49 protein-coding genes and 2 pseudogenes (2 of these 51 cut by a window edge) are annotated in these 57,671 nt (G+C 43.6%); 43 read left to right on the forward strand and 8 right to left on the reverse strand.

All coding sequences use genetic code 11. From position 1 onward, the window contains the following. Positions 1–380, forward strand: the end of a protein-coding gene (locus tag D8877_RS04895; RefSeq protein WP_125341389.1) for an ABC transporter ATP-binding protein. 1,363 nt of this gene lie to the left of the window's left edge; only the last 380 of its 1,743 coding nucleotides appear in the window; the start codon falls outside the window, past its left edge; its stop codon occupies positions 378–380. Beyond that, positions 370–2,106, forward strand: a complete 1,737-nt coding sequence (locus D8877_RS04900) for an ABC transporter ATP-binding protein (protein ID WP_125341390.1) — start codon at positions 370–372, stop codon at positions 2,104–2,106. Before D8877_RS04895 ends, D8877_RS04900 begins: the two co-directional genes overlap by 11 nt. A gap of 90 nt (positions 2,107–2,196) precedes the next feature. On the opposite strand, the gene D8877_RS04905 is transcribed toward D8877_RS04900, so the two are convergent. Both D8877_RS04905 and D8877_RS04910 read right to left on the reverse strand, forming a co-directional pair. Beyond that, positions 2,197–3,405, reverse strand: a complete 1,209-nt coding sequence (locus D8877_RS04905; RefSeq protein WP_125341391.1) for a DNA helicase UvrB — start codon at positions 3,403–3,405, stop codon at positions 2,197–2,199. A 90-nt stretch (positions 3,406–3,495) separates the two neighbouring features. Next, positions 3,496–5,028: an ATP-binding cassette domain-containing protein gene (locus D8877_RS04910; protein ID WP_125341392.1), complete on the reverse strand. Its 1,533-nt coding sequence runs from the start codon at positions 5,026–5,028 to the stop codon at positions 3,496–3,498. A 618-nt stretch (positions 5,029–5,646) separates the two neighbouring features. On the opposite strand from D8877_RS04910, the gene D8877_RS04920 reads away from it, so the two are divergent. The 6 genes from D8877_RS04920 to D8877_RS04945 all read left to right on the forward strand — a co-directional run bounded on the left by D8877_RS04920 (position 5,647) and on the right by D8877_RS04945 (position 14,319). Next, on the forward strand, positions 5,647–5,838 hold the full coding sequence (locus D8877_RS04920; protein WP_124766133.1) for a hypothetical protein: 192 nt from the start codon (positions 5,647–5,649) through the stop codon (positions 5,836–5,838). A 113-nt stretch (positions 5,839–5,951) separates the two neighbouring features. After that, positions 5,952–7,742: a serine hydrolase domain-containing protein gene (locus tag D8877_RS04925; protein ID WP_125341394.1), complete on the forward strand. Its 1,791-nt coding sequence runs from the start codon at positions 5,952–5,954 to the stop codon at positions 7,740–7,742. A 219-nt stretch (positions 7,743–7,961) separates the two neighbouring features. Further along, positions 7,962–8,774 (forward strand): CPBP family intramembrane glutamic endopeptidase, encoded by an 813-nt coding sequence (locus tag D8877_RS04930; RefSeq protein ID WP_125341395.1) that lies wholly within the window; start codon positions 7,962–7,964, stop codon positions 8,772–8,774. Positions 8,775–8,876: 102 nt separating this feature from the next. After that, complete coding sequence (locus D8877_RS04935; RefSeq protein ID WP_125352600.1) at positions 8,877–10,661, forward strand: serine hydrolase domain-containing protein; 1,785 nt, start codon at positions 8,877–8,879, stop codon at positions 10,659–10,661. A gap of 33 nt (positions 10,662–10,694) precedes the next feature. Then, positions 10,695–12,476 (forward strand): serine hydrolase domain-containing protein, encoded by a 1,782-nt coding sequence (locus D8877_RS04940; protein WP_125352602.1) that lies wholly within the window; start codon positions 10,695–10,697, stop codon positions 12,474–12,476. A gap of 64 nt (positions 12,477–12,540) precedes the next feature. After that, positions 12,541–14,319, forward strand: a complete 1,779-nt coding sequence (locus D8877_RS04945) for a serine hydrolase domain-containing protein (RefSeq protein ID WP_125352604.1) — start codon at positions 12,541–12,543, stop codon at positions 14,317–14,319. Positions 14,320–14,376: 57 nt separating this feature from the next. On the opposite strand, the gene D8877_RS04950 is transcribed toward D8877_RS04945, so the two are convergent. Both D8877_RS04950 and D8877_RS04955 read right to left on the reverse strand, forming a co-directional pair. Next, complete coding sequence (locus D8877_RS04950; RefSeq protein ID WP_002895249.1) at positions 14,377–15,117, reverse strand: amino acid ABC transporter ATP-binding protein; 741 nt, start codon at positions 15,115–15,117, stop codon at positions 14,377–14,379. Beyond that, a complete protein-coding gene (locus D8877_RS04955; protein ID WP_125341400.1) occupies positions 15,117–17,285 on the reverse strand; it encodes an ABC transporter substrate-binding protein/permease in 2,169 nt (722 codons plus the stop codon). Before D8877_RS04955 ends, D8877_RS04950 begins: the two co-directional genes overlap by 1 nt. 195 nt (positions 17,286–17,480) lie before the next feature. Here D8877_RS04955 and D8877_RS04960 point away from each other — a divergent pair, with 195 nt between their 5' ends. The 9 genes from D8877_RS04960 (at position 17,481) to D8877_RS05005 (ending at position 25,202) form a co-directional block, all read left to right on the forward strand. Further along, entirely contained in the window at positions 17,481–18,416 is a 936-nt protein-coding gene (locus D8877_RS04960; protein ID WP_125341401.1) for a CPBP family intramembrane glutamic endopeptidase, read from the forward strand. A gap of 76 nt (positions 18,417–18,492) precedes the next feature. Beyond that, entirely contained in the window at positions 18,493–19,440 is a 948-nt protein-coding gene (locus tag D8877_RS04965; RefSeq protein WP_125341402.1) for a CPBP family intramembrane glutamic endopeptidase, read from the forward strand. A 161-nt stretch (positions 19,441–19,601) separates the two neighbouring features. Continuing rightward, positions 19,602–21,590 carry an excinuclease ABC subunit UvrB gene (uvrB, locus tag D8877_RS04970; RefSeq protein ID WP_125341403.1) on the forward strand — a complete coding sequence of 663 codons (1,989 nt, stop codon included), beginning with the start codon at positions 19,602–19,604 and terminating at the stop codon, positions 21,588–21,590. Between the two features lie 9 nt (positions 21,591–21,599). Continuing rightward, on the forward strand, positions 21,600–22,163 hold the full coding sequence (locus D8877_RS04975) for a GNAT family N-acetyltransferase (protein WP_125341404.1): 564 nt from the start codon (positions 21,600–21,602) through the stop codon (positions 22,161–22,163). After that, entirely contained in the window at positions 22,129–22,626 is a 498-nt protein-coding gene (locus tag D8877_RS04980; protein WP_125341405.1) for a GNAT family N-acetyltransferase, read from the forward strand. The genes D8877_RS04975 and D8877_RS04980 overlap by 35 nt, the downstream gene beginning before the upstream one ends. Positions 22,627–22,662: 36 nt before the next feature. Beyond that, positions 22,663–23,208 (forward strand): DUF1697 domain-containing protein, encoded by a 546-nt coding sequence (locus D8877_RS04985; RefSeq protein WP_125341406.1) that lies wholly within the window; start codon positions 22,663–22,665, stop codon positions 23,206–23,208. Between the two features lie 524 nt (positions 23,209–23,732). Next, on the forward strand, positions 23,733–24,290 hold the full coding sequence (locus D8877_RS04995; RefSeq protein ID WP_125341408.1) for a hypothetical protein: 558 nt from the start codon (positions 23,733–23,735) through the stop codon (positions 24,288–24,290). Further along, positions 24,268–24,711: a hypothetical protein gene (locus tag D8877_RS05000; protein ID WP_125341409.1), complete on the forward strand. Its 444-nt coding sequence runs from the start codon at positions 24,268–24,270 to the stop codon at positions 24,709–24,711. Before D8877_RS04995 ends, D8877_RS05000 begins: the two co-directional genes overlap by 23 nt. A 23-nt stretch (positions 24,712–24,734) precedes the next feature. Continuing rightward, positions 24,735–25,202: an 8-oxo-dGTP diphosphatase gene (locus D8877_RS05005; protein ID WP_049539158.1), complete on the forward strand. Its 468-nt coding sequence runs from the start codon at positions 24,735–24,737 to the stop codon at positions 25,200–25,202. 48 nt (positions 25,203–25,250) lie between these two features. Here the strand turns inward: D8877_RS05005 and D8877_RS05010 are convergent, their stop codons facing one another. Continuing rightward, complete coding sequence (locus D8877_RS05010) at positions 25,251–25,781, reverse strand: transcription repressor NadR (protein ID WP_185681469.1); 531 nt, start codon at positions 25,779–25,781, stop codon at positions 25,251–25,253. Positions 25,782–25,801: 20 nt separating this feature from the next. Then, a complete protein-coding gene (locus tag D8877_RS05015; protein ID WP_049539160.1) occupies positions 25,802–26,326 on the reverse strand; it encodes a hypothetical protein in 525 nt (174 codons plus the stop codon). Between the two features lie 274 nt (positions 26,327–26,600). On the opposite strand from D8877_RS05015, the gene D8877_RS05020 reads away from it, so the two are divergent. From D8877_RS05020 to ifs, 18 genes and pseudogenes are all read left to right on the forward strand, one after another. Continuing rightward, entirely contained in the window at positions 26,601–26,939 is a 339-nt protein-coding gene (locus tag D8877_RS05020) for a zinc ribbon domain-containing protein YjdM (RefSeq protein WP_002920966.1), read from the forward strand. A 7-nt stretch (positions 26,940–26,946) separates the two neighbouring features. Continuing rightward, positions 26,947–27,579 (forward strand): Pr6Pr family membrane protein, encoded by a 633-nt coding sequence (locus tag D8877_RS05025; protein WP_125341410.1) that lies wholly within the window; start codon positions 26,947–26,949, stop codon positions 27,577–27,579. A 135-nt stretch (positions 27,580–27,714) separates the two neighbouring features. Continuing rightward, entirely contained in the window at positions 27,715–30,198 is a 2,484-nt protein-coding gene (locus D8877_RS05030; RefSeq protein ID WP_125341411.1) for a pneumococcal-type histidine triad protein, read from the forward strand. 190 nt (positions 30,199–30,388) lie between these two features. Further along, the gene (gene pyrR, locus D8877_RS05035) at positions 30,389–30,907 is read left to right on the forward strand and encodes a bifunctional pyr operon transcriptional regulator/uracil phosphoribosyltransferase PyrR (RefSeq protein WP_002904664.1); all 519 of its coding nucleotides are present in this window, start codon (positions 30,389–30,391) and stop codon (positions 30,905–30,907) included. An 8-nt stretch (positions 30,908–30,915) separates the two neighbouring features. Further along, a complete protein-coding gene (locus D8877_RS05040) occupies positions 30,916–32,199 on the forward strand; it encodes a uracil-xanthine permease family protein (RefSeq protein WP_002912653.1) in 1,284 nt (427 codons plus the stop codon). A 110-nt stretch (positions 32,200–32,309) separates the two neighbouring features. Then, positions 32,310–33,227 (forward strand): aspartate carbamoyltransferase catalytic subunit, encoded by a 918-nt coding sequence (locus D8877_RS05045; protein WP_048772785.1) that lies wholly within the window; start codon positions 32,310–32,312, stop codon positions 33,225–33,227. Positions 33,228–33,341: 114 nt separating this feature from the next. Then, positions 33,342–34,418 (forward strand): carbamoyl phosphate synthase small subunit, encoded by a 1,077-nt coding sequence (locus tag D8877_RS05050; protein WP_125341412.1) that lies wholly within the window; start codon positions 33,342–33,344, stop codon positions 34,416–34,418. A gap of 23 nt (positions 34,419–34,441) precedes the next feature. Further along, positions 34,442–37,621, forward strand: coding sequence for a carbamoyl-phosphate synthase large subunit (gene carB / locus D8877_RS05055; protein WP_125352606.1), 3,180 nt, complete (start codon positions 34,442–34,444; stop codon positions 37,619–37,621). A 282-nt stretch (positions 37,622–37,903) separates the two neighbouring features. Then, on the forward strand, positions 37,904–38,842 hold the full coding sequence (locus D8877_RS05060; protein WP_125341414.1) for a metal ABC transporter solute-binding protein, Zn/Mn family: 939 nt from the start codon (positions 37,904–37,906) through the stop codon (positions 38,840–38,842). A 9-nt stretch (positions 38,843–38,851) separates the two neighbouring features. Continuing rightward, positions 38,852–41,422: pseudogene (locus tag D8877_RS05065) on the forward strand (pneumococcal-type histidine triad protein); the annotation flags it as partial. Positions 41,423–41,887: 465 nt separating this feature from the next. Beyond that, a pseudogene (locus D8877_RS12570) lies at positions 41,888–42,388 on the forward strand (pneumococcal-type histidine triad protein); the annotation flags it as partial. 154 nt (positions 42,389–42,542) lie between these two features. Then, entirely contained in the window at positions 42,543–43,070 is a 528-nt protein-coding gene (locus tag D8877_RS05070) for a hypothetical protein (RefSeq protein ID WP_125341416.1), read from the forward strand. A gap of 108 nt (positions 43,071–43,178) precedes the next feature. Next, a complete protein-coding gene (locus D8877_RS05075; protein WP_049539186.1) occupies positions 43,179–43,784 on the forward strand; it encodes a hypothetical protein in 606 nt (201 codons plus the stop codon). Positions 43,785–43,851: 67 nt separating this feature from the next. Beyond that, positions 43,852–44,598: a PoNe immunity protein domain-containing protein gene (locus D8877_RS05080; RefSeq protein ID WP_125341417.1), complete on the forward strand. Its 747-nt coding sequence runs from the start codon at positions 43,852–43,854 to the stop codon at positions 44,596–44,598. 104 nt (positions 44,599–44,702) lie between these two features. After that, entirely contained in the window at positions 44,703–45,311 is a 609-nt protein-coding gene (locus D8877_RS05085; RefSeq protein WP_125341418.1) for a hypothetical protein, read from the forward strand. Positions 45,312–45,545: 234 nt separating this feature from the next. Beyond that, positions 45,546–45,800 (forward strand): hypothetical protein, encoded by a 255-nt coding sequence (locus D8877_RS05090; RefSeq protein ID WP_142999422.1) that lies wholly within the window; start codon positions 45,546–45,548, stop codon positions 45,798–45,800. Positions 45,801–45,906: 106 nt separating this feature from the next. Next, positions 45,907–46,095: a hypothetical protein gene (locus D8877_RS05095; RefSeq protein WP_260468064.1), complete on the forward strand. Its 189-nt coding sequence runs from the start codon at positions 45,907–45,909 to the stop codon at positions 46,093–46,095. A gap of 369 nt (positions 46,096–46,464) precedes the next feature. Next, complete coding sequence (gene ifs, locus D8877_RS05100) at positions 46,465–47,352, forward strand: NAD glycohydrolase inhibitor (RefSeq protein WP_125341420.1); 888 nt, start codon at positions 46,465–46,467, stop codon at positions 47,350–47,352. Positions 47,353–47,396: 44 nt separating this feature from the next. Here ifs and pepT read toward each other — a convergent pair whose 3' ends face one another. After that, positions 47,397–48,620: a peptidase T gene (gene pepT, locus D8877_RS05105; RefSeq protein ID WP_125341421.1), complete on the reverse strand. Its 1,224-nt coding sequence runs from the start codon at positions 48,618–48,620 to the stop codon at positions 47,397–47,399. A gap of 139 nt (positions 48,621–48,759) precedes the next feature. On the opposite strand from pepT, the gene D8877_RS05110 reads away from it, so the two are divergent. The 7 genes from D8877_RS05110 (at position 48,760) to D8877_RS05140 (ending at position 55,744) form a co-directional block, all read left to right on the forward strand. Further along, the gene (locus D8877_RS05110) at positions 48,760–49,530 is read left to right on the forward strand and encodes an SDR family NAD(P)-dependent oxidoreductase (protein WP_125341422.1); all 771 of its coding nucleotides are present in this window, start codon (positions 48,760–48,762) and stop codon (positions 49,528–49,530) included. 2 nt (positions 49,531–49,532) lie between these two features. Next, positions 49,533–50,675 carry a glycosyltransferase gene (locus D8877_RS05115; RefSeq protein ID WP_185760164.1) on the forward strand — a complete coding sequence of 381 codons (1,143 nt, stop codon included), beginning with the start codon at positions 49,533–49,535 and terminating at the stop codon, positions 50,673–50,675. Further along, entirely contained in the window at positions 50,668–51,315 is a 648-nt protein-coding gene (locus D8877_RS05120) for a hypothetical protein (RefSeq protein ID WP_185760165.1), read from the forward strand. Before D8877_RS05115 ends, D8877_RS05120 begins: the two co-directional genes overlap by 8 nt. Continuing rightward, a complete protein-coding gene (locus D8877_RS05125) occupies positions 51,284–52,567 on the forward strand; it encodes a glycosyltransferase (protein WP_125341425.1) in 1,284 nt (427 codons plus the stop codon). The genes D8877_RS05120 and D8877_RS05125 overlap by 32 nt, the downstream gene beginning before the upstream one ends. Before the next feature lie 195 nt (positions 52,568–52,762). Beyond that, positions 52,763–53,857 carry a ferrochelatase gene (gene hemH, locus D8877_RS05130; protein ID WP_185760174.1) on the forward strand — a complete coding sequence of 365 codons (1,095 nt, stop codon included), beginning with the start codon at positions 52,763–52,765 and terminating at the stop codon, positions 53,855–53,857. 51 nt (positions 53,858–53,908) lie between these two features. Further along, on the forward strand, positions 53,909–54,274 hold the full coding sequence (locus D8877_RS05135; RefSeq protein WP_125341427.1) for a TIGR02328 family protein: 366 nt from the start codon (positions 53,909–53,911) through the stop codon (positions 54,272–54,274). Positions 54,275–54,392: 118 nt separating this feature from the next. Further along, positions 54,393–55,744 (forward strand): IS3 family transposase gene (locus D8877_RS05140; RefSeq protein WP_125341451.1). Its coding sequence is split into 2 segments (ribosomal slippage): positions 54,393–54,834 and positions 54,834–55,744, totalling 1,353 coding nucleotides; the frame shifts between segments, so codons are not numbered across the junction. Positions 55,745–55,796: 52 nt separating this feature from the next. Here the strand turns inward: D8877_RS05140 and D8877_RS05145 are convergent. Then, positions 55,797–56,612 (reverse strand): Cof-type HAD-IIB family hydrolase, encoded by an 816-nt coding sequence (locus tag D8877_RS05145; RefSeq protein ID WP_125352608.1) that lies wholly within the window; start codon positions 56,610–56,612, stop codon positions 55,797–55,799. A gap of 122 nt (positions 56,613–56,734) precedes the next feature. Here D8877_RS05145 and lepA point away from each other — a divergent pair, with 122 nt between their 5' ends. After that, positions 56,735–57,671: the 5' portion of a translation elongation factor 4 gene (gene lepA / locus D8877_RS05150; protein ID WP_032912442.1), read on the forward strand. Its footprint extends 887 nt past the window's final position; only the first 937 of its 1,824 coding nucleotides appear in the window; it begins with the start codon at positions 56,735–56,737; the stop codon falls past the right edge of the window.

The following is a 57,671-nucleotide window of genomic DNA, read 5'->3' on the forward strand; positions in this document are numbered from 1 at the left end:
AGAAGGAAGGTGGCTTGGATGCGACTGTAGAGGCCTTTGGTCGGAATTTTTCTGGCGGTCAGCGGCAGCGTTTAACCATTGCAAGAGCTGTCTTGCGGAGGGCGCCTTTCTTGGTTTTAGATGATGCAACCTCTGCTCTGGACTATCTGACAGAGGCTAGACTCTTGCAGGCTATTAAGAATGAATTGACAGAGACCAGTATGGTCTTGATCTCTCAGCGGACCAATAGCTTGCGTTCAGCGGATCAAATCTTAGTGCTGGATAAGGGAGAACAGGTGGCTCTTGGTCGCCACGAGGAACTCTTAACTAGCTCTGCTATTTACCGAGAAATCCATGACTCACAGCATAGTCAAGGAGAGGAGGGAAAGCATGAAGCATAAGACATCACCTAGCAGCTTGAGGCGTTTGACTCGAGATTTGCTACAGGCGCGCTGGCTCTTTCTCCTAGCTAGTCTGGGAACGGTGGCTCAAGTGACTCTGACTGTTCTTCTTCCAGTTTTAATCGGAAATGCGGTTGATAGCGTTCTTCTTCCTCAAGCGGAGCAACGTTTGATGCCGATTTTGGGGCAGATGCTGTTGGTCATCTTAGCCAATACGCTGATTCAATGGCTCAATCCCTTGCTCTATAATCAGCTGGTCTATCGCTATAGCCAGCAGCTCCGACAGGGTGTTATCAAAAAAGTTCATTATCTGCCTTTGGCTTATCTGGACCGGCAGGGAACTGGCGACTTGGTCAGTCGGGTAACGACGGACTTGGAGCAGCTCAGCAATGGCCTGCTTATGGTTTTCAATCAATTTTTTGTGGGTTTGCTGACAATCTTAGTGACTATCATTAGCATGGCCAGATTGGACCTTTTCCTCCTGCTTTTGGTTCTGCTTTTGACGCCCCTTTCTCTCTTCTTAGCGCGTTTTATAGCCAAAAAGAGTTTTATCTTTTTCCAACGACAGACGCAGGCGAGAGGAGCTCAGACTCAACTGATTGAGGAAAGTCTGACCCAGGAAAGTCTGATACAGGCTTTTAATGCCCAAGAGCAGTTTGACCAAGTCTTCACTCGCAGTAATCAGACTTATGCAGACTATTCGCAGGCTGCTATTTTCTATTCTTCAACGGTTAATCCTTCGACTCGTTTTATCAATGCCCTGATCTATGCTTTGATTGTGGGCTTTGGGGCTGTCCGAATCATTCAGGGAACAGGCTTTACGGTCGGGCAGCTGGTAACCTTTCTCAACTATGTCAACCAGTACACCAAGCCTTTCAATGATATATCGTCAGTCATGTCTGAATTGCAGAGCGCTTTAGCTTGTGCGGAGCGGATTTACAGCGTTTTAGACAAAGAAGAAATAACTGAGCCCGGTCAGGAAATCCTCCAGTCGGAAGATGCCAGAGGACAGATTAGCTTTGAGCATGTGGCTTTTGGCTATGAGCCTGGCAAAGAGCTGATTCAGGATTTGAATATAAGGATTCCAGCAGCTAGTAAGGTCGCCATTGTCGGGCCAACTGGTGCTGGTAAGTCTACTTTAATCAATCTCCTCATGCGCTTTTACAATGTTGATAGTGGTCTTGTTTCGCTAGACGATGTTCCCATCACGCATTACACCAGAGTCTCTTATCGTCAGCAGTTTGGTATGGTACTGCAAGAGACTTGGCTCAAGACGACGACCATTCATGACAACATAGCTTTTGGCCGGCCAGATGCTAGCCGAGAAGAAGTCATTGCAGCTGCCAAGGCAGCCAATGCGCATTTCTTTATCCAGCAGCTACCTCAGGGGTATGATACCTACTTGGCAGATGCAGGGGACTCCTTGTCTCAAGGTCAGCGGCAGCTCTTGACCATTGCGCGCGTCTTCCTCGCTGTTCCTAAAATCCTAATCTTGGATGAGGCGACTTCCTCCATCGATACCCGGACAGAAGTCTTGATTCAGGAGGCTTTCAGCAAGCTCATGGTGGGGCGTACTAGCTTTATCATCGCCCACCGCCTGTCTACTATTCAAAATGCGGACATCATCCTCGTCATGGTAGATGGTGATATCGTCGAACATGGTAATCATCAGGAGCTCATGGCAGCGAGAGGTGTTTATTACCAAATGCAGACGGCGCAGGAGTAAGAGGGGAGCTTTATTAAAGTTTACATATTGATGCTAAACAGAATTAAAAGAGTTGGAATTTCCAACTCTTTTTGCTTATAGACTATAGTACTATGAAACAATAAAATAAATATTCTCATTGTCTATACATACATCTGATGTATGGTTGTAGATTTGGTTCAGTTCATTGAGCCTATCAATAAAAACAGATGTTTTAGCATTTTCTAATTTTTTGAATGATTTAATTATATCTTTTTCCATTTTCTTTGCGCTTTTATTTAGCTCTTCTCCGCCGTCTTGGAGAAATTCATCTACAGGGCTGTCCTTGATAAAAGGAATATTTCCTAAGAAACCGCCTATTGCTTTGCTTGCTTCTCCTACACCTTTCAATACATTGGATTCAATAGAGGATTCGCTCATTTTTTCTAAATAATTTAGACATTTTGTAAACATGGCAGAATAGGCAGAAGAAAGTTTTTCGATTTCTTCTTTGATAGATAATATATTTTTTTCAGCTAAATTTCCACTGAGCATAATTTCGATATAAGATGCCAGTGAATAGGTGTATAGAGATAAGCTGTAGTATTTAAATTTCTTACTAATTTTTTTCTTAGCTGATGAAACTTCTGATTGGATGATAAGAAGAGGGTTAGACTTTAAATCTTCTTCTAATTTTTTTTGGTAGGAAGTCATTTGCTGTCTCGCACTTCTCTGAATATCCATTACCATTTTATGGCTACTGGAGACGAAGTGGCTATTGTCCCAATTATGCTTATATTTCCTAATTAAATCCATCAATGTCTCGGCATCGGCTTCAATTGAGGACTCTTTTTCGGTTTCTAAAAATGATAAAATTTGTTTCTCAAGTTCAACAATATTGTCTAATCTTTTCTCAACAGAATATAAGAGTGCAGCGACAATGATAACTTGTGGTTGAATCATCAATCCTTCATTTGCAAGTTCACTTATTTCTTGAAGTTGGACAAATTTCGAGCCTCCATCTGCTTTTCGCAGAGCTCCCCAGTAGTTACCATTTTTTGCCTTTTTTAAGGTATCGCCAGTAGTTTTATTAACAATGCGATAGGCTTTTTCGCCATTATTTCCTTGGACAACTTTTGTCAAATTAGGGATAAGAGAAGCTACAGTAGTTCCTAATTCTGACAATTCAATAATTGGTAACTTCATTGTAGTTGGTTGTTCAATTTCAGAACGAGTTTGTAAAAGTATCTGATCTGTGAGTTCAACGAATTGGGTTTGTTCGTTAAAAATCTCCTTTTTGTTAAGTGTGTTTTCAGCAGCAATATTTATGATATCTCCCATGTTTAAAACCTGAACTTTCTATGAAACTATCTTCATTATAAAGGAAGTGACCATAAGTAGTCAATAAAGATAGTGAAGAAAATTTTGGAATTACTTTTCAAGTTCAACTTTCTCCAACCCTGTCTCCGTAAGTCGATAAATCTTCTGGCAGACTTTTTTGAGAAAGATACGGTCATGGGAGACAGTGATAATGGCGCCAGGATAGGTGGCTAAAAGCTGGCGAACCTGAGGCTGGGAGGTGGGAGAGAAGTTGCGGGTTGGCTCGTCCAGCAGGAGGACATTGGGACGGTCTAGGACTAGTTTAAGCAGGAGGAGCTTTGCTTTTTGACCTCCGGAAAGCTGCCCAATCGGGTGGCGGGCCTCGTCGCGCGTGAATTGGAGGCTGGCTAGATGAGTCAGGATTTTCTCCTCATGGGACTTGTCGCCAAAGGGAGCTAGAAAGTCCAAAGGGCTGCTCTCATCAGCCAGCATGTCTCCATAATGCTGGGGCATGTAGCCGACCCGCATATCTGTCCGCTCACGCAGGATCTTCCATATTTCTTTAAGCAAAGTGGATTTTCCTGCACCATTAGCACCAATCAGTCCGATTTTTTCCTGGCCGCAGACCTCCAGAGTCAGGTTTTCCGCCAGTTGTCGTTCGTCTTTTTCCAGTTTCATTCCTTCTAATTTGAGGATTCTTTTGGTCAATGGCAGAGCTTCTATGTCTGAGAAGTGAAGGCTGATGACATCTTCCTGTGTCGGAATTTCGGTCATTTCAGCGCCTGCCTTTTCAAATCGTTTGCCCTGCGAGAGGACGTTTTTCATCTTCTTAGCCACCAGTCGACCTGCAGTAGCGTCATGGGTGTTTCGTAAAGTATGCTCCACACTCTGCTTAACCCGTCGGTGTTTTTCCATGGTCTTGGCATGTTCTTCCCGCTCTTTTCGTGCTAGTTGCCCCTGTTTTTCAAAAGCCTCCTGACGTTGATGGCGGTAATTTTCATAGTCCAGACTCTTGACACTGGTTCTAGCTTCCTGCTTCTTTTTTATTCGTTCCAGATGAACAATCTTGGTCGCAGCTTGAGCGAGAAAGTGCTCGTCGTGAGAGACGAAAAGAACCGTTCTCTGGCTGTGGCTGATAAAGCTTTCCAGCCAAGTCAGAGTTTCGAGATCAAGGTCATTGGAGGGCTCGTCAAGAAAGAGAATGTCCCAATCGCTGGCTAGTTTCTTGATAAGCTGGACTTTAAGCTTTTCTCCTCCAGATAGGCTAGAGAGCTGCTGCTGACTGGCAAAACGCTGGTTGTCAAAGTTGAGCTCTCCAGCATAGCGGTAGAGCTTGGCATAGTCCAGCTCTGTCTCAAAATCAGCAAAGAAATAGTCATTAAGCGTCAGTTGGGCATCTTCTGAAGGCAACTGCTGGGGCAGGTAGACAGCAGCAGTATAGGACTTATCAATCTGTCCGCTGTAGCTGACATAGGAGCTGACCAGTCGCTCGTCTAGCAGGAGCTTGAGCAGGGTGGACTTGCCATTGCCCTCCTCACCGATAATAGCGACCTTGTCTCCTTGATTAACAGTCAGTGACAAATCTTTGACTAACTCCTTCAGGTCTTTTAGGTGGGTTATCGTTAGGTTTCTTATTTGAAGCATAGATGTCTCCTTTGTTTTACAACACAAAATACAGCCCTGCTTTATTTAGCAGAGCTGTTTTTGATTGCACAAAGCAGACACAGGAGTGCCCCAGTAGGATAATTCATCTATAGGGTTCCAGCTTGTATTGTCAAAGAAGTGACAGGATTGATCTAAAGATAAGCAAATAGAAGCTAGAAAGCACAAAAAAATGAACATCCCGCGGATATGCAGAAACATGACAAAATCTACTAAATAAAGTTTCCTTTAAAAAATAGACTTAATTTTTCATGTCTCCGTGTACCTCCGAAATAGTTCTGTCTTAAGTCTAGCAAAAGATAGCAGATTCGTCAAGCGCTTTCAAATAAATAAAAATTTTTTAAAAGATTTTGGAGCTAATTTTTATAAACTCTCTAAGAATATTGATTTCAAGGCTTTTAAGCTGATTTTAATATATAATTTTTTAATTATATAAAAATTTGACATATACCAGAAAATTATATATAATCGTCTTGTATATAAAAATTATATATATAAAATGATTACACAAATAGGCCTAAAATTTGTAAAAGATAAGAAGAGCTGGAATGGGATAGATTCCAGTCGTCATTTTAAATTGTATCTAAGGAGTAAGAAACCATGCCAAAAACTTTATTTCTCTGGCTTTTGACAGTCCTAAGCTTAGGACTAGTAAAAACGCCTCAAGCTAAGACGATGGAGCAATCTTTGAAGTCTAACACGGCGGTCATTCAGATTAGCCAAAAAATTCAGGACCATGTCAAGAAAGATGATGCGACAAGAGTGGCTGTAGAAGCAGTAACTTTTGATTAGATGATGCAAATCATTGCTTAAGAAAGGAGAAAGATATGCTAAGAATTTTTATCCGAATGGTATACAGAAGTATCGCCTATGCGATTGTTGAAGCTAAATAGAAAGGAAATGCTATGAAAAAATCATTTATTCTAACGCTTCTAACGATTATAACTCTAGGGCTCTTCCAGCCGGTTATTGCCTTGGCTGAGGAGCAGAAGCTGCCGTCTGGTACAGAACGCAGCCAAATCGGTCAAAAAATCGAAAGTTTTGTCAAGGAACATGAAAAAACAACAGCTGGTTTGGCGACAACGGTCTTTGATAAGGATGGCACCATCTACAAAGGAAACTTTGGCTATATGAACAAGGAAAAGAAAGTCAAAACGGATGATAGCAGCGTTTTAGAATGGGGATCGGTTACCAAGCTGACGGTTTGGGTCTCCGTCATGCAGCTCTGGGAAGAGGGAAAGATTGACCTAGAGGAAGACATCCGCACCTATCTGCCAGAGGGATTTTTAAAAAACCTTCGCTATGACAAGCCGATCACTATGATTGATCTCATGAACCATCAGGCGGGATTTAGCGAGTCAATTCAGGGCCTTAAGGAAGAGACAGGATTGACAATTGAGGAAAGCTTAGCCAATAATCAGCCAACCCAGTCCTACGAACCCGGCACCATGGCCAGCTACTCAAACTTCTCTGCCGGTTTGGCGAGCTATATCGTCGAGCGAATCTCCGGACAGGACTTCTCTACCTATGTCCATGAGCATATCTTCCAGCCATTAGAGATGAATGATACAGCTATGTCTTCAGATTTGAAGGATAATCTTAAGGTTTATAAGAAGCGAATGGAGGCCTTGTCCTATAGTGCAGATGGTCAGACTTCGAAGGGGACTGCCTATTTATACTCAGCGCTCTATCCAATGGGAAATGCTGCCTCTACCATGGCTGACTTTCAGAAGTTTGCCCAAGCGCTTTTGAAGAAAGAGAAGCTCTTCCAGCGAGCTGAGACTTGGGCGACCCTATACACAGTGACCTCGACCTATCCAGGGACAGAGCTGCCGCTCAATATGCACGGTTTCTGGGCTACAGAGTTTGGCATGACTGTTGTCGGCCATAGCGGTAATACCTTGGGGTATTCCTCTTTCATCCTGCTAGACTTGAAAAATGGCATCGGTATGACTATCATGACGAATCAAGAACACGAATTCGTCTACAACCATGAGATGCCGGCTTTGGTCTTTGGACCTAAGAAAAAGACGGACTCAGCCACCTTTGACAAATTCCAGTCTGGAAATTACCGATCTACTCGCTACTTTGCCAGTGGTCCTATGTCTATCTCTAGAAGCTTATTCCTCTATACTAGTTTTGTCAAGAAATCCGAGGACAATCCACTTTTGAGTCAGGATTTTTCAGTAGTCAGTGGCAGCGGAGATAAGGTCAAGGTGACAACTCCTTATGGAAGTTATTTCAGAGTCAAGGATAGCGAAATTTTGGCAGACTGGGCCATGCTTATTTCATCGGTAGTCGGAATTGTTTTCGGTATCATTCTCTTTTTGGTACGGGGTGGTTTAGATCTTTTCCGATTGGTATTCAAAAAAGGCCAGCCTAAAACACCTAAGAAACTTCGGATTTGGACTTATCTGACCTCTTTAGCGGCAGTAGGAGTGGCTTTAAATTTCTATGGCCTTGTTGCAGCTTTTCTAGCAAGTAATCGTAGTTACCCCTATAGCATATGGCCTTATATAGTCTTTGCAGTTCTAGGTTTAATCTTAGCAGGATGTGCCATCTACCCGTTCTTGAGTAAGGCTAAAAAGGGACTTGGCAAAGGTCGGCTCTTATTGACAATCATGACGAGTCTATCTGCTCTCGCTATTGTAGCTAACATTCTTTATTGGTCGCTCTACCAGTGGTGGGCATTTTGATTATTTTCCCGCTTTCTTTTTGGGAATGGACTGTCTCATGAGGTAAACCGTTTGATTAATTCTTTTTACAATCTTAAGGTTAGTGATTTTTCAACAGGAACTGAAGTACAATAGCTGTCTTTTATGCAGAGCGCGGCTAAACGAGGCAAAAAATTAAGGACCTTATCAGACTACAAAAAGCAAGCAGATAAAATCAAACCATTTAAAGGAGAAAATCCTATGACCAATGAAACAAGAATAGAACCACAACCAAAACTAGTCTGGCCGTTCCTAGCCTGGAACTTCGGCTGGACTTGGGGATTTATGTTTCTAGCTATCATTCTCAAAAATCTCTGGCCAGAAAATCCACCTATACTCTATCTGGCTCTGGAAGGCCTCCTAACGAGTCTCAGTATGTTCGGACCGGTGATAGCAAGCCTAATAGTGCTGAAAATAAAAGGCTTCAAAGCCATTTGTTCCTTTATCTTCTCAAGCAAGAAAGGGACTTGGCTCTATCTCCTACTCTTCAGTGGAAGTCTGGCAGTGACTTTTGCATTAGCTTCCGGAGGCAAGCTAGTAGACGGAGCTCTGCTTTCATTTATTGCTTCCTTTATCTACCTTATGACCTTGGCTGGTGGCATGGAAGAGCCTGGCTGGCGAGGCTTTCTGCAGCCGGCTTTGGAAAAGAAGTTCTCTATGTTTATCGCCTCCTCGATAACTGGACTAGCTTGGGCTTGCTGGCATATTCCTCTCTGGTTTTATGACCGCTTTTATGATCGAAGTCAGAATCCCTTTCTAGTCTATATCATTGTAACTATAGTCCAGTCCATCTGGTTTGCTGCACTGCATAAGAAGACGAAATCTGTCCTTGCCTGTATGGTTTTCCATGCCCTGCTAGATATTCTGATAGAAACCTTTGTCGGCATCAACCTAGCTGATAAGTTTGATTTCTCTCAGGTCAACTTCCTCTTTTACCTTGGCGGCTTGGGCATTCTGACCCTTTACAGTATTTATCTCTGGTATCGGGCGGATAAGGAGACGAAAAATTCATGATTAAAAAACAAGAATAAGCTGATTCTAAAATTGAAAGGAGACTGCACAAATTATCTGAACTTAGCTTATGTGAATGTTTGAGTTGAACAGAAAGGAAATGCTATGAAAAAATCATTTATTCTAACGCTTCTAACGATTATAACTCTAGGAATTTTCCGGCCAGTTACCGCTTTGGCTGAAGAACAGAAGCTGCCGTCTGGTACGGACCGTGACAAAATCGGTCAGAAAATCCAAGACTTTGTCAAGGAACATGAAAAGACGATAGCTGGTATGGCAACAACCGTTTTTGACAAGGACGGGACTATTTACCAAGGTAGTTTTGGCTATATGAACAAGGAAAAACGCATTAAAGCCGACGACAGTAGTGTCTTTGAATGGGGGTCAGTAGGGAAACTAGCTATCTGGGTCTCCGTCATGCAGCTCTGGGAAGAGGGCAAGATTGACCTTGACGAAGACATTCGCACCTATCTGCCAGAGGGATTTATGAAGACTTTGCGCTACGACAAGCCCGTCACTATGACAGACCTCATGAACCATCAGGCCGGCTTTGGCGAGTCTACCCACGCCTACAAGGAAGATAAGGGCTTGTCTATTGAGGAGATTCTGGCAGTTAATCAGCCAGAACAGTCTTACGAACCAGGCACCATGACAGCCTACTCGAACTTTTCAGCTAGTCTGGCAGCCTATATCGTTGAGAGAATCTCCGGTCAGGACTTCTCGGCCTATGTCCATGAGCATATCTTTCAACCACTAGGGATGAAAGACACTGCTCTATCAGCCGACTTTAAGGAAAATCCAAAGATTTACCAGAAGCGGATGGAGCAGATCTCTTATCGGGCGGACGGTCAGACATCTATGGGAACTAGCTATTTCCATCTTGGGCTTTACCCAGCGGGGAATGCTGTCTCCACTTTGGCTGACTTCCAGAAGTTTGCCCAAGCGCTTTTGAAGAAAGAAAAGCTTTTCAAGCATGCTGAGACTTGGACAACCCTTTACACAGCAACCTCGAATTATCCAGGAACGGACATGCCGCTCAATATGCACGGTTTTTGGACACGGGAGTACGGTACGACGCTTGTTGGCCATGGCGGAAACTCGATTGGCTATTCATCTTATATTCTGCTGGACTTGAAGAATGGTATAGGTATGTCCGTTATGACGAATCAAGATCATGAGTTGGTTTATAACTATGAAATGCCAGCCTTGATTTTTGGACCTAAGAAAAAGACGGACTCAGCCACCTTTGACAAATTCCAGTCTGGCAATTACCGATCTGCTCGCTCCTTTGCCAGTGGTCCTATGTCTATCTCCAGAATCTTACTTTACACTCAGTTTGTGAAGAAATCCAAGGACAATCCGCTTTTGACTCAGAATTTTTCAGTAGTCAGCGGTAGTGGAGACGAGACTAAGGTAACAGCTTCCTATGGCGACAACTTCAGAGTCAAAGATAGCGAGATTCTGAAAGACTGGTCCTTGCTTATTTCAGCGGCAGCCGGAATTGTTTTCAGTATCATTCTCTTTTTAGCACGGGGCGGACTGGATCTCTTCCGATTGGTCTTCAAAAAAGGTCAATCTAAAACACCAAAACCTCTTCGTATCTGGACTTACCTAACTTCTTTAGCTGGAGTAGGTGTGGCTATAAACTTCCTCCTCCTCTTCAACACATTTGCTACCGACGATCTGAGCTTTCTAGCTAGCTGGCGCTATATTGTCTTTGCCAGTCTGGGATTGATTCTGGCTGGCTGTGCAGTCTTTCCACTTCTGACCAAGGCAAGAAAAGGGCTGAGTAAGAGCCGACTCTACCTGACTGTCTTGACTAGTCTGTCAGCTCTAGCTATCGTTGTCAATATTCTCTATTGGTCACTTTATCAGTGGTGGGGTCTGTAATAAGCGCAGATCCATTGCACAAAGGAGTCTCTCATGAAAAAATCTATTTTAATCATTCTTTTAACCATTTTGACGCTAGGAATCTTCCGACCGAGCGCTGTTTTAGCTGACTCGCAGAAGCTCCCTTCTGGCACGGAGCGCAGCCAAATCGGTCAAAAAATCGAAAGTTTTGTCAAGGAACATGAAAAGACAACTGTCGGAATGACGACCGCTGTCTTTGATAAAAACGGGACCATCTACAAGGGAAACTTTGGATATGTGGATAAGGAAAACAAAGTCAAAGTTGACGATGACAGTGTTTTTGAATGGGCTTCAATCACTAAACTGACGGTCTGGGTATCGGTCATGCAGCTCTGGGAAGAGGGCAAAATCGACCTAGAAGCAGACATCAAAACTTATCTGCCAGAAGGCTTTCTCCGCAATCTTCGCTACGATAAGCCTATCACCATGCTGGATCTGATGAACCATCAGGCTGGCTTTGATGAAATGCCACTCTACAAAAAGGGAGACAAGAGCGACTTGGAAGAGCAGTTCCGTGATTACCAGCCTATTCAGTCCTTTGAGCCGGGTACGACGACATCATACTCTAACTTCAGCACGGCTTTAGCATCTTATATCGTGGAGCGGATATCTGGGCAGAAGTATGCAGACTATGTCCATGAGCATGTTTTTGAGCCGCTGGGCATGGATCGTACTGCTATCTTGCCTGACTTATCGGACAATGCCTATGTACAGGAAAAGCGCAAGGAGGACAAGGGCTATGATGACCAAGGTAAGCTCTTGGGTGATACACCATTTAAGCTCTGGATGTACCCAGTCGGAGGGGCTGTGGGGACTCTAGGAGACCTGCAGAAATTCGCCCAGGCCTTGCTGGAACGTAAGACGCTCTTTCATCGTCCAGAAACTTGGACCGAGCTTTACTCAACAACCTCTACCCACCCTGGTACGGATATTGTTCGTAATGCTCATGGCTTTTGGGCCAGTCACTACGGTGTTACCTTGCTGGGACACAGTGGTAATGCTGATGGCTTTTCTAGCTATCTTTACTTGGATCTGAAAAATGGCATCGGCCAAGTCATCTTAACCAATCAACTGTATGAACAAGTTTACAATGTTCAAATGCCGGAGCTGATATTTGGCAAGATGCAGACTGTCAGCGAAGCAACTAAAAAGCAATTCAAGTCTGGCTCTTACCACTATCTGAGAAGCTATAATAGGGGGCCACTGTCCTTCATGCTCATGATTCCCGGGGCCATCCAAAAGATTAACAAAGTCTCAGATCAGCCGGATCTGCTAAGCACTTTCTGGACTATTGACCGAAGCCAAGGTGCTGACCGCCTCGAATTCGGTGTCCTTAATGCAGAAAGGATTTCTGATTCAGTTCTCTTTAGGCATTATCTAGTCGTGTTTCTCGGAGCTCTGGCGCTCGTGTTTGCTTTGGGAAATGTCTTGATTAGTTCTTTGATTGGCGGTTTCCGTCTCATCCTGCGTAAAGCAAAAAGTTCGGCTCCTCGCTCTTGGAAGATTTGGAATTTCCTGACTTCTCTAGGAATGCTGTTGTTTACTGGCAATCTCATTCTGCTTTTACTGGCTGCCATAAATCAGGATTACTCAATTGTTCAATCTTGGCGCTATATGGTCTTTGCAGGACTGGGCCTGTTCTTAGCAGGATGTGCGGTTTATCCGCTCTTTAGCAAGGCTCGAAAGAGTCTCGGAAAAGGTCGCCTCTTCCTGACGGTTCTGACTAGTCTATCTGCACTCGCTATCGTAGCCAATATTCTCTACTGGTCGCTTTACCAGTGGTGGGTGATGTGATAAGTTGCCTGTCTTCCTTTGGGAAGGTGGGCTTTGTCTGCATAATTCTGCAAAGGAGAATCGCATGAAAAAAACATTTATTCTCACACTTTTAACTATTTTAACATTGGGGCTTTTTCGCCCAGCCACCGCGCTAGCTGAAGAGCAGAAGTTGCCGTCTGGTACGGAACGAGACAAAATTGGTCAGAAAATCCAAGACTATGTCAAAGAGCACGAAAAGACAACAGCTGGCATGGCAACGGCGGTATTTGACAAAGAAGGCACTATCTATCAAGGAAATTTTGGCTTTATGGATAAAGAAAAAGGACTCCAAACGGATGACAATAGTGTCTTTGAATGGGGGTCCGTGACCAAACTAACTGTCTGGGTCTCTGTCATGCAGCTCTGGGAAGAGGGCAAGATTAACCTAGAAGAAGATATTCGCACCTATTTGCCAGAGGGCTTTCTCAGAAATCTCCGCTACGACAAGCCCATCACTATGTTGAATCTGATGAACCATCAGTCTGGCTTTGACGAAGCCCCTCTCTATATGCAAGGGGATAAGAGTTTAGAGGACTTGCTGCTCCAATATCAGCCGATTCAGTCCTTTGAGCCAGGTACAACGACAGCTTATTCCAACTACAGTACTGGATTGGCTGCCTATATTGTGGAGCGAATTTCGAGGCAATCCTTTGTTGATTATGCTCATAAGCATATCTTCAAGCCTCTGGGAATGGAGAGAACAGCCATAGCTCAAGACTTGTCCGACAATGCTTATGTCCAAGCCAAGCGCAAGCAAGTAAAAGGATATGCGGCAGATGGCAGCCTGTTAGGCGATGCTCTTTATGAAGTCGGCCTGTATCCAGTTGGTCGGGCAACAGGAACATTGAGTGATTTGCAAAAATTTGCTCAGGCCCTGCTAAGTCGAAAAACTCTCTTTGCTCGGTCAGAGACTTGGGACAAACTATACACTGGCACTTCGTATTATCCTGGTACAGATATCGTTCGTAATGCTCATGGCTTCTGGGCTAGTGAATTTGCCGTTACAGTGCTAGGACACGGCGGTAATACAAATGGTTTTTCCAGCTTTCTTCGGCTGGATCTGAAGAATGGTATCGGGCAGGTAATCATGACCAATCAAGGCTTGGAAGAAATTTATAATGGTGGCATGCCAGAATTGATTTTCGGAAAACGTCCGACAGCCAGTGCAGAAACTCAGAAAAAGTTCGAACCAGGCTATTATCAAATTCTTCGGAATTTTAACCAAGGTCCGCTCTCTTTGTACCAGCTCTTTCCAGGTAATATGCTTCATATGAAGAAGCCGTCCTCGGAGCGAATGGATCATTTGTTTTGGACTATTTATAAAAGTGGAAATGGCAAAACGAGAATTGCTACTCCAGTCAGTGATTTGGAGAGACTCCCTGACTGGGAAATCTGGACTAAGTTTGGGTTGATTGCTTTGGCTGCTCTTAGTCTTGTTTATGCTTTGGTCAATCTACTTATGCGGCTTGCGCTGGTCCTTTATCGACTGGCCTTTGGCAAGGTGAAAAGCAAGCAAAATCGAGCTTGGAAATGGTGGCACATTTTAACAACTGCAGGAGTAGTGACCGTAGCTTGCAATTTACTGTTGCTCCTGCTTAGCTTCAACGCTACGGATCTCAGTATCATCTCTCAGTGGCGTTATATGGTCTTTGCAGGACTGGGCCTATTCTTAGCAGGATGTGCGGTTTATCCGCTCTTTAGCAAGGCTCAAAAGGGTCTCAGAAAAGGCCGCCTCTTCTTGACGGTTCTGACTAGTCTATCCGCCCTCGCCATAGTAGCTAATATTCTTTACTGGTCACTTTACCAATGGTGGGTGATCTAGTTTAAAAATTTTGAAACAAGAAAAGAGCCGGCATATAAGCTGGCTCTTCGTTTGGTTTTATACATTCAGCACCTTGTCCAAGAAGTCTTTAAGACGTGGATGTTGTGGATTGTCAAAGATTTGGTCAGGCTTGCCGTCTTCTAGGAATTCACCATCAGCGGTAAAGATAACGCGGTTGGCTACCTGACGGGCAAAGCCCATTTCATGAGTCACAATCAGCATGGTCATACCTTGCTGTGCCAGATCCTTCATAACGTTGAGAACATCGCCGACCATTTCAGGGTCAAGGGCAGAAGTAGGCTCGTCAAAGAGCATGATGTCTGGATTCATAGCCAGACCGCGAGCAATAGCTACCCGTTGCTTTTGCCCGCCAGACAGACTGTCTGGACTAGCATCAGCTTTATCAGCCAAGCCGACCTTTTCCAAAAGCTCCATACCCAGCTTGTTTGCTTCGTCTTGGGTCAAGCGCTTGTGCTCAACAGGAGCAAAGGTAATATTTTCCAGAACGGTCATGTGCGGGAAGAGGTTGAAGTGCTGGAAGACCATACCGATATTTTCACGGACCAGATCCACGTCAGTCTTTTTGTCCGTCAAATCAAAGCCATCAACCGTGATGGTTCCGCTGGTCACTTCCTCTAGAAGGTTGAGACTGCGTAGGAAGGTTGACTTACCAGATCCAGAAGGACCGATGATGCAGACCACATCGCCCTCGTAGAATTTAGCAGTAATCCCCTTTAGGACTTCGTTTTCCCCGTAATATTTATGAAGATCATTCACATCGATTTTTAATTTTGCCATTACTTAATCCTCTTTTCTAAGCGTTTTGCCAAGCGGGTCAAGAGTGTGATAATGATGAGATAGAGCACAGCTAGGATAGCATACATCCGGAAACTCTGATAGTTGCGGGCGATGATGTCCTTACCCGTTTTGAAGAGCTCGGCCAGTCCAATAGCTGAGACAATTGTTGTATCCTTGAGTGCGATGACAAACTGATTGACAAAGTTTGGCAACATAATCTTGGTTGCCTGTGGCAGGATAATCTTGCGCATGGTCTTGGAGTAGGAAATCCCCAAGCTGCGGCTAGCTTCCATCTGTCCAACTGGAACGGCCTGGATACCTCCACGGACAATTTCTGCGATATAGGCGCCAGCATTGAGAGAGAGGGCGATGGTTCCTGCAACGAAAGCATTGATTGGGCTTTGTTGACCAGTCATGGATTCGATTAGGTTAGGAATACCCCAGAAGATAAAGGCTGCCACAATCATCAATGGAATACCACGAATGACATCAACAAAGATTTCTGCAATCCAGCGCAGCGGTTTATAAGGGCTGACGCTGAACATACCAAAGATAATCCCAATAACCATAGCAATTGCAAATGAAATCAGTGCCAAAGCAATCGTCACTCCCAGACCTTTAAGCAGTTCTTGGTAGTTGTTTTGCAGCAAGCCCCAAATAGTGGACTCATCTACTGTGGATTCCTTTTCCTCGCTAGCCAGATACTTGTCTAAAATCTCTTGGTACTTGCCACTTTCTTTCAGGTTGGCCAGTCCATTGTTAAACATCTCAATCAGCTCAGGATTGCTGCCTTTTTTGACTGCGAAAGCGACTTTGCCGCTTGGTGTACCTTCAATAGGTGTTTTAAGCTTCTTGCCTTGTTTGATAGCGTATTTGACAACGGGCTCATCATCCATCACAGCTGCGACAGAGCCAGTATTGAGACTGTCATACATGGAAGCTGCATCTGAGAATGTTTTAATAGAGTAGCCGTACTTGCTCTTGTTTTCCTCAAGGAAAGTCTGAGAAGCGGTACCGGTTTTGACACCGACGGTCTTGCCCTTGAGTTCCTCGTAGGACTTGATATTGCTGCTGTCCTTGACTGCCAAGATAGAGTTGGCTGTATAGTAAGGGTCAGAATAGTCAAAAGTTTTCTTACGGGCATCAGTGACAGACATGCCCGCGATAATTCCATCAGCCTGACCTGTCTGAACGCTATTAATAGCTGCATCAAAGCCAGGGTTGGTTACTTCCACAGTAAAGCCTTGGTCTTTTGCAATAGCCTTAATCAGCTCCATGTCAATACCAGTATATTGGTTGCTGTCATCTTGGAAGACAAAAGGAGCAAAAGATGAGTCGCTGGCAATGATGTATTTGTCTTTTGTTGGAGTAGCTTTTTGACCGGCAGGAGTAGAAGTCTCTGGAACAGCTGAGTCAGAGCTGCCTTTAGAAGCCGTCCATTTATTAATGATTTCATCCAGACTGCCGTCTTCCTTCATCTGGGCCAAAGCTTCGTTAAACTCAGTAACTAGGTGCTCGTGCTTGCTGCCTTTTTTGACACCGAAAGCAAAGCTACCAACAGCCTCACCCTTCATAGAAATTTTCAGGTTTTGTCCTTGATTGATGGCGTACTCAATGACAGGCTGATCGTCCATCACTGCATCTACATCACCAGCAGAGAGGCTGTTATACATCAAGTCGCCCGTGTCAAAGGTTTTGAGAGTGTAGCCGTACTTATCCTTGTTCTTATCAAGGAAGCGTTGGGCAGCTGTACCGGTTTTGACACCGACTTTCTTCCCTTTCAGCTGTTCATATTTGCTGATGGTGTTTGCCTTGGTCGTCGCGATAACGACCTTGGTGTCGTAGTAGGTATCAGACATGGTAAAGACTTTTTCACGCTCGCTTGTCTTGGTCATACCAGCCATGATAGCGTCCGCTTGGCCAGCTTGGACGGCATTGACAGCTGCATCGAAGCCCGGGAAGCTCATGTCAATGTCCCAGCCTTTGATTTCTGCGACCTTGTTGATGATATCAACGTCAATCCCCTTGTAAGTCTGATCAGAATCTTTAAATTCAAATGGTGCGTAAGCAGTATCGGATACGATTTTGACCGTATCTGCCTGGGCTGTCGCCCCTAACGCAAAAAATGGAAATAATGTTAGCAAGACTGCTAAGAATTTTTTCTTCATTTTCTTCCTCCTTTTTAGCATTCTAGCATTATAGCAAAAAAACACTGATTAGGCAAATTTCTCCTATTTTTATGTTAGGTTTTCTAACATATGAACTCTGTGTTTTTTGTAAGAAGAACCGTAACTTTTCTTTGTTCTTAATGCAAAGTCTGCTATACTGGAAATGAATAAAAGCAAGGATAGAATGAGGTTCTTATGAAAAAATCACGTATCTTGGAGGGGGTCAATCAAGCTCGCTTTGTTCCTCCTTATATTTTGTCTCTTTTGCTGGCAGTTATTTTCGTGCAAGGAGGACAGCAGTTAGCTTATTGGGCTTTGGAGCCAATTTCGGCTATCCTTAGTCTTATGTTAGGTTTCTTAGGTCAAGGTGGATTCTTTGAAATCTTCTTCAATTTTGCGCTGCCTTTTCTTTTGTTTGGCTTTGTTTTTATGATACTGGCTCTCTTTCTTTGGGTGCGCTGGGCTGAAGGACGGCCGCTCGCGACTCTAGGCTTTGTCAAAAAAGGAAGCTTGGTGGAGCTAGTCAAAGGATTTGCAGTAGGTTTTCTTCTCTTTAGTTTAGTCGCTCTGCTTATGCTGTTGAGCGGAGCTGGCTCTTTCGAATGGGGACAGCTGACACTGGAACCTTTTCTCTATATCTTGATTTTGCTTCCGCTTTGGATGATTCAGGGTGGAGCAGAAGAGCTAGTGACACGGGCTTGGCTGCTGCCAGTTGCTGTCAAAAAGACCAACCTACCCATCGGTTTGCTGACTTCAAGCCTGCTCTTTGCCCTCTTGCACCTAGGCAATCCAGATATTGGCATTCTTCCCATTCTTAACATTGCCTTATTTGGCCTCTTTGCAAGTCTCTATTTGCTCCGGACGGACAATGTCTGGGGGATTATAGGACTTCATGCTGCTTGGAACTTTACTCAAGGAAATATCTATGGTTTCAGCGTTAGTGGTACTGGAGTTGACGCTGCAGTATTGAACTTTATACCTAAGACGGATTCGAGCTGGCTAACTGGTGGAGCTTTCGGTGCCGAAGCCTCTATCTTTAGCTCGCTCATTCTCTTGCTGGCCGTTTTTTACTTGCTTATCAAGATGAAAAAAGACGGTAGTTTGACAGAATTAGTGGGAAAGACAGAATAACTGTGCGAACAGCTTTCTTTTGCTCGCCCTAAAATAATATGCTATAATAAATTCAAACAAGGAAAGGAATGTGTATATGTTTAAATCTCGTATGTTGGATGCTATCAAGCAATCGCGTTATATTCCGCCGATTTGGTTGGCTATCTTGATTGCTATTGGTTTTGTTTATGTAGGTCGTTTTGCTGGAATGTTCGGAATGTTTCCGATTGGGCTTGTTATTGGTATTTTATTCCGTGCGACAAACCCCGCTGGAGGCCAAGCAGCACTTATGGAATTTTTCCGTCACTATAGTCTATTTTTTGAACTATTTACTTTCTTTTTTATCGCCCTAACAGTCTTTCTCTGGGTTCGGTATCGTGAGAAGCGTCCTTTTTCTAGTTTGGGATTCTATAAACAAGACTGGTTCAAAAATCTCCTCAAAGGCTTCCTTATTGGAGCCGTTCAGTTTTCACTGGTTGTTGTCTTGCTCTTGGCAACGGGGACAGGCAGTCTGAAATTTGGTCAGGTTAGCTTGCAGTCTTTAATTTTTGTCCTAGCTATCATTCCTTTCTGGATTCTTCAAGGTGGGACAGAAGAGCTAGTGACGCGTGGTTGGCTCTTTCCAGCAGTTAGCGCTAAGTCAAATATCTTCATTGGTATCTTGATTTCCAGTGCTCTATTCGGGGCATTGCACCTCTTTAACCCTGGTGTGACCGTTCTTTCTATTGTAAATATCATACTAGACGGTATCTTTGCTTGTTTCCTTATGCTCAAGTATGACAATATGTGGGTACTGGCTGGTATGCACGGCGCTTGGAATTTTGTGCAAGGAAATATCTATGGCATTCAGGTCAGTGGTCAAGGAGCATCTGCCTCAATCTTGAACTATAGCTCGCAATCTTCTGTGGATTTTCTGTCTGGTGGAGCGTTTGGAGCTGAAGGATCTATTTTTGCCAGTATCGTTCTGATTGGCTGCATTGCCTATCTCTACTGGTCACTTAAAAAAGAAAATCGCCTGCCTCAGGCGCTGATCTTTAAGAAATAACCATTTCGCCCAGTTGAACTGGGCGTTTTTTATGTCTTTTAACGAGATGCGTGACAAGGGACAGAAGATGGTAGAAGTATGAGACTCTTAATTATACCCAAATCCAGAGAAAATAGGGTAAATATGGTAAAATGATAGAAGCACAATTTGAGGAATAAAAGATGATTAACAGAATAACAGATAATAAATTTGAATTGGTTTCCAAATACGAGCCTTCAGGAGATCAGCCCCAGGCTATCGAGCAGCTAGTGGATAATATCGAAGGGGGCGAGAAGGCCCAGATTCTCATGGGAGCGACTGGTACTGGTAAGACCTATACCATGAGTCAGGTTATCGCTCAGGTCAACAAGCCGACACTGGTTATTGCCCATAATAAAACGCTGGCCGGCCAGCTTTATGGTGAGTTCAAGGAATTTTTCCCCAATAACGCGGTGGAATACTTCGTTTCCTACTATGATTACTACCAACCTGAGGCCTATGTCCCCTCTAGCGATACCTATATCGAAAAGGATAGCTCGGTCAATGACGAAATTGACAAGCTCCGTCACTCAGCGACATCTGCTCTCTTGGAGCGCAATGACGTGATTGTCGTGGCTTCGGTCTCTTGTATCTATGGTCTGGGTTCGCCTAAGGAATACTCTGATAGTGTAGTTAGCCTGCGTCCTGGCCTAGAGATTTCCCGTGACAAGCTGCTTAATGATTTGGTTGATATCCAGTTTGAGCGCAATGACATTGACTTTCAGCGGGGGAAATTTCGGGTTCGTGGTGATGTGGTGGAGATTTTTCCTGCTTCTCGGGATGAGCATGCCTTTCGGGTGGAGTTTTTCGGAGATGAGATTGACCGAATTCGTGAGGTTGAAGCCTTGACAGGCCGAGTTTTGGGTGAGGTGGACCATTTGGCCATCTTCCCAGCTACTCACTTCGTAACCAATGAAGACCACATGGAAGTGGCGATTGCCAAAATTCAGGCTGAGCTGGAGGAACAACTTGCTATCTTTGAGAAGGAAGGCAAGCTTCTGGAAGCCCAGCGCTTGAAGCAGCGCACAGAGTATGATATCGAAATGCTGCGTGAAATGGGCTATACAAACGGTGTTGAGAACTATTCTCGCCATATGGATGGTCGAAGTGAAGGAGAGCCGCCTTATACCCTTCTGGACTTTTTCCCTGACGATTTCTTGATTATGATTGACGAGAGTCACATGACCATGGGACAGATTCGGGGTATGTACAATGGCGACCGCTCTCGTAAGGAGATGCTGGTTAATTATGGTTTCCGCTTGCCATCTGCCTTGGACAACCGTCCGCTGCGCCGAGAAGAATTTGAAAGCCATGTTCACCAGATTGTCTATGTATCGGCTACGCCGGGAGACTATGAAAATGAACAGACGGATACCGTTATTGAGCAGATTATCCGGCCGACAGGGCTTCTGGATCCAGAGGTGGAAGTCCGCCCAACCATGGGGCAAATTGATGATCTTTTGGGCGAAATCAATGCTCGTGTTGAAAAGAATGAACGTACCTTTATCACAACCCTGACCAAGAAAATGGCTGAAGACTTGACCGACTACTTCAAGGAAATGGGTGTCAAGGTCAAGTACATGCACTCGGATATCAAGACCTTGGAGCGGACTGAGATTATCAGAGACCTGCGCTTGGGTGTCTTTGACGTTCTGGTTGGGATTAACCTGCTGCGCGAGGGAATCGACGTTCCCGAGGTTAGTCTGGTTGCAATCCTTGATGCGGACAAGGAAGGCTTCCTTCGCAATGAACGCGGTCTTATCCAGACTATTGGCCGGGCAGCCCGCAACAGTGAGGGGCATGTGATTATGTATGCGGATACCATGACCCAGTCCATGCAGCGAGCTATCGATGAAACTGCCCGCCGTCGGGCAATCCAGATGGCTTATAATGAAGAGCACGGCATTGTACCGCAGACTATCAAGAAAGAAATCCGCGACCTAATCAGTGTGACCAAGGCTGCCCTGCCAGACAAGGACGAAACTGTCGAAATTGAAAGCCTCAACAAGCAAGAGCGCAAGGACATGATTAAGAAGCTGGAAGGTCAGATGCAAGAAGCTGCCGGACTTCTCGACTTCGAACTGGCGGCACAGATTCGCGATATGATTTTGGAAATAAAGGCGATGGATTGAGGGATAAATATGATCTGTTTAAGAAAACTAGTGGAAGAAGATTTAATGCCTTTGTGGGAGATTGCTTATTCGCATCCCAATCCAATTTGGAAACAGTATGACGCTCCTTATTTTGATGATTATCAGTATTTTCCTAATTTTCAAGAATTTAAACTACAAAAATCAGAATCCACTCTAAACAATTCAAATCGCCTTGGTATTTTTGTTGAAGATAAACTAGTTGGGACTGTCTCGCGCTACTGGGTATGTAAACAAACAAGATGGATGGAATTGGGAATTTGTATTTATGATAACAAATTCTGGAACTCTGGGATTGGAAAAGCAACTATGCTACAGTGGATAGATAGGACCTTCCAGGATTATTTAGAACTAGAGCATTTGGGTTTGACGACATGGTCAGGAAATTTTGGAATGATGAAATTGGCTGAAAAATTAAGAATGAAAAAAGAAGCTCATATTCCAAAAGTTCGTTATTATCAAGGTGTTTATTTTGACAGTATTAAATACGGCATTTTGAGAGAAGAATGGGAGAAAACAAATGGTCATCACAATCAAAGCAATGGAAACAGCTGAGGAGATAGAAGGGAAATCCCGAGTTCATTGGCAGACATGGCGTGAAGCTTATGATGAGATTTTGTCTGCAGAATTTCAAGAGCAGATGACTTTGGATAAGTGCCGATTTTATAGTCAAAAGTATCCTGAAAATACCTTGATTGCCTTGGATGATGCTAAAGTGGTTGGCTTTGTTAGCTACGGTGATTTTCGAGATTCAGCTACGATAGCGGGTGAAATTTTCGCCTTGTATGTCTTAAAAGATTATTATGGCAAGGGTGTAGGACAGCAGTTGATACAGGCTGCTTTTGCTGCCTTGGATGGTTATCAAGAGATTATATTATGGGTTTTAGAAGATAACAAACGTGCCATCACCTTTTATGAAAAAATGGGTTTTGTTTTTGACGGTGAGGAAAAGGTCATTGACCTAGGAAAAGCTGTGAAAGAAAAACGGATGATCTACTCGAAAAACTCTAACAGCTAGTTTGGAAATAATAGATATATTTGTAAGGAGCATTATATGCGTTATGCACTTTTACTCCGCGGCATCAATGTTGGCGGAAAAAACAAGGTCGTCATGGCTGATTTGAAGAAAGATTTGGCTGGGTTGGGTTTTGAAAATCCAGTTTCCTACATCAACAGCGGCAATCTTTTCTTTGATAGCGAGGAGCAGGAGGAGAGGATTCGGGAGAGCTTGACTGCTTATTTCAGTCGGTCTTATGATTTTCCACTGCCTTTTGTCCTTGTCAGCTCTGCCATGCTTGAAAAAGAAACAGCCAATCTTCCTGCTTGGTGGCAGGATGAAACTGCTTTTCGGCGAGATGTTCTTTTTTACTTGCCGGAGACAGATAGGGAGAGCGTTCAAGAGCTGGCTGGCAGTTGGGCAAATGACAAGGAACAACTGCATTTCGGGCAGACGGCTTTCTTTTATAGCAATGCTGACCAAGCGGACTATCTCAAGTCCAACTACCATAAGAAACTGCTCAAGTCCAGTTTCTACAAACAACTGACTATCCGAAACGGCAAGACTTTCCAGAAGATTGTGGAGTTGGTGAATGAGAAGTAAAGGAAAGAATGAAAAATGAAGATGAGTAGACAAATGAAGTACAAGACAAAAGAAAAGTCTTCTTGGACTAAGAGGTTTTCTCTTTGGATGGAAAGGCACCGAAGGATTGGTCAACTCCTGTATACGAGTGTGTTATTTGGATCTTTGTTTGTATCATTTCTTGCCGTCTCTTTCATTAGTTCTCCATTCCCAAACTTAAACTATCTTTCTCCCTTAAGCTTCAATCTTTTTCTTCTGCTCTTCTCAACCTATTGCATTGTCTTTCATTCTGGAAGTGATACACTTCAGAAATGGCGTTACTTTTCATGGGTATTTATTGGTTTTGATGGTCTTCTTTTTCCCTTTCATCTCTTGGTAGGACTGAATTGGCTAGGACGTCGTAAGACAACGAATTTTCCTGCTCTAATTTCTATGGATCCAGCCTATGTCTGGGTTCCTATTGTAAGTTATCTATTTTTCTTTTTCTTAGGGCTGGGCATTCTGCTTTTGATTATACGGATAGAAAAGAGAAGAAGGAGGCATAAATGGAACGAGAGAAAAAGAGACAAAAGAAGGTCAAGTTACAGAAGATCAAAATGAGAAAAATCCATAAAAAGTATTCTTTGATAGCTCATGTCCAATTGTGGCTGGAAAGACATTCAAAATTTGCTTCTTTTATGGATGGTGGCATAATATTATTTTCTATTTTTGGTATCATGTATGTGTTGTTCGGGACGTCACTTATCCCGAAACTATATCAAGAAATGTCCTATGTCTTCCCAATTATTATCAATTTTGTCTTTTTGGTGAACACACTCTATCAAGGTATTTTTAGAGATGGTTTTAGCAATAAGACTTCAGTACAAGGATTTTTAGAACCTTTTCTATACATAAATGGACCTATTTTTCTCCTCCACTTAATTGTTGGGCTGAAAGGGAGGAATGTTAAAAAAATTCCTTCCCTATTATCTTTAGATAATCGCTACATCTGGTTTCCGATTGCTACCTATCTAATCTTTTTCTTCATTCCAGCATTAACGATGTTGATTTTGAAATATAATGAAAAAAAGAGGAAAAATCATGACAAAAGAAAATCTGTCTAAATTATTTTCATTTAAAACACTCTATCTGGTCTTGCTAACCTTTGTCATTCTTCATTTGATTTTGTTAGCTTTTGGTCTATCCTTTACTCCAGTTTTGTGGAATAGCTGGTTTTTTATTCTTTGTTTGACCTTCTTTATCCATCCTTGGATAGTCTTTTTTAGGATAAGAGATTTTCACTGGTATCACCTTATTTTTCAATTATTCAGTGGATTGGTGGCACTTTATCTTTGGTTTTCGGCATTCTTTGCTTTGTCAATCATCTCGGATCCAGCAATGCCCATCAATATAGACTATCATATACAAGATAATGAAATCATCATTGTCAGAGGTTTTGTGGTCCATAGTACCTATGAACATCATGAATTGATCAATCCCTTTGTCATGAAGTCAGAAGTGAAATATAACGAAGATATGTTTTAATAACTTAGAAAGTGAGCAAATTTATGTCACGTTCCCAAAAAACAATCCTAACAAACATCTGCCTTGTTGAAGATAAGGCGCGAGGTAAAGTCCTAATGCAGTATCGCTCTCCTGAGCGCTATCGCTGGTCTGGATATGCCTTTCCTGGTGGACATATTGAGAAGGGAGAGTCTCTCCATGATGCGGTTGTCCGTGAGATTTTAGAGGAAACGGGTTTGACTATTACTCATCCAAAACTGGTCGGAGTTAAGAACTGGCATACGGATGAAGGGGTTCGCTACATCGTCTTTTGCTACAAAGCAACTGAATTCTCTGGTCAGATTCACTCGACTGAAGAGGGAGAGGTTTCTTGGGTAGACAAGGACAGCCTGCCACAGCTGGACTTGGCCTACGATATGCTAGAACTTCTGCGTATGATGGAAGATGAAGAATTATCCGAATATTACTATCACGAGCGCATCGAAGACGGTTGGCGCAAGAGTATGTACTAAAAAGACTGACTAGGTTGGGGCCTAATCAGTCTTTTTCTTTCTTGCTATTCATTCATGTAAAAATCCTAGGTCTCTCAAGGCAGATTCTACATAGTCCAAATCCTGCTGGGAGTCGGCTTGTACTAGGTGATAGTGGACTCCATCTGTCAGTTCAGATAAGGGGCGAAAGGCACAGGATGCGACCTGTTGGAGAAAATGCTGGACATCTCGGCGGCAGGTCAGCTTTAGGTAAGTCTGGATTTCACCGTAAACTGGATGCTCAATCAAAATAGTCTGTACGCGGCCGCCATTATCCACGATAGCCAGCAGCTCGGCCTCCATATCCTCAGCCCCATGCTGAACCTTGAAGAGCTGATGGACAGCAGCATTTTCTTGGCGGTCTTTATAAAGATAGCCACGATTGGTTGAGAGGATGGGGGCACCATCAGCCCGCAAGAGGGCAATATCTTGCACGATAATCTGTCTGGTCACATGGAAATGCTCCGCCAGTGACTGGCCATTGAGGGCAGCAGATGATGTTTTCAAAAGGTCTAATAGTTCTTCTCGTCTTTGCTTGGTCATAGCTTCATTGTAAACCAAAAGTCAGGAATCTTCAAGCTCTAGCGAATCTTTTTCAGCGCTTTATAGATGAACTTAGCAATGACAAAGTCGACCATGCTATGAATGACCGTACCAAGTCCAACCAGACCAAATAAGATATAGAAAGCATTAGCAGGATAGGCAGACGTTGTGTAAAAGAGGATGCAGACGGCCACTTCGCCAAAGGCATGAATCAAGGCCAGTAGGAAATTGAATACCCATGTCTTCTTCTGGCTGTCCAGTGTGTCCGGGTGCTTTTGCAGATAAAGAGCGCCGATGCTAGCAAAGAGCAAGTGGGACAGGGCCCTGAGCGTGATGATGAAAGGAAGTCCGGACATTCCAAACCCAATAGTAGAACCAATCACGACAATCACCGTCATGAGAGGGGAGATAAACATAGCCAAAAAGATAGCGACATGACTGGCTAAGGTGAAGGAAGCGGGCGGAATGACAATTTTAATTGGCATAACCAGCGGGATAACAATAGCTAGTGCAGTCAAAAAAGCGGTCAGTGTCATAAACTGATTTTTAGATCTTGGTTTCATAGCGACTCCTTTTTATCTGTATATACATTAGTATAGTACACTGTTTTTGCAGAAAGGTCAAGACCTGTAGGAAATCCTAAAAGAGATTTGTCAAAAACCTTAAAATAGCTTATACTAGAAAGGTGTGGAAATAGGAGTAAACTAGATTTTTAGGATTTAGTTGACCTTCACATCGATTAGTGTTCTGCTGGACTTGAAAAATGAAAGAAGAGCTTAATCATATATAGAAGGCTGGTATGGAAATTTAGCAGCCTTGACTAGAAATGGAGAAAAAATGAACAACTTACCAAACTGCCCCAAATGTAATTCAGAGTATGTCTACGAAGATGGAACGCTCTTGGTCTGCCCAGAGTGCGCCTATGAGTGGAATCCAGCTGAGGTTCAAGAAGCAGAAGAAGGACCAGTAGCGATCGATGCTAATGGCAATAAGCTGACTGATGGCGACACAGTTACCTTGATTAAGGACCTGAAGGTCAAAGGAGCACCTAAGGATCTCAAGCAGGGAACGCGCGTGAAAAATATCCGCATCGTAGAAGGCGACCATAATATCGACTGTAAGATTGACGGCTTCGGTGCGATGAAGCTCAAGTCAGAGTTTGTTAAGAAAATTTGAGGTCTCTATGAATCGTCGTTTTATCTTAATTTATCGAATTATTCTTTTTATCCTGGCCTTTTTGGGTGTTTATCTGGAAATCACTAAGTATGGCGTGGGCATGCTCATGTACTATACGGTTTTGTCCAATCTCTTGGTCCTGCTCTTTACGGGCTATCTGGTCTATCTGATGATGAGACCTGGCGATGCTTGGAAGGCTCCGAAAATCTTGCGAATCAAGGGCGGGGTGACCATGTCCATCATGATTACTTGTGTCGTTTATCACCTCTTGCTAGCACCGATTGCGACAGATTTTTACCGTCTAGAGAATTTTCTATGTCATTATATAGTACCCTTGGCTTTTCTTCTGGATACAGTAATCTTTGACAAATCGCGCCAGTACCGCTGGTTTGATCCGATTTCTTGGACAAGTGTGCCTTTGGTCTACATGGCCTTTGCTCTCTTTAATGGTTTCTTTCTGAAAATAGATATTCCAAGGTCCAAGGACAATCCATTTCCTTACTTTTTCCTCAATGTCTTTAAGAAAGGCTGGCCCTATGTCATCCAGATGTGTCTGATTATCTTTGCAGCCTACTTAATCTTTGGCTTTGTCTTTTACGGGATAAAGTCCATCTCTTTCTCAAAGAAGAAGACTTCTTAGAGACTTGTACTTGTAGATGAAAAACAGATTTTATCTGTTTTTTTATTTTGCTTCGATTTTTTCTTGCTAATATCAGATTTGTGTGATATAGTTAACTAGTTAATGATTAACCAGTTAAACAAAAAGGAGGAAGAAATGAAGCACAATCAAAAACTATTAGGTTTAGCAGGAATCATCTTAGCTTGTAACCTTTGCTTGGTGGCTTGTCAGTCTCAGCCGTCTCAACAGGAAAAAAGTAAGGATAAGGTTAAGACCAAGCAAGAAGTGAAGAAGAAAAGTAAGGCGACCAAAAAAGGACAAGTTCCTGGTGTTGATAAGCCGACGGATGATGGTTTTCTCTTCAAAAGCGAGTCTCAAATTAAAGCTAGAACTAGTGAAGGTTTGATTTTAGAGCATGATGGCCATACGCACTTTATTTTTTATTCTGATCTAAAGAATAGCAAGTGGGCCTATCTGATACCAAAAGATGGGCAAGTGCCTGCAGGCTCGCCTCAGCTGGCAAATCAAATGAGCATTGCTGATGATGGCTATGTTTTTAATCCTAGAGACATTGTGTCGGAAGACCAATACGGCTATGTTGTGCGTCACGGGGATCATTTTCATTATATTTTGAAGCAGTCAGTGGGTAATCTTGCACAAGCACCGAGTTATCGTCCAACGCCGTCTAGCAATACTACTGCACCTGTTTATCAGTCAACGCTTAGGCCGTCTGTTCCCCAGCAGCAAGGGACAACTAAACGTCAGTTTGCTGGGATTGATTATCCTACCAGCGATGGATTCTTATTTAGAGGTACAGGGGTAACAGGCAAACTTGCTACAGGCTTGCTGGCAGATCATAACGGTCATACTCATTTCATCCCCTATGAGCAGTTGATTGCTTCGCCTTGGGAGTCATTGATTCCAGCAGAATACAAGAAAGCTGCTGAGGATGCCTACTATGGCCGACAAGGGCAAGCACAGCCTTCACCAGAACCGTCGCCAGAACCAGCTCCTACACCTAAGCCTGCGCCAAGTTCATTAGATGAGGAAGAAGAAATTGCTAAGAAAAAGGCCTATTTGGCTCAGCAATTAGGAATTGATGAAAGTCTGATTCAGGTGAGCGATACAGATAAAGGAAAGGTATTTATCTATCCACATGGTGATCATAGCCATTCGACTTTGGTCAGTGAGATTGATCCGAGCAAGCCTTTTGACCCTCATGGAAATCCGCATGCTCATGACGCAGTTGGTATGGCAACCTTGAAAGCTCTAGGATTTGATAATGAAATCATTGAAGATATTTTACATGCTACGGCAGATACCCCATTCCCATCAGATGAGACGGATACGGAAAAGATGAAAGCCTGGCTGGCAACTGTGAAGTATCTAAATATCGGCCAGCGCAAAGATCCGCTGGAAAGAAAAGGCTTGGAACTGATGCCAAATATTGAAGTTCTGGGGATTGGCTTTACTCCGATAAAGGACATCAGACCAGTGCTGCAATTTAAGCATTTAAAACAGCTGTGGATGACAAAGACAGGCGTTACCAACTATGATTTCTTAAAAGAAATTCCGACCTTGGAAGGCTTGGACATTTCCCAGAATGGTATCACCGATTTATCTTTCTTGAAGCGTTATCCGAACCTCAAAACAGTGGCAGCAGCGGGAAATGACCTTACCGATATCTCACCTTTGGCGAAGCTGAAAAATCTGGAGTCATTGAACCTTGACTACAACAATATCTCAGATATTTCTGCTTTGACCAAGCTTTCAAAATTAAAAGCGGTAAGTTTAGAGCACAATCAGCTGCACGATGTTTCTGCTCTGAGCCAAAAAGAAGATTTAACAAGGCTTTTCTTATCCAATAATCCAAACTTAAATCTCAATACCCTCAAAGCTTCCAAACTTGAAGAATTAACAGCTGACAATTCCAATGTTGAGAGCTTGAACTTCCTGAAGTCGAATCCAAATCTGACAACTCTAAGTCTAAATGGCAATCGTCTGACTTCGCTGGCAGGAGTTGAAGCTGCTAAGAATTTAGTAACTTTGTCCGCAGGTCAAAACAAGATTACATCTTTGAACATTCCAGCCGCTCATTCTTCCTTGAAGAATTTAAACTTGGCTGAAAATGAGCTAAAAAACTTGGAAGGAATTAATCAGTTTAGGGCTTTAGACAATCTGGCTGTCAACAAGAATAAAATCACAACCTTAGCGCTGCAGGAACCAAATAAGACTGTGACTTATATCAATGTCAGCGACAATCATATCCCTAAAGCAGAACTTGAATTAAATGAAAATAAAATTCCGAAAGCTTTGGCGCAGCATTTCCCAGATGTTCAGGGTGGCAGCATTGACAATAATAAGCCTGCTGATGAAAAGGACGAAAAGAAGGTAGTACCTAAGGAAAGTGAGCCTAATAAGGCAGATGTACAAGGGAAACCAGCCTCAGCTGAAGCAAGCAACCAAGGTGCTTCCAATGATAGCGAGCATCCAGCTGGATCTGCTGAAGCAGAGTTAAACAATCAAGATGAGAATCTAGAAAACTCTTCTAAGCCATCACCAGAAGAAGTGCCAACTGCTAAAAATTCTGAATTAAAAGACGAGCCAGCTCAAGCAGAAAAAAATACAATTTTTTCTTGAAATAGTTTTGAATTTGTGATATAGTATAAAAAATTAAATAATCCTTTAATTCTATCCAGAGAGATAGACAAGGAGCAAGTAAAAAGATGGGTGGGGTGTAAGCAAGTGCGTCTTGTTTTAGCTTGCCTGACTAGATTTTTCTGAAGTCTCCTTGTAGTAAGGAGACTTTTTCTTGTTTGAGGAGGAAAGAATGAAAACAAAAGAAGTTGTCGATGACATCACCATGAATCGCGCGATTACGCGGATTACCTATGAAATCATCGAGCGTAACAAGGACTTAAACCAAGTGGTCTTGGCTGGGATTAAGACCCGTGGGGTTCACTTGGCTCACCGGATTCAAAAGCGATTGGCCCAGTTGGAGAATATTGATATTCCAGTAGCAGAAGTAGATACCAAGCCTTTTCGAGATGATATAAAGGTTGAGGAAGATACGACAGTGATTCCAGTGGATATTACCGACCGTCAGGTAATTTTGATCGACGATGTCCTCTACACAGGACGGACCATCCGAGCGGCTATCGACAATCTGGTCAGTCATGGACGGCCTTCTCGCGTTGGTCTGGCTGTCTTGGTAGACCGTGGTCACCGCGAGCTGCCTATACGGGCAGACTATGTCGGCAAGAACATTCCGACTAGCCAAACTGAGGAGATTATCGTTGAGATGACTGAAACTGACGGTCAAGATCGCGTTTTGATTATGGGGGAGTAATAAGCTAAATGAGTCAAGATGTTAAGTATGATGTGCATGATATGCCAAAGCCTGGTCTGCTTTTAGGACTATCCTTTCAGCACTTGTTCGCCATGTTTGGAGCGACAGTCTTGGTACCGATTCTGGTGGGAATTGACCCAGCGGTAGCCCTCTTTTCCAGCGGTCTGGGAACACTTGCCCATCTGACTGTTACCAAGTATAAGATTCCTGCCTACATGGGATCCAGCTTTGCTTATATCGCAGCCATGCAGATGCTGATGAAGACAGATGGTATCGGAGCGGTTGCACAGGGAGCCATCACCGGTGGTTTGGTTTATTTCATTGTAGCACTGATTGTCAAGTTTGCCGGCAATGCTTGGATTGACAAGGTGCTGCCGCCAGTAGTGGTAGGGCCTATCATCATGGTTATCGGTCTTAGCTTGGCTGGAACAGCTGTTAGCGATGTGATGAACAAGACTGCAGCTAATGGCGAAAAGGTTTATGATTTGACCTACTTCATTATCGGCATGGTTACTCTCTTGGCAGTTATCCTCTTTAATATCTATGGTAAGAAGATCGTGGGAATTATCCCAGTCTTGCTAGGTTTGATAGTCGGCTACATCTTTAGCTTGATTCTAGGTGCTGTGACTGGGCAGGAAATCGTCTCTTTTGCCAAGGTTGGGCAAGCTTCTTGGTTCCACCTTCCGCCCATGAGTCTGCCTTTCTTGGACTACGATGTGAAATTTTACCCAAGTGCGATTTTAACTATGGCGCCTATCGCCTTTGTAACCATGACAGAACACTTCGGACATGTTATGGTGCTGAATAGTTTGACAGGCAAGGACTTCTTCAAGGATCCAGGACTGGACAAGACCTTGACTGGTGATGGTCTGGCTCAAATTATTGCAGGGCTTTTCGGAGCACCGCCAGTGACTAGCTACGGAGAGAATATCGGAGTCATGGCGCTCAATAAAATCTACAGCGTCTATGTCATTGCGGGTGCAGCAGTGCTAGCCATTGTCATGAGCTTTGTGGGCAAGGTCTCAGCCCTGCTCCAATCCATCCCGAGTCCTGTGCTGGGTGGTATTTCCATCGCCCTCTTTGGGGTAATTGCTTCGAGCGGTCTCAAGATTCTGATTGAGGCACAGACTAACTTTGACAATAAAAAGAACCTCTTGATTGCCAGTGTCATCTTGGTATCTGGTATCGGTGGTCTGACCTTGCAGCTGTCGGGTCTGCAAATCTCAGGAGTTGCCTTGTCAACTATTCTGGGAATTGTCCTCTATCTTGTCCTGCCTGAGCCCAAGGATTGAGCTAGGCGCTAAATCATTAACTTTCGTTCAAAAATAGCTTGCTCTCAGAGCGACTTTACTTGCAGCACTCTGGGAAGCCCTCATTCTTTCATATAAAGGAGAACTACATCATGTCATCCAATCAAATCGCTCTTAAGAACCTTGTTTCTATGGAAACTCTGTCAAATGAAGAAGTTATGGCCTTGATTAAACGCGGAATCGAATTTAAAAATGGCGCTAAAGTCCATTATGATGAGCAGCATATCGTGTCTAACCTTTTCTTTGAGTCATCTACACGGACCCACAAGGCCTTTGAAGTAGCAGAGTTGAAGTTAGGCTGCGATCTTCTGGACTTTGATGTCAAGACCAGCTCGGTCAACAAAGGAGAAACCTTGTATGACACCATCTTGACCATGTCTGCCCTAGGCGTTGATGTCTGTGTCATTCGCCACCCAGAAGTAGATTATTACAAAGAGCTAGTGGAAAGTCCAACAATTACGACTTCCATTGTTAACGGAGGAGACGGTTCTGGTCAGCATCCTAGCCAAAGCTTGCTGGATTTGATGACTATTTATCAAGAGTTTGGTCGCTTCGAAGGCCTCAAGGTTGCGATTGCTGGTGACTTGGACCATTCGCGTGTGGCCAAGTCAAATATGCAAATTCTCAAGCGCTTGGGTGCAGAGCTCTACTTTGCTGGTCCTGAAGAATGGCGGAGCCAAGAGTTTGCGGACTATGGTAAGTTTGTCACCATTGATGAGGTGATTGATCAAGTGGATGTCATGATGTTCCTGCGCGTGCAGCATGAGCGCCATGACTACGAGTCCATCTTTTCTAAAGAAAATTACCACAGACTGCATGGGCTGACTCAAGAGCGTTATGACCGCATGAAAGATACAGCAATTCTGATGCATCCGGCTCCAGTTAACCGCGATGTAGAAATTGCGGATCATCTGGTCGAAGCACCAAAATCACGAATCGTTGAACAAATGACCAACGGCGTCTTTGTTAGAATGGCTATTATCGAAGCAGTTCTGAAAGGTCGTCAATAATCTCGGACAGTAGGCCGGGAGTGGGTGAAGCTATGTGAAGCAATCCCACTCCCTATTATTATATATCTTATGTAGATGGTCGTGGGCGGTCTGCATCTTGGACAGGAGGGAACAATGGCAAAGAGACTTTTAATATTAGAAAACGGCATGATTTTCGAAGGGGAAGCTTTTGGAGCGGATCTTTTTGTGACAGGTGAAATCGTCTTTAACACAGGCATGACTGGCTATCAGGAATCGATTACGGACCAGTCTTATAACGGCCAGATTTTGACCTTTACCTATCCCTTGGTTGGAAATTATGGTGTCAATCGGGACGACTATGAGTCCATTTTACCGACTTGTAAGGGAGTGGTGGTCTATGAGTATGCACGTCGTGCCAGCAATTGGCGCCAGCAATTGTCTTTGGATGAGTTCCTCAAAATCAAAAAGATACCAGGCATTTCGGGAATTGATACAAGGGCACTAACCAAGATTATCCGCCAGCATGGAACCATGCGGGCGACCATTGCCAATGCAGAGGATAGCATCGATCATCTGCAAGACCAGCTGCAGGCAACTGTTCTACCGACTGATAATATCAAACAGGTCTCTACCAAGCAGGCCTATCCAGCTCCGGGAACGGGTCGCAGCGTGGTACTGGTGGACTTTGGCCTCAAACACTCTATCCTGCGGGAGTTAGCCAAACGAAACTGCAGCGTGACAGTGGTGCCTTATGATACTAGCGCTGAGGAAATTCTCCAGCTCAATCCTGACGGCGTCATGCTGTCCAATGGACCGGGCAATCCAGAAGATGTGCCGGAGGCTCTGGACATGATTCGTGGTGTTCAGGGCAAAATTCCAATTTTCGGGATCTGTATGGGACATCAGCTCTTCTCCATGGCTAACGGTGCTAAGACGCATAAGATGAAGTTTGGCCACCGTGGTTTCAACCATGCGGTACGCGAGATTGCGACCGGACGAGTTGACTTTACCAGTCAAAATCACGGCTATGCCGTCAGCCGTGAGGATTTGCCGGAATGCCTGATTGTGACTCATGAAGAAATCAATGATAAGTCCGTCGAAGGTGTGCGACATCGGGATTATCCTGCCTTTTCTGTGCAGTTCCACCCAGATGCTGCGCCGGGACCGCATGATGCAGACTATCTCTTTGATGAGTTTATGGAAATGATGGATGCCCATCAGGCATACTAGGAAGCAAGATTGAGAGGTGCACTATGCCAAAACGTAAAGATATTCAGAAAATTATGGTCATCGGTTCTGGTCCTATCGTCATCGGCCAGGCTGCGGAGTTTGACTATGCAGGAACTCAAGCTTGCCTGTCCTTGAAAGAAGAGGGCTACAGTGTTGTCCTGGTTAATTCTAACCCAGCGACCATCATGACGGACAAGGAAATTGCAGACCGGGTTTATATCGAGCCTATCACGCTGGAGTTTGTTGCGCGGATTTTGCGTAAGGAGCGGCCAGATGCTCTGCTGCCTACTCTGGGCGGCCAGACCGGACTCAATATGGCTATGGAATTATCCAAGTCAGGGCTTTTAGAAGAGCTGGGAGTGGAACTTTTGGGAACCAAGTTATCGGCCATTGACCAAGCGGAAGACCGAGACCTCTTCAAGCAGCTGATGGAAGAGCTAGGACAGCCTATCCCTGAGTCAGAAATTGTCAATACAGTGGATGAAGCGCTGGAATTTGCGGCTGGCATCGGCTATCCAGTCATTGTCCGTCCGGCTTTTACACTGGGAGGAACTGGCGGCGGTATCTGTAGCAATGAAGAAGAACTGCAGGAAATCGCAGAAAATGGCCTCAAACTCTCTCCAGTGACTCAGTGTCTGATCGAGCGCTCTATAGCAGGCTTTAAGGAAATCGAATACGAAGTCATGCGGGATGGCGCCGACAATGCGCTGGTCGTCTGTAATATGGAAAACTTTGACCCAGTCGGCATCCACACAGGGGATTCTATCGTCTTTGCACCTAGTCAGACCATCTCAGACTATGAATACCAGATGCTGCGGGACGCCAGTCTCAAGATTATTCGAGCGCTGAAGATTGAGGGTGGCTGTAATGTGCAGCTGGCTCTGGATCCGCATAGTTTCAAATACTATGTCATCGAGGTCAATCCGCGGGTTTCCCGCTCGTCAGCCCTTGCCTCTAAGGCGACTGGCTATCCAATTGCCAAGCTTGCGGCTAAAATCGCGGTCGGGCTTACATTGGATGAAATCATCAATCCGGTAACAGGCTCTACCTATGCCATGTTTGAACCGGCTTTGGACTATGTGGTCGCTAAAATTCCGCGCTTTCCATTTGATAAATTTGAGCAGGGTGAGCGCCGTCTGGGAACCCAGATGAAGGCGACTGGCGAAGTCATGGCTATCGGCCGCAATATTGAGGAGAGTCTGCTCAAGGCCTGCCGCTCTCTGGAAGTTGGTGTGGACCACAATGAGCTGCCTGCTCTCAGCCAAGTAAGCGATGATGAGCTGATGAGGAAGATTGTCAAGGCGCAAGACGACCGGATTTTCTACATCTCAGAGGCTATTCGCCGTGGTTACAGTCCAGATGAAATTGCTGAGCTGACCAAGATTGATGTCTTTTTCCTGGATAAACTGCTCCACATTTACGAAATTGAGCAGGAGCTGGCTAGTCATATCGGAGATAGCTATGTGCTTAAGAAAGCCAAGCAAAATGGTTTTGCGGATACTAAGATTGCAGCCTTGTGGGACATGACAGCCGAGCAGGTGCGTCGCATCCGGCAGGAGCAGAAGATTGTGCCGGTTTACAAGATGGTCGATACCTGTGCTGCTGAGTTCGAGTCTGCGACGCCTTATTTCTACTCTACTTATGGTTTTGAAAATGAATCTGTCAAATCCAGCAAGGAATCAGTTCTGGTGCTGGGCTCAGGTCCTATCCGAATCGGGCAGGGAGTTGAGTTCGACTATGCGACTGTTCATTCTGTAAAGGCTATTCAGGCAGCTGGCTATGAAGCAATTATCATGAATAGCAATCCAGAGACTGTATCGACTGATTTTTCTGTCTCTGACAAGCTCTATTTTGAGCCGTTGACCTTTGAAGATGTCATGAATGTCATTGAGCTGGAGCAGCCTAAAGGGGTTATCGTTCAGTTTGGCGGGCAGACAGCCATTAATCTGGCAGAGCCCCTGTCCAAGGCTGGTGTTAAGATTTTAGGTACCCAAGTGGCGGACTTGGATCGGGCTGAGAATCGGGATCTCTTTGAGCAAGCTCTGAAGGAGTTGGATATTCCGCAGCCGCCGGGTCAGACGGCCACTAATGAAGAGGAAGCAGTAGAGGCTGCTCGTAAGATTGGCTTCCCAGTCCTGGTGCGACCTTCCTATGTCTTGGGTGGACGTGCTATGGAAATCGTAGAAAACGAAGCCGATTTACGCTCTTATATGCGGACAGCGGTTAAGGCCAGTCCAGACCATCCGGTTTTGGTTGATTCTTACATTGTCGGGGATGAGTGCGAAGTAGATGCTATTTCTGATGGCCGTCAGGTCTTGATTCCAGGGATTATGGAGCATATCGAGCGGGCAGGGATTCACTCAGGGGATTCCATGGCAGCCTATCCGCCGCAAACCCTATCGCAGAAAGTCAAGGATACCATTGCAGACTATACCAAGCGTTTGGCTCTGGGACTGAACTGTATCGGCATGATGAATATTCAATTTGTCATCAAAGATGAGCAGGTCTATGTCATTGAGGTCAATCCACGGGCCAGCCGGACTGTTCCTTTCTTGTCCAAGGTAACCGATATTCCGATGGCGCAAGTAGCGACTCGTTTGATTCTTGGGGAAACTTTGGCAGAGCTGGGCTATGAAGATGGTCTCCATCCAGAAAGTTCCATGGTTCATATCAAGGCGCCAGTCTTCTCCTTTACCAAGCTGGCAAAGGTTGACAGTCTTTTGGGGCCTGAAATGAAGTCTACCGGTGAAGTCATGGGCAGCGACCGCACACTCGAAAAAGCACTCTATAAAGCTTTTGAAGCTTCCTATCTCCATCTGCCAAACTTTGGAAATGTCGTCTTTACTATTGCAGACGACAGCAAGGAAGAAGCCCTACAGCTGGCTCAGCGTTTTGCCAATATTGGCTATGGTATCTGGGCAACCAAGGGAACAGCCTCCTATTTTGAAAATCATGGCCTACACGTCCGTCTGGTAGAAAAAATCGGCAGTGATGATAACAAGGACATCCCAGCCTATATCCGCAAGGGCAAGGTTCAGGCTATTATCAACACGGTCGGAACCAAGCGAACAGCAGATAAGCATGGTCAAATAATCCGCAGCTCAGCTATTGAGCACGGAGTTCCACTTTTCACAGCCTTGGACACAGCTGATGCCATGCTGAAGGTGCTGGAAAGCCGTAGTTTCACTACAGAGGCGATATAGAGCTAGATTTTTGTGTTCCAGATTGTCGTTTGCCGGTCTGAAAGTTGGAAAAGGAATTTCAAACAGTTAAGCTTGAGAGAAGCATCTGTCCAATCTTATTCTATCCTTGAATAGTCATAATAAATAACCTTTCAATATATTGGAATTAAAAGCAAAGTGGAAGTGGGAATGAATCCTACTTCCTTTTTTCTTTATTTTCTTAAAAAACTTGACAAAGAAGTTGACAAAGTGTATGATATTAACCAGTTAATAAACCGGTTAATAATTAGTTAAGGAGATATTATGAAACGCGCTTTAAAATTCTCAGCTTGCCTTAGCCTACTGGCCCTGGCCTTGTGTCTCTGGGCTTGTCAGTCTCAAAAAGAATCCAGTCCATCCAGTTCGTCGCAAGGCTTGAGAATTGTAACCAGCTTTTATCCTATCTACTCCATGGTCAAGGCTGTATCGGGTGATCTGAATGACGTGCGCATGATTCAGTCTAGTAGCGGTATTCATGATTTTGAGCCTTCGGCCAATGACGTGGCAGCCATCTATGATGCAGATGTCTTTGTCTATCACTCACGGACCTTGGAGTCCTGGGCTGGCGAGCTGAATCCTAGTCTCAAGAATTCCAAGGTTCAAGTTCTTGAGGCTTCCCAGGGAATGGAGCTGGATCGGGTTGCAGGCTTGGAAGATGTCCAGGCTGGAGAGGGAGTGGATGAGAAGACGCTCTATGACCCCCATACCTGGTTGGATCCTCAGAAGGCTGCGAAGGAAGCCCAGATTATCGCCGACAGACTGTCGGAGCTGGATAGCGACCATCGGGATACTTATCAGGCCAATGCTCGAAAATTTCAAGAAGAGGCCAAAGAGCTGACAGAACGCTATCAGGATATTTTTGATAAAGTGCCCAACAAAACCTTTGTCACCCAGCATACAGCCTTTTCTTATCTGGCCAAGCGCTTCGGGCTGACCCAGCTGGGTATTGCTGGTATTTCACCGGAGCAGGAGCCTAGTCCGCGTCAGCTGACAGAGATAGAAGACTTTGTCAAGGAGCACCAGGTGAAGACCATTTTTGTGGAAAGCAATGCTTCTTCTAAAGTGGCTCAAACCTTGGTCAAGGCGACCGGTGTACAAATCAAGGAGCTGAATCCTCTGGAAGCAGACCCAGCCAACCAACTATCTTATTTAGAAAATTTAGAAAAAAATCTAGCTGTTTTAGCTAAAGATTTGAAAGGATAAAAGACAACCATGAAAAAGAAATATTTCCTTGCTTCAGCGGCTGTATTAGCTCTCGGTCTTGGAACTTACGGGCTTATCCAATGGCAAACTCAGTCTCGAACTCAGACCAAAGATAACAAAGTAGCCTATATTGAGGACAAGACTTCGGGTGACAAGACGGATAAAAATTTGACATCTGACCAAATCAATGATGAGGAAGGTATTGAAGCAGAGCAAATCGTCGTGAAAATCACAGATCAGGGCTATGTCACTTCCCATGGAGACCATTATCATTACTTTGATGGAAAGGTGCCTTTTGATGCCATTATCAGCGAAGAGTTGATTATCCGAGATCCTAACTACACGCTGCAGGAAGCAGATATTGTCAATGAGGTCAAGGATGGTTACATCATCAAGGTAGAGGGAAAGTATTATCTCTACCTCAAGGATGCCAAGCATACCAGCAATGTCCGCTCGGTAGATGAGATTGCGCGGCAGAAGAAGCTGCATAAGACCAAGGAAGAAGGCGATAGCGGCAAATCTTCCACTACAAAATCAAGCAGGATTCGCGATTTCAGCCAGCCCAGCAAGTCCCTAGCTGCGGGAAAGACGGCCGCAGACCTTGCAGGAGTTTCTTATCAAGGCCAAGGGGGATACAGGACGGATGATGGTTATACGTTCAGTCCCTCTGACGTCATCGAGGATACTGGCGATGCATTTATCGTGCCACATGGCGGGCATTTTCACTATATTCCCAAGAGCGACTTGTCGCCAGCAGAATTGGCTGCGGCTCAGAGCTACTGGAATAGCAGGCGGGCTGACGGACGGGTGAATCCGCCTGACTACGGCAGGACAATAACTTCTTCCAACACATGGAATCAAAATAGTGCTGGCAATCAGGGTAGGCTAGTCTCAAATCCGACTCCACAGCTGCCAAATCATTCAAAGATTGAGCAGCCAAGCCCTGGCTTAGCGGTTACTCAGCCGAATTCATCTAATCCGCTTCTGCCGTCTCAGCCATCCTTGCCAAGTCTGCTGCAGCAACTCTATGCCCTGCCTCAGTCTCAGCGCTATCATGAAGGGGACGGTGTGGTGTTTGACCCGCTGAAAATCAGCCGTCGGACAGAAAATGGGGTCGTTATACCCCACGGAGACCACCATCATTTCATTCCTTATGACAAGCTGTCAGACTTGGAAGCGAAGATTGCCCGCTTGATTCCTATTGGATATACTTACGAGCCGCTGGGCGATCCACTGCAAGCTTTGAAGCCTCAGCTACCATCACAGCCTGATCACGACCATGGTTTTCATGCGGAGGCTGTCATTGGCAAGGACGACCAAGGCTATATGGTATCGCATGGAGACCATGCTCATTATTTTTACAAGAAAGACTTGACTGCTGAACAGATTCAAGCAGCGGAACGGGTCTTGGCCAAGCAGCAGCCAGTAAAACCGTCTGTAGCAGTTAATGATGCTGAACGCTATTCACGCGATGCCAGCGATGAGGAAAAGATTGCTTATATCTGCCAAACCTATGGTGTTCCCAAGGAAGCGGTTCGCATCTCAAATGGCTTCTTTGTCTTTAATAACCCTGACCAAGCCTATGATCCGACGCATATCCACCCCTATGCTGTTCGCAAGGAGCATGTCCGCATTCCTCTGGTAACGGGCAATGCAGAGCTGGACTTCATGAATGAGCTCTACACAACAGCCTTGCGCTCAGGTCTTTCGCCTTACAGTCTGCAGGTGGAAGATGGTCAGTTTGTCATTCCTCATGGCGACCATAACCACTATATCAAGATTCAGTCCAAGGGCGCAGCAGAAGCCTTGAAAAATCGTCTGCCTCAGATTCAATCTAAGTATGAGCAGGGCGATTATGATGAGGCCGTTATTTTGCAAAAAGTAGAAAGCCTAAAAGCGGACAGTCAGCGTCTCTATGCCGATGATCCTCTTATGCAGCGGCGGATTGAGCTTGCTTTGGGGCAGTTCGTGGAAACCATGAAGAAGCTGCCTAGCAACTCAACTGCTGGCTACCTGAGCAGTCTGGATAACTTTGATAAGCAGTTTATCCATGTGGATCAGACGGTCAAGCCAATCCAAGAGACCGAGCTAGACAAGACCTATCAAGGACTTTTGGAGAGAATGAACCGAATTGACACGGATAGCTATGGACTGAAGAAAGATGTCTTGCTACAGCGTCTGCAAAATGCTTATGCTGGCCAGAATCAAGCTGAAATGGCAGAGCTAGGACAATTACTATCCGCTTTAGAAGATTATCATGATCGGACAGGCGTCACAGCGGTTGATTATATTCGTTATTTCTACCAAGCTTTAGAGGATGGGCGTTTGAGCCCTGAGCTGCGCAGAAAAGCAGCTGGGCTGACCTTGACACTCTATAAGTCTCAAGCCTTTATAGAAGCGACCAATCTCCAACAGCTTTTCCCTGCCCTCTATCAGACCAAGAAAGAGATTGCAGCAGCCCTTGCTAGCGGCCAGCCTTCTGCGTCCTCTGAAAAGACAGAGCTGGATCAGGGAGAGCCAGATCAGCCAACCTATAAGGCCATGATTTATGACTTTTTGAAGGGGATTTATGATGATTTTGGCACCTCGGATGATAGTGAGAAGAGTGCTCAAGCCCTTGTCTTTCTTGGAAAAGCGCAGGAATTGCTAGGAGAAGTAAAGGACCAAAACAGCCGAGCAGACTATGCAGCTAGAATCTTAGAACTAGGCAAGGAATTAAAGAGTAGCAGCTCAGACAAGCAAGCTCTGCTGGCAGCAAGTCAGAAGCTTTTAGATCAGATGAGCCGAACCATTGTTGGACAAAAGGAAGAGCCGGCTAATACGGAAAATCAGGAAGTTTATCAGCAGCTTTATAATCTGCTCATGTCTATCCATCAGTATTTGGAAAAGAATCAAGGAAGCGAGCAGCAATACCAGCAGCTGGACCAGCTTTTTGATAAGCTTGGACAGAGAGCTACAGACAAGAAAGAGCTGCTTAAGGAAATCCTGGCCTTCCAGCAGTCACTCGTCCATCCTGAGGGAACAAACGAGTCCGATTCTCAGCATAGGGAAGATGATGGCTATCACTTTAATCTGCAGGACATGGTCGGAGCGGATGAGCAAGGCTATCGGGTAGCCCATCTGGACCACGAGCACTATATTTACAAGAAAGACTTGTCAGAAGCCGAGCGCCAAGCAGCGGATGCCTATGCGGTGCAAAAAGGCTTCCTGAAAGCACCGGCTGAACAGCCTTCTTCTGCTCAGTCAGCAAACAGCAGTGCTCCAGAAACTGCGCAAAATGGCAATTTACCTTCCGAATCTGCCACTAGAGAAGCAGCTCAAAACCAATCTGACAAACCAGCAGAAGCTTTGACAGCTGCAAATCCAACTGGTCAATCAAGCTTAGCAGCGAGTTTTGGCATGACAGAGGAAGCATTCAACCAGAAATTGCAGGAGCTTTCTCAGCTCTACGGTGTCAGCCCAGAGACTTTCAGCTATAATGCAGCAACTAGAAGCATCAGCTTTACAGGAGCTGACGGCCAGCTGAAAATTGTTCAGATTAGCTAAGCTTACATTTTGATGTAAAACAAGAATAAAACGAATGATGAAGACCAAGCCAAGTCTAAGACCATCATTCGTTTTTGATTTTCACAAGCATATACTTATTTGATTGATATTGTGTTAAAATAAACAGAGACTGATAGATGAAAGGATTGTCATCATGGCAGAAAAAGAACTACCCATCAAAGAATATCTTAGAGTAAAAAAAGAAGCTATTTATAGCCGCCTTATATTCTTGCTAACGGCCATTACAGGAGCTATTCTATCCTTTATTTTGGTCTATTCAAGATCTAGGAATCTAATCTTTGAAAATGTTTCAATTGGCTTAGTTGTGTTTGCAGGTATTGTTATATCAAGGCCGTATTGGACAAAAAAGAAACAATATGAGGCTCAGTATCCAGAATTGAAAGGTATATCTACAAGAGGTGCTGAAGCTTCTGGGAATTTTTGGGGAAGACATCTGATTGTATATCCAGCTATTCTTGTTTATATGGTTTGGGCCTTTTTCGCTTATTATCATCCTGTTCAAAATCAGGAAATAATAGATGTTGATCTTCCAGCGATTAGTACAGAAACTGAGTATAGTTTGGATTTTCCAAAATCGGATAGTTCAGCCAGCACTGGAGACAGTCAAGGCGACAATCAATCTGAGGCTTCGTCGGTCGGACAAAACGAAAGTGGGGAGTAGACATAGATAAACTTATAATTTGAAAGTTGGATTAAGGTATTGATTTCTAAAAAAATTAAGAATATTTAAGTAGTGAAATTTGAAGCATAAAAAAGAAACGAGAGAAAAATGACCAAAGAAGAATATTTAATTTTAAAGAAAGAAGCGAATCTCCGCTTGCTCTTCATCATATTGCTTGTGATTTTAGGAGCTGTTTTATCACTTGTTATGATTGCAAATCATTCTCCATATCATAGTTTTATGTCTATTTTTACAATTACGATGTTTGGACTTAATTTTGGGTTTCTATTTCCTTGTTGGCAACGCAAAAAAGCAATCGAAGCTGAGCATCCTGATTGGAAGAAAATTAAGGGAAAAGACATAAAGATTTTAGGCGAAAATCTTTTAAAATCTGTTTCGATATTTCTTGGCACGGGGCTTGTTCTCATTGTTTCTTTCTTTTCGCTTTATAGGCCAGTTGTGACAAAGCCATTTATTATCATTGATCCTAAAGTATATGAAAGCATTGAGAATCATGAGCCAGCCCAATCCTCAACAGAGATATCAGAAGAATCGTCTGAACAGCAAAATACAGAAGCAACTTCTTCTTCATCGTCAGACAGCTCTGCTAATAGTAAAATCCCGAACAGTAGTATGTTAAAAGAAGTTCAGAAGCAATTTCTCGAAGATCTTCATAAACAACGTGAGGAAGAAAATCAGAATAATAATCAATAAGGCTGTGAATAAGTTGAAAATTCATTAACCTAAAAGAAGGTGAGATATGGCCGTAGGAGGATAATAAATGACTTTTAGAGATACATTGACTACAAAAGATAAAATACTAAAGTTAATTGATTTTGAAAAAAGAATAATAAATGAAAAGCAAAAAGAAATTAATGGTTTAATTAAGGATACGGAGGAAGGAGTTCAAAGATACAAGCTAACAAATGACGAAGTTATTGCAAATATCAAGGGGACGATTAATGTATTAACCGAAGAAATACTAGTTGCCACCTATACAGCTGGTTATCCTCTTGAAGATTTTAAGGAGGAATATATTAACTTTGTCAACAGTCTGCTTCCAGTTTGGCAGAGCAATTCTGGATATGATGAAATGCTTTGGGCTCTTTCCATTGGCATTCTTTTAGATATTGATGAGGCAGCTTTTGATAAGTTGGTAGATTTGGTCAAAAAGGATGATCCAGAGGACTATTTGATTGATTATCTCATCCAGTCTCGTCATCCAGATTGGAAGATTCGGATAAACTATAATTTTCCAAGGCCCTACGGCTTTACTCGGAAAATCATTGAAGAAGAGAATGCTGAACAGGCTCTCAAACTTCTCCAAGAATACTTGATAAAAAAATGGTATCAGGGAAGCAGAGATGAAGGTTGGTATGATTTGCATAAGCGGAATATTGATAATTATTATGGTTATTGGTCCTTTGAGTCAGGTGCCCTCTGCAAGCTCAAGGGCTTGGATTACAGGAAATTGGAAAGTGTTCAGTATTTCCCTTATGGTTTGGTTGCTGAGGGTGCAGAAGTCTAAAGTATACTAAGAGATAATTAAGTGATAGCATTAACGATTTACAGAAATATTGACTATCTCTATTAAAAATTACAAATGAAACTAAAAATAAGGAAGGTTTTAAGATGTCCCAAGAGAAATATTTACAGGTTAAAAAGGAGTATAGAATTCGTCTTGCTTTAGTGATTTTCCTTTTCATTTTATTTGCCATACTAGATTGTATGCTAATAATTAGTTCTTCCAGATTTATCCCGCTTTTGGCAACAGCCATGGCGTCTGTCATACCAGTGAATCATTTTCTGCTTGTTCCTTTTTGGCAACAGAAAAAAGCGATGGAAGAAGAGCATCCTGAATGGAAAGATCTTAGTACAAAAGGAGTAAAGATTCCTACGGCTGAGGCTAATAAAAGGACATTAGCAGGTATCGGTGCAACTTTAGCTTTGCTTCTCTCCTTTGCAGTATTCTATAGACCTGTTCAGCAGCAGAAGATTAATTATAAAGAGCTAAATGATGCACTCAAGGCTAATGAGGGAACATCTACCACATCAACATCTTCTATGTCTAATTCGTCAACTGCCATTGAAGAAAGAGCTCAAACGGAAAGCTCCAGTAGTGATAATAGTAACTCTCATTACCATATCCCTGGAGCTGATGACGAGACGATTAAGAAGGTGGTTGATAAATCCTTACAAGACTTGAGGCAGCAAAATTCTGGAGAACAGCAAGCAGAATAGAGAGGGGAGGAAGTTTTATCTCTTTCTACATTAGTGATATGCTATATCTAATAAAGAGAAAGGTTTCTCAGCAAAGCTATTTTCTAGATGCGAATAAAGAAAATATACATGGAATTAAGAGATACATTTTCAAAAAGCTATTCAGGATTCTGAAGAGAGAATTCAAGAAATCGAACAATATGAGCAAAAGGGGATTCAAAAGTTTTCTTTAGTTAATAAAATAAGATTTTAATTATGAAAAATAAATACATGAAATATATAGATAAATTACAAGATTTAATTGACTTAGAATATCCGAGTCAGAAATTATATCCTGGAATCATACAGGATATCTACAACTTAACTGAACATATAGAACTAGAAGAAAATATCGATCAAATTAGTTTTTTTAGTTTAGCGAGACGATTTGTAGATGAAACAATGGATCATAAAAGTGAGATTTTAGTAGTCTTAAAACAATTGGAGAAAGAGTTAAAAAAAGAAAAATGACGGATAATATATTAATTGATTTGATAATGAATCTAAACTTCCAGATGATTATGTATCACCACTTAAGTAGAAAATGCCTGTCATGTGTTGAATACGTGGAGGGATGATGGATAAATTATACATAGTGGTTGATGGAATTGAACATCAATACTTTGATTGTGATAGTACAGGATATTATTTGATTTCCTATGATCCTTTATCAGAGAATAATGGTTATAAATTATTTGATTCAGAGTTGAAACAATATAGAAAATACTTGACAGAAAAACAGGTTGAAAAAAATATAAAATTATAGATCATATTTGGTTTAATGAACAAAAATGGGATATTTTTCAACGAAGTGATGATAATTTAGATAAACCTAATTCATGGGTAACGATTGTTTCTGACGATATAGAATTTTTAAATAGAAATGGACTATGGAAGAAGGATAATTTAGTTGAAAGTAGGTATGGACATTTGTATTACTGTTCTTTACCAATCGAGGCAGAAAAGTTTTCTCTAATTCGAACTAGAAAAATCTCCCTACATTGTTAAGATAGTAAGAAAGTAGTTTATGATGGAATCAGTTATTTTTACAATTACAAAAATTTAACACTATTGTTCAACAAATAGACCGAGTAATTATCTAGAATTGGGTTGAATAAATCAATGGAGTAAATAAATGCAGACATATAAATTGAAAAATAAAGAAAATTATCAAAATTTTGTAAAAGACTATCGTGAAATAATGAAAGAAGGAAAAGAAGCTGAAGTTTTTCTAGGGACGGAAGCTAGGTATCGTTTTCGACAACGAGATTCTTATGAGCTTGATAGTACAGATATTGGAGTATTGATGGAGTATTGCTTGTACCCTCTGTATGTGGAAGGTGATGAGGATATAGCAAAAAGAACTTTTGAAATCTTGAAAGATTTTAGCTTATCGGTTGACCTAGTCAAATTAGATAAGGTAACTGATTATATTTCTATGCAAGGCAGTCGTTTAAGAAGATATACAAGCCTTCCCTTTGTTATTGAAACAGATGAGTTAGTAAGAAATATTATAGAAAGTATTTCAAAATTATCAGATGAGCAGAAACGTACGTATACTTATGAAAGACTCTGTAATGTATTAGACCATAGTTCGTTATACAGACAGTGTGATGAAGAAAGGGTAGAGAAGATTCTCAAGGAATTCAAGGAAAAATACTACAATCCACCAAAGGTAGTAGGTTCCATTAAAACAGTTGAGAAAATTGAACTAGATGTTACAAGTATAGATGCGATGGGTATTTCAGATGACCATCTAGAGTTGTTGTTGATTGATGAAAACAAATGGATAGAAGCTTTGGAGGAGGAGCATTTGTTGAAACTTCAAGAAAAACTCAATAACTATATCTACTTCCTCGAAAGCAAGCAGTATGTAGCACGATATGGCGATATCTTTGATAAAAAGGTCATTCATATCACCTTCCAGTATTCTCCATCTGATAATGGACTGGCTTTGCTGGCAGCTGTTCAAAAGACATTGCAGAATACAGATATGAGTTTGAAGATAGAATTGCCAGAGTGAGAAAAAACCACAGAAATCCTTTGTGAACTTCTGTGGTTTCGTTTTTAATCTTGATAGGAAACAATGCCGATGATGGTATCAACAGCGCGTTCCATGGTTTCTAGGCTGACATATTCAAAGCGACCATGCATGTTTTCGCCGCCGGCAAAGAGGTTGGGGGTCGGGATGCCCATAAAGGAAATTTTAGAGCCATCAGTTCCGCCACGGATAGGCTCGATAATAGGCTGGATGTCCAGACTTTCCATAACTGCTTTGGCGATATTAATAGGTGTCATGTCCTTCTCAATGACCTGTTTCATATTGTAATACTGGTCTTTGAGGGTCAAGATAACACGCTCACTGTCCAGCTCTTGGTTCATCTTATCAGCGATAGCCTGCATAGCAGCTTTGCGATTTTCAAAAGCCTCTGTCTCAAAGTCGCGGACAATATAGCTAGCCTGGGCTTCTTCGACTGTACCGGTCAGGTTCATCAGGTGGTAGAAGCCTTGGTAGCCCTCGGTCTTCTCTGGCCGGTCGGCTTCTGGCAGCTGATTGTGGAAGTCAATAGCCAGCTGGAGAGCATTGACCATCTGGTCTTTAGCAGTTCCCGGATGGACATTGCGGCCTTGGAAGGTCAGCTCTGCTCCAGCGGCGCTAAAGGTTTCGTACTGGAGTTCTCCTAGAGGTCCGCCATCCACTGTGTAGGCAAAGTCCACATCGAAGTTTTCAGCGTCAAACTTATCAGCTCCGATACCGATTTCTTCATCTGGTCCAAAGCCAACTCGGATTTCTCCGTGCTTGATTTCTGGATGGGTAGACAGGTATTCGATAGCAGTCATGATTTCAGCAATACCTGACTTGTCGTCTGCTCCCAAAAGGGTTGTTCCGTCAGTCGTAATCAGGGTTTGGCCCTTGTATTTATGGAGACTGGCAAAGTCCGCAGGATCTAAGTTAAAGCCAGATTGTCCCAGCGGAATCACACCGCCGTCATAATTCTCAACGACCTGCGGCTGGATGTTTTCCGCGTTGAAGTCTGCCGTATCCATGTGGGAAATAAAACCAATATTGCGGGTAAAGCTAGGGTCGTTGGCTGGCAGAGTTCCAATCGCAAATCCGTTGGGTAGGTAATAAACATTTTCCAAACCGACCCGCTTCATTTCAGGGATGAGGACCTTGTTGGCAAAGTCCACCTGACTCTGAGTGCTGGGTGTAGTAGCAGATGTCTCGTCTGAGCGCGTGTTGACCTTGACATAAGTCAGGAAACGCTCTAAAAGATTAGGATATTTCATAAATGCTCCTTTTTTCATTTCATTTAAGTCTATTTTAGCATATTCAGGGGAGAGTGAGAAATGTTTTTCGTTTCTTGAAGGCAAAGGCAAAATCTATCAATTAGTTTTATATCTTGTCAAAATCTGGTAAACTATATCTATGCAAATGGAAAAAACAATCAGCAAAGCTGTGATTTTGGGTGCTTCGGGAGGTATAGGTCGTCAGCTGGCTAAAGAACTGGCTCAAAGGATAGACCAGCTAGTCTTGGTTGGCAGAGATGAAGTTAAACTCACCCAGTTGCAAGAGGACTTGTCTGGAGTCAAGGCCAAGCTTACCTACAGAGTATTGGATTTGCTGGATGCAGCTGCAGTAGATGATTTTGCTCAGCAGCTAGAGGCAGATCTATTGATTAATTGCTGCGGTCTGGCTAATTTTGGTCCAGCGCTATCTCTTTCGGAAGCAGATGAAAATGCCCTCTGGCAGGTTAATTACCAAGCGCCTATTCGGCTGTTCAAGCAAGTTGCGGAGCGCAATCGAAAGATAAGACTTGTCCAACTTTCCTCTCTGGCAGCCCTTTGTCCCCATCCTTATTTGGCAGCTTACAGCTCCAGTAAGGCCGCTTTGCAGACCTACTGTCTAGCCTTGCAAGAAGAGCTGCGCCTCAAAGGCTCTGAAATGACAGTTTGTCTTTATATTTTAGGACCGGTTTGGACTGCTATCTTTCCTCCAGAGCTGCAGGATGCTTTGGGTGGTGGTCAATTACAGATGAGCCCAGAGATAGCGGCACGACGCATCATCGGACTGCTCCAGCAAGGCCGTTCCTATGCTATAGTGGGCAAGAGATATCGACTACTGGCTTGGCTCATGAAGCTACTTCCGCAAAGATGGATTATCCGTTTGATTGGCGCATATCTACGAAAGGGGCTTTGAACATGAAACTTATTTTTTTCCTGCTGACATCTGCTTACCTGCTTCTCTTTATCTTGCGTTGGCTCTTGTCTTTGGCTTATTTGAAAAAAGGGCAGAGCTCTTCATCAGACTTTCAAGAGGAGCTTTATACGGTGGTTCAGCCCATCCTATCTGGTGATCCTCGTTTGGAAAATGATTTATTAGCCAATCTCCAACAGACTGAAGCAGTTGAGTTTTACTGGCTGATTGATCAGTCTGACCCAGAGGCGCAGCGAGTGGCTGACAAGATTTGTCAAAATCCTTCTTATGCCCAGCGCATTCGCATTTTTCTCATGGAGGATGTCCCCCAGGGGATTAATCCTAAGAGTTATAAGATTGAGCAGATTATAGATGAGCTGACTCGACCTTATTTGATTGTTCTCGACGACGACAGCGTCATTGATTTTTCAAAAATGGGAGAATTGACAGCTCATCTAGGTGAGAATGTTATTTTGACCGGTATTCCCTATAATCAGGAGCGAAGTAATTTCTGGTCCAAGCTAGTGGCAGCTTTTGTCAATGGAAATTCTTTCATTACCTATTTTACCATGGCAGAAGTCAAAGCAAATCACTCGATTAATGGAATGTTCTACATCCTACCACTTGAACTGGCTAGGGAGCAGAAGCTCTTCAGCGCTATAAAATACTACCTATGTGATGATTTGGCTGTAGCGGATTTTTTACGCAGCAAGGGAGTGGAGATTATCCAGACGCGGGTGACTTGTAATGTTCGGACTACGATCAAGGATGCCAAGCAATATCTGCTGCAAATGAAGCGATGGCTGCTTTTTAGCTCTATCTATCTGAAAGAGCACTTGGACTGGAAGGTTATTATTTTAATTGCTCTGCCTAGTTTCCTGCCCCTTCCTGCCTTGCTCATTAGTTTCTTTCTTGGCTGGCCTTTTGTGCTGCTGGCTTTGATTTTGCTCTTGGTCAAGGCGGTTTGGATGCTGGCTTATCGTCGTCACATTCTATCCGGTCGGCCGCATCCTGATGAGGTGTTCTACGAAGTCCTGAATGATTTACTCTTGCCTTGGCTTTTCCTCTATGTCTTGCTCAGTCCGCGGGTGATTAACTGGCGGGGAAGGAAGATTCGAGTGACGGATGGGAAAATCCGTTATGAGTAAGATGAAGCAGTACTTGGATAAGTTGGATGCTCTGTCGCTAGATCAAACCATGTTGAAATCTAGCAAGGTCTTGCTTTTTCTCAGTGGCAGCAGTCATTTGGAGAGTGCTAGTCTGACCGCAGGACAGCTTGAGTTTCTTGAGCAGATTTGTCCACCGGGTTTCTCAGTGGTGGCTAGTAATTTTCCGTTTAATCAGAGATTTGAGCACGGGAGACAATCCCAAGTTTCCTTGCTGAATGCTTCCATTTCCAATATCCGTTACTATTGGCATACTCTCTACAATTCTCGCTTTCAGGAGGCTTTGCAGCGGCATTTGTCTCCTTTACTGGATGCTGAGGAGGCTGTCATTATCTGCAAAAGCTCTGGGCTCAATATGCTGACCCAGTGGTTGGAAGGCTTGGGTGAGGAAAATCTGCCGATCAGACTGAGAGTGATTGCGCTGGGGCCTGTTTCACGGAGACTCCTAAATCGCAAGGATATTGACTCGCTGGTCATCAAAGGCAGGAAGGATATTTACAGTAGATTTCTAGATGGCCATCCAGCTGATGTGGTGGTGGATAGCAACCATTTTGATTATGAATACAGGGAAGATGTGAAAGGATTAGTTTATGACTGGATTAGAAAAAGTGATAAAGATTGATGTGATTAGTGTGCCATTTAGTGGGCATTTGCTGCCTACTTTGACCTTAGTCAAGCCTCTGCTGACGGATCCGCGTTTTCGGATTCGGGTCATCACTGGCTGCCAAAAGAAAGAGTTAGTAGAGGAAATCGATTTTGACTGTCTAGCCCTCTTTCCAGAAAGACCGACCGTGATGGAAGACATCGCCAATACTCCGCAGCAAAGCAATCTTCTGATTGCCTATCAGCAGTTTCGGGCCAATTCCAGACTCATTCCCGAAGTTATAGATGAATTAAATCAAATTTGGAAAGAGGGTGGTAAACCAGATTTGGTCATAGCGGATTTTGTTGCTTCACCAGCAGGCTTGATTTCTGATCGCTTTGGTATCCCATGGATAACCACGATTCCGAGTCCGGTTGCTATTGAGTGCCGGACGACAACTCCGACCTATTTAGGGGGCTGGAAACCTCATCAGGGTGTCTTGTACAAATTCAGAGATGCTTTAGGCAGGCAAGTTATTCGCTGTGGAAAGAAAATGGCCTTTGCTTTAGTTCGGAAGAGTTTGGGAGACTATCAAGATTTTAAACTCTATAGGGAAGACGGCACAGAAGCTATTTACTCGCCTTACTCTATCTTGGCTTTGGGTATGAAAGAGCTGGAGTTTCGAGATGATTTTCCCAAGCACCTTCGCTGGGTTGGCTACAAATGCCTGTCCTTTGATCGCCTGCCTGCAGATCATGAGTCTTATTTTGAGACCGATAAGAAGCGGGTTTTAGTGACTTGCGGAACGCATTTAAAATGGGAGAAGGAGCGCATGGTGGAGCGGGCGAAAAAGCTGAGTCAGCTCTACCCAGATTACCTCTTTTACGTCACCTTGGGAGAAGCTAGTGGCTTGGAGAATCCTCCGCACAGACTGGCGGAAAACCTGCTGCTCTTTGACTATCTTCCTTATACAGATATCTTGGACAAGATAGATTTTGCCATTCACCACGCAGGAACGGGTATCATGATGGCCTGTATTGAGCAGGAGATTCCCAGTCTCATTTTGCCGCAGGATTATGACCAGTTTGACAATGCCGTTCGTGCTGAGCTAGCTCAGGTGGGGCTGGTTTCTCGCAGAAAGACCGATGCAGAAGTGCTGCGCCTTTTTAAGGAATTGACAAATCGCACGGACTGGTCTCGGTTGAAAACTCTTGCCCAGCAAAGTAAAGAATATCAGCCTACAGAGATTCTCTATCAGGAGCTGGGGCGCCTGCTCAAGGTTGATTTATAACTGGAACACTCAACAAACCATTAAAGCATGTCTCCAACATTAAAATATCTGAATTATTAAATTTCCCTATTCTTTTTAAGGAATAGGTTTTTTGGTCTATTCAAGTCTTTTTTAAGATGTTAAAATGAAAGTGATTACAAGAAAGTCATTGGAAAGTCAACTTGGCTTTCTCGGAGTGACTGAAGAGGAAAGATGATGAAGAAAGCAATTCTAATGATGACTTTTGGCTCGCCAGAGGAGATTAGCTTTGAGGGAGTGGCTGAATTTTTTACCAACATTCGCCGCGGTGTCAGGCCGCAAGACCATGAAATTCAGACCCTCTATGATAACTATGTCCTCATCGGTGGAACGCCTCTGCAGCGTATCAGTCTAGAAGAGGTGGAAAAGGTCCGTCAGCGTTTATCTGGTGAGTATGCGGTTTATTTTGCCAATAAATTTTCACGTCCTTTTATCCCTGATGTGATTGAGCAGATGGAAGAGGATGGTATTGAGGATTGTATCTGTTTGATTCTAGAGCCTCATTTTTCTTACTATTCTGTCATGGGCTATGAGAAGTTTATCCAGAGTGATTCCATCCGCTTTAATATCATTAAGGAATGGTATCAGGAAGAAGCTATTCTTGATTATTGGGCAGAGGAGCTGAGAAAGATTCTTAGAGAAGAGGTTGGAGAAGAGACCTTCAAGATTTTCTTCTCAGCCCACAGTGTGCCTATTCTGGCCTTGGATTTCGGAGATCCTTACATTGATCAGATCTATGACAATGCCCGCTTGATTGCTGAAAGGTTAGGTCTGACAGAAGAGGATTATCTCAATGTTTGGCAAAGTGAGAGTGACATTGGACTCCCTTGGATCAAGCCTGACGTGCTGGACTACATGCGCCAGCAAGAAACACATCCGCAGCATTATATTTTTGTGCCGATTAGTTTTATCAGTGAGCATATAGAGGTCCTTTTTGACAATGACGTGGAGTGTAAGGAACTTTGCGATGAACTGGGTGTTGCTTATCATAGACCGCCTATGCCCAATGCAGACGACCGTTTAATTGACGCCCTGATTCAAACTATCCGCCGCCATGAGCATGAACCCTTCAAAGAATGCTTTCCAGAAGAAGAAACCTTTGATGAATTGCAGCCGTCGGAGGAGAGCAGCCAGATTCTTGCAGAGGATGCAGAGCTGAAAATGCCAGATTTCGTCAAGAAGCTAATTGAGAAAAAGGGGCGTGAGAATGTTAAGATGCCGTATTTTGTCAAGAAAATGCTGGAGAAAGCAGGAAAACTGCCCAAGAGTTGATTGTTCATATTCGTTGATGATTTTATAAGATTATTCTAGAAGGAGAAAAACGTGAGACTTTGGCACCAAGATTTAATTGAAAAACTTCCGCGCCAGCAGCTTTTAGGCCAGCACCGAGAGTGTGCAGCCTTGCGTGGACGAGGGTGGGGCAAGCCGCATGCGACGGTCAACTATGTTTTTGAGCACAGCCCTTATCACCTGTATGCTTATCATCTCTTGATTATGGAGGAGATGCAGAAGCGGGGCTATCAGCCAGACAGCCTTTGGCTGGACAAGGAATACCGTGGCAAGACCTGTCCACCTTACCAGCAGTTGCCGGCTGAGGAGCTGGAACATCCTATTTATCCAGAACATGACGCAGCCTATCTGCAAGAATGCCTGGAAAATCTGAAAGAGAAAGGAATAGAAATTTTTTGATTTCCAAGTGCCAAGACGGCATAGTATTAAGGTTATAGAACAAAAAAAAAGAGTCTGTCTGTCTGAACCGCCCCCCAAAAGTTAGACAGAAAAAATCTAACTTTTGGGGTGTTTTTAAATGAAATTAACTTATGAGGATAAAGTTCGAATCTATGAACTAAGAAAACAAGGAATCAGCTTAAAGCGACTTTCAGAAAAATATGGGATGAACCTTTCAAATCTTGACTACTTAATTCGATTGATTGATCGCTACGTAATAGATAGTGTCAAAAAAGGGAAAAACCGTTATTACTCTCCTGAATTAAAACAAGAAATCATCAATAAGGTTTTGATTGAAGGTCGTTCGCAACTAAGCGTATCTCTGGATTATGCTCTTCCAAGTAGTGGATTACTTCCAAATTGGCTGGCACAATACAAGAAAAACGGGTATACTATTGTTGAGAAAACAAGAGGGAGACCAGCTAAAATGGGACGTAAACGGAAGAAAACTTGGGAAGAAATGACAGAATTAGAGCGACTTCAAGAGGAGAATGAGCGTCTACGTACTGAGGTGGCCTACCTAAAAAAGTTAAAAGAGCTAGAAGACAGGGACGAAGCCTTACAGCGAGAAAGGCAGAGACAGTTAGAGAAATGGTTTCAGGAGGATTTCGATTAGATTTACTTCTTGAAACGGCACATTTAGCTCGCTCAACTTACTACTATCACTTAAAACAGCTAGATCAACCAGATAAGAATCAAGAACTTAAAGCTGAAATTCAGGCCATTTATAGTGAACATAAAGGAAATTATGGCTATCGGAGAGTTACTCTTGAACTAAGAAATCATGGCTTCGTGGTGAATCATAAGAAGGTCCAACGGCTGATGAAAGTCCTTGGTTTAACGGCTCGAATTCGTCGAAAACGGAAGTATTCTTCCTACCAAGGAGAGATTGGCAAGAAAGCAGAGAATCTCATTCAACGCCAGTTTGAAGCAGCCAAGCCAATGGAAAAGTGCTATACGGATGTGACAGAGTTTGCCATTCCAGCAAGCAGGCAGAAACTCTATTTATCCCCTGTTCTGGATGGATATAACAGTGAAATCATCGCTTATCATCTTTCTACTTCACCAAATTTAGAACAAGTGAAGACCATGTTGGAACAGGCATTCACAGAGAAACACTACGAGAATACGATTCTCCATAGCGATCAAGGCTGGCAATACCAACATGATTCTTATCATCGGTTTCTAGAGAATAAGGGAATTCAGCCATCCATGTCACGCAAGGGTAACAGCCCAGACAACGGCATGATGGAGTCCTTCTTTGGCATTCTTAAGTCTGAGATGTTTTACGGTTATGAGAAGAACTTTAGGTCTTTAGAAGACCTTGAGCAAGCTATTGTGGACTACATTGATTACTACAATAACAAACGAATCAAAGTCAAACTAAAAGGACTTAGCCCTGTGCAATACAGAACTAAATCCTTTCAATAATTAATTGTCTAACTTTTTGGGGTCAGTACACGTTGCTCTTCTTTTTTGACTTTTACGAGTTCAAAATAAACTTCTCAATAGCTGTAGCGACCCCATTTTCTTCACAGCTGTCTGTGACGGCATCGGCAATGCTTTTGACATAGTCTGAAGCATTGCCCATGGCTACACCAAGGCCTGCATATTCCAGCATTTCGATATCGTTGTTAGCATCACCGATTGCCATGATTTCCTGAGGATTGACTTCCAATTGTTTAGCCAATCGCTCTAGGGCAAAGGCTTTGGTTACACCAGATGGCATGGCCTCGTAAATGACTGGCTGAGAGCGAACGCCGCTGAAACGCTGGCAGATTTCTTGGCCAAAGTCGGCTTCAAAAGCATCTACCTGCTCTTGGCTGCCTAAAAACATAGCTTGAAACATTCTGTGTTGACCGCTGCAAGCCTCTTCCAGACTAATCTCGGTTGGAGTGGTGAAAACTAAGCTTGCATCATTTACAACATAGGAACTGGCTTTTTCTCCGACGACGAAATAATGCTCCTCATCAAAGAGAGTCAGCTGGACAGGGCTATTTTCAGACAGGCTATAGAGATAGCGAATATCCTGACCGCTCAGCTCTTGCCAGTCCACCAGACTCCAGTCGCTGGTCTGGTGAGTGGCGCAGCCATTGTCCACGATGACATATTCGTTTTCTTGTGCCAGGCCCAGTTTGTCATAATAAGGCTTGACGCCAACCAAGGGACGGCCTGTGCAGAGAACCAATTTGACTCCTTTTTCAATAGCTCGGTGCAGAGCATCAATGTGAGCCTGGGGAATTTCTTTTTTGCTGTTGAGCAAGGTGCCGTCCATATCAAGTGCAAGAATTTTTATCATAAAGTGTCTCCAAAATTATTCTCTGACTAGTATAGCATAATTTATAGAGAAAGTCCGAGTCTATAGGAAAAATAACTGGTCTTGTGTTATAATAAATAGAATACCCTAAAAGGATGAGAAAAATGAATTTAGAAGATTTGAAAAAACGTCAGGAGAAGATCCGCAATTTCTCCATCATTGCCCATATCGACCACGGGAAATCAACCTTGGCTGACCGGATTTTGGAGGCAACTGAAACGGTTTCCAGCCGGGAAATGCAGGCCCAACTCTTAGACAGCATGGACTTGGAGCGGGAGCGTGGTATCACCATTAAGCTCAATGCTATCGAGCTCAATTATACTGCCAAGGACGGCGAAACCTATATCTTCCACTTAATTGACACGCCGGGACACGTGGACTTTACCTATGAAGTATCTCGGTCATTAGCGGCCTGTGAAGGGGCTATTTTGGTCGTGGATGCGGCTCAGGGGATTGAAGCTCAGACCTTGGCAAATGTCTATCTAGCGCTGGACAATGACTTGGAAATTCTGCCAGTTATCAATAAGATTGACCTGCCAGCTGCGGATCCAGAGCGGGTGCGGGCAGAGATTGAAGATGTGATTGGGTTGGATGCTAGCGAAGCCGTATTGGCTTCTGCCAAGGCTGGTATCGGAATTGAGGAAATTTTAGAGCAGATTGTGGAGAAAGTTCCGGCTCCGACTGGAAATGTAGAAGCACCGCTCAAGGCCTTAATCTTTGACTCGGTCTATGATGCTTATCGTGGGGTAATCCTGCAAGTGCGGGTGATGGACGGTGTGGTCAAGCCGGGAGATACCATTCAGCTCATGAGCAATGGCAAGACCTTTGATGTAACAGAGGTTGGCATCTTTACGCCCAAGGCTATTGGACGTGATTTCTTAGCAACAGGGGATGTTGGCTATATCGCAGCTTCTATCAAGACGGTACAGGATACTCGGGTCGGGGATACAGTGACCTTGGCGGACAATCCAGCTGCAGAGCCACTAGCTGGCTACAAGCAGATGAACCCGATGGTCTTCGCCGGTCTCTATCCGATTGAGT

The organism is Streptococcus sanguinis (assembly GCF_003943735.1).
GTDB classification, from domain to species: Bacteria; Bacillota; Bacilli; order Lactobacillales; family Streptococcaceae; genus Streptococcus; species Streptococcus sanguinis_E.

What these genes read in the sequence shown, in the direction of transcription:
- D8877_RS04900 (WP_125341390.1), top strand. Translation starts at nt 370, where the DNA reads ATGAAGCATAAGACATCACCTAGCAGCTTGAGGCGTTTGACTCGAGAT.
- D8877_RS04905 (WP_125341391.1), bottom strand. Translation starts at nt 3,405, where the DNA reads ATGGGAGATATCATAAATATTGCTGCTGAAAACACACTTAACAAAAAG.
- D8877_RS04910 (WP_125341392.1), bottom strand. Translation starts at nt 5,028, where the DNA reads ATGCTTCAAATAAGAAACCTAACGATAACCCACCTAAAAGACCTGAAG.
- D8877_RS04920 (WP_124766133.1), top strand. Translation starts at nt 5,647, where the DNA reads ATGCCAAAAACTTTATTTCTCTGGCTTTTGACAGTCCTAAGCTTAGGA.
- D8877_RS04925 (WP_125341394.1), top strand. Translation starts at nt 5,952, where the DNA reads ATGAAAAAATCATTTATTCTAACGCTTCTAACGATTATAACTCTAGGG.
- D8877_RS04930 (WP_125341395.1), top strand. Translation starts at nt 7,962, where the DNA reads ATGACCAATGAAACAAGAATAGAACCACAACCAAAACTAGTCTGGCCG.
- D8877_RS04935 (WP_125352600.1), top strand. Translation starts at nt 8,877, where the DNA reads ATGAAAAAATCATTTATTCTAACGCTTCTAACGATTATAACTCTAGGA.
- D8877_RS04940 (WP_125352602.1), top strand. Translation starts at nt 10,695, where the DNA reads ATGAAAAAATCTATTTTAATCATTCTTTTAACCATTTTGACGCTAGGA.
- D8877_RS04945 (WP_125352604.1), top strand. Translation starts at nt 12,541, where the DNA reads ATGAAAAAAACATTTATTCTCACACTTTTAACTATTTTAACATTGGGG.
- D8877_RS04950 (WP_002895249.1), bottom strand. Translation starts at nt 15,117, where the DNA reads ATGGCAAAATTAAAAATCGATGTGAATGATCTTCATAAATATTACGGG.
- D8877_RS04955 (WP_125341400.1), bottom strand. Translation starts at nt 17,285, where the DNA reads ATGAAGAAAAAATTCTTAGCAGTCTTGCTAACATTATTTCCATTTTTT.
- D8877_RS04960 (WP_125341401.1), top strand. Translation starts at nt 17,481, where the DNA reads ATGAAAAAATCACGTATCTTGGAGGGGGTCAATCAAGCTCGCTTTGTT.
- D8877_RS04965 (WP_125341402.1), top strand. Translation starts at nt 18,493, where the DNA reads ATGTTTAAATCTCGTATGTTGGATGCTATCAAGCAATCGCGTTATATT.
- uvrB (WP_125341403.1), top strand. Translation starts at nt 19,602, where the DNA reads ATGATTAACAGAATAACAGATAATAAATTTGAATTGGTTTCCAAATAC.
- D8877_RS04975 (WP_125341404.1), top strand. Translation starts at nt 21,600, where the DNA reads ATGATCTGTTTAAGAAAACTAGTGGAAGAAGATTTAATGCCTTTGTGG.
- D8877_RS04980 (WP_125341405.1), top strand. Translation starts at nt 22,129, where the DNA reads ATGGTCATCACAATCAAAGCAATGGAAACAGCTGAGGAGATAGAAGGG.
- D8877_RS04985 (WP_125341406.1), top strand. Translation starts at nt 22,663, where the DNA reads ATGCGTTATGCACTTTTACTCCGCGGCATCAATGTTGGCGGAAAAAAC.
- D8877_RS04995 (WP_125341408.1), top strand. Translation starts at nt 23,733, where the DNA reads ATGGAACGAGAGAAAAAGAGACAAAAGAAGGTCAAGTTACAGAAGATC.
- D8877_RS05000 (WP_125341409.1), top strand. Translation starts at nt 24,268, where the DNA reads ATGACAAAAGAAAATCTGTCTAAATTATTTTCATTTAAAACACTCTAT.
- D8877_RS05005 (WP_049539158.1), top strand. Translation starts at nt 24,735, where the DNA reads ATGTCACGTTCCCAAAAAACAATCCTAACAAACATCTGCCTTGTTGAA.
- D8877_RS05015 (WP_049539160.1), bottom strand. Translation starts at nt 26,326, where the DNA reads ATGAAACCAAGATCTAAAAATCAGTTTATGACACTGACCGCTTTTTTG.
- D8877_RS05020 (WP_002920966.1), top strand. Translation starts at nt 26,601, where the DNA reads ATGAACAACTTACCAAACTGCCCCAAATGTAATTCAGAGTATGTCTAC.
- D8877_RS05025 (WP_125341410.1), top strand. Translation starts at nt 26,947, where the DNA reads ATGAATCGTCGTTTTATCTTAATTTATCGAATTATTCTTTTTATCCTG.
- D8877_RS05030 (WP_125341411.1), top strand. Translation starts at nt 27,715, where the DNA reads ATGAAGCACAATCAAAAACTATTAGGTTTAGCAGGAATCATCTTAGCT.
- pyrR (WP_002904664.1), top strand. Translation starts at nt 30,389, where the DNA reads ATGAAAACAAAAGAAGTTGTCGATGACATCACCATGAATCGCGCGATT.
- D8877_RS05040 (WP_002912653.1), top strand. Translation starts at nt 30,916, where the DNA reads ATGAGTCAAGATGTTAAGTATGATGTGCATGATATGCCAAAGCCTGGT.
- D8877_RS05045 (WP_048772785.1), top strand. Translation starts at nt 32,310, where the DNA reads ATGTCATCCAATCAAATCGCTCTTAAGAACCTTGTTTCTATGGAAACT.
- D8877_RS05050 (WP_125341412.1), top strand. Translation starts at nt 33,342, where the DNA reads ATGGCAAAGAGACTTTTAATATTAGAAAACGGCATGATTTTCGAAGGG.
- carB (WP_125352606.1), top strand. Translation starts at nt 34,442, where the DNA reads ATGCCAAAACGTAAAGATATTCAGAAAATTATGGTCATCGGTTCTGGT.
- D8877_RS05060 (WP_125341414.1), top strand. Translation starts at nt 37,904, where the DNA reads ATGAAACGCGCTTTAAAATTCTCAGCTTGCCTTAGCCTACTGGCCCTG.
- D8877_RS05070 (WP_125341416.1), top strand. Translation starts at nt 42,543, where the DNA reads ATGGCAGAAAAAGAACTACCCATCAAAGAATATCTTAGAGTAAAAAAA.
- D8877_RS05075 (WP_049539186.1), top strand. Translation starts at nt 43,179, where the DNA reads ATGACCAAAGAAGAATATTTAATTTTAAAGAAAGAAGCGAATCTCCGC.
- D8877_RS05080 (WP_125341417.1), top strand. Translation starts at nt 43,852, where the DNA reads ATGACTTTTAGAGATACATTGACTACAAAAGATAAAATACTAAAGTTA.
- D8877_RS05085 (WP_125341418.1), top strand. Translation starts at nt 44,703, where the DNA reads ATGTCCCAAGAGAAATATTTACAGGTTAAAAAGGAGTATAGAATTCGT.
- D8877_RS05090 (WP_142999422.1), top strand. Translation starts at nt 45,546, where the DNA reads ATGAAAAATAAATACATGAAATATATAGATAAATTACAAGATTTAATT.
- D8877_RS05095 (WP_260468064.1), top strand. Translation starts at nt 45,907, where the DNA reads ATGGATAAATTATACATAGTGGTTGATGGAATTGAACATCAATACTTT.
- ifs (WP_125341420.1), top strand. Translation starts at nt 46,465, where the DNA reads ATGCAGACATATAAATTGAAAAATAAAGAAAATTATCAAAATTTTGTA.
- pepT (WP_125341421.1), bottom strand. Translation starts at nt 48,620, where the DNA reads ATGAAATATCCTAATCTTTTAGAGCGTTTCCTGACTTATGTCAAGGTC.
- D8877_RS05110 (WP_125341422.1), top strand. Translation starts at nt 48,760, where the DNA reads ATGCAAATGGAAAAAACAATCAGCAAAGCTGTGATTTTGGGTGCTTCG.
- D8877_RS05115 (WP_185760164.1), top strand. Translation starts at nt 49,533, where the DNA reads ATGAAACTTATTTTTTTCCTGCTGACATCTGCTTACCTGCTTCTCTTT.
- D8877_RS05120 (WP_185760165.1), top strand. Translation starts at nt 50,668, where the DNA reads ATGAGTAAGATGAAGCAGTACTTGGATAAGTTGGATGCTCTGTCGCTA.
- D8877_RS05125 (WP_125341425.1), top strand. Translation starts at nt 51,284, where the DNA reads ATGACTGGATTAGAAAAAGTGATAAAGATTGATGTGATTAGTGTGCCA.
- hemH (WP_185760174.1), top strand. Translation starts at nt 52,763, where the DNA reads ATGAAGAAAGCAATTCTAATGATGACTTTTGGCTCGCCAGAGGAGATT.
- D8877_RS05145 (WP_125352608.1), bottom strand. Translation starts at nt 56,612, where the DNA reads ATGATAAAAATTCTTGCACTTGATATGGACGGCACCTTGCTCAACAGC.